General features: G+C 65.2%; 56 protein-coding genes, 1 tRNA gene and 2 pseudogenes (2 of these 59 running past the window's edge). 46 read left to right on the forward strand and 13 right to left on the reverse strand.

Going from position 1 to position 55,093, the window contains the following annotated elements; genetic code table 11:
- Together K1T73_RS06935 and K1T73_RS06940 are read left to right on the forward strand one after the other, a co-directional pair.
- On the forward strand, positions 1 to 1,204 hold the 3' portion of the coding sequence (locus tag K1T73_RS06935; RefSeq protein WP_220603205.1) for a hypothetical protein. The gene continues 176 nt to the left of window position 1, outside the view; 1,204 of the gene's 1,380 nt are visible here — the last part of the coding sequence; its start codon lies off the left edge, out of view; it ends in the stop codon at positions 1,202 to 1,204.
- On the forward strand, positions 1,164 to 2,114 hold the full coding sequence (locus K1T73_RS06940) for a hypothetical protein (protein ID WP_220603206.1): 951 nt from the start codon (positions 1,164 to 1,166) through the stop codon (positions 2,112 to 2,114). The genes K1T73_RS06935 and K1T73_RS06940 overlap by 41 nt, the downstream gene beginning before the upstream one ends.
- A 14-nt stretch (positions 2,115 to 2,128) precedes the next feature.
- On the opposite strand, the gene K1T73_RS06945 is transcribed toward K1T73_RS06940, so the two are convergent.
- On the reverse strand, positions 2,129 to 3,730 hold the full coding sequence (locus K1T73_RS06945) for a hypothetical protein (RefSeq protein ID WP_220603207.1): 1,602 nt from the start codon (positions 3,728 to 3,730) through the stop codon (positions 2,129 to 2,131).
- A gap of 265 nt (positions 3,731 to 3,995) precedes the next feature.
- Here K1T73_RS06945 and K1T73_RS06950 point away from each other — a divergent pair, with 265 nt between their 5' ends.
- The 18 genes from K1T73_RS06950 (at position 3,996) to K1T73_RS07035 (ending at position 19,413) form a co-directional block, all read left to right on the forward strand.
- Positions 3,996 to 4,589 carry a sigma factor gene (locus tag K1T73_RS06950; protein WP_220603208.1) on the forward strand — a complete coding sequence of 198 codons (594 nt, stop codon included), beginning with the start codon at positions 3,996 to 3,998 and terminating at the stop codon, positions 4,587 to 4,589.
- Positions 4,590 to 4,611: 22 nt separating this feature from the next.
- Positions 4,612 to 5,001 (forward strand): hypothetical protein, encoded by a 390-nt coding sequence (locus K1T73_RS06955; protein ID WP_220603209.1) that lies wholly within the window; start codon positions 4,612 to 4,614, stop codon positions 4,999 to 5,001.
- A 44-nt stretch (positions 5,002 to 5,045) separates the two neighbouring features.
- Positions 5,046 to 5,534: a hypothetical protein gene (locus K1T73_RS06960; protein WP_259400479.1), complete on the forward strand. Its 489-nt coding sequence runs from the start codon at positions 5,046 to 5,048 to the stop codon at positions 5,532 to 5,534.
- Positions 5,531 to 6,385 carry an ATP-binding protein gene (locus K1T73_RS06965; protein ID WP_220603211.1) on the forward strand — a complete coding sequence of 285 codons (855 nt, stop codon included), beginning with the start codon at positions 5,531 to 5,533 and terminating at the stop codon, positions 6,383 to 6,385. The genes K1T73_RS06960 and K1T73_RS06965 overlap by 4 nt, the downstream gene beginning before the upstream one ends.
- A 4-nt stretch (positions 6,386 to 6,389) precedes the next feature.
- Complete coding sequence (locus K1T73_RS06970) at positions 6,390 to 7,115, forward strand: hypothetical protein (RefSeq protein ID WP_220603212.1); 726 nt, start codon at positions 6,390 to 6,392, stop codon at positions 7,113 to 7,115.
- The gene (locus K1T73_RS06975) at positions 7,112 to 7,345 is read left to right on the forward strand and encodes a hypothetical protein (protein ID WP_220603213.1); all 234 of its coding nucleotides are present in this window, start codon (positions 7,112 to 7,114) and stop codon (positions 7,343 to 7,345) included. Before K1T73_RS06970 ends, K1T73_RS06975 begins: the two co-directional genes overlap by 4 nt.
- Before the next feature lie 224 nt (positions 7,346 to 7,569).
- A complete protein-coding gene (locus tag K1T73_RS06980; RefSeq protein WP_234184572.1) occupies positions 7,570 to 7,770 on the forward strand; it encodes a DUF6511 domain-containing protein in 201 nt (66 codons plus the stop codon).
- A 10-nt stretch (positions 7,771 to 7,780) separates the two neighbouring features.
- Entirely contained in the window at positions 7,781 to 8,554 is a 774-nt protein-coding gene (locus K1T73_RS06985; RefSeq protein WP_259400480.1) for a PD-(D/E)XK nuclease family protein, read from the forward strand.
- Positions 8,551 to 9,834 carry an ATP-dependent RecD-like DNA helicase gene (locus tag K1T73_RS06990; protein WP_220603214.1) on the forward strand — a complete coding sequence of 428 codons (1,284 nt, stop codon included), beginning with the start codon at positions 8,551 to 8,553 and terminating at the stop codon, positions 9,832 to 9,834. The genes K1T73_RS06985 and K1T73_RS06990 overlap by 4 nt, the downstream gene beginning before the upstream one ends.
- Complete coding sequence (locus K1T73_RS06995) at positions 9,827 to 12,754, forward strand: toprim domain-containing protein (RefSeq protein ID WP_220603215.1); 2,928 nt, start codon at positions 9,827 to 9,829, stop codon at positions 12,752 to 12,754. Before K1T73_RS06990 ends, K1T73_RS06995 begins: the two co-directional genes overlap by 8 nt.
- 56 nt (positions 12,755 to 12,810) lie before the next feature.
- Positions 12,811 to 13,329 carry a crossover junction endodeoxyribonuclease RuvC gene (locus K1T73_RS07000; protein WP_259400481.1) on the forward strand — a complete coding sequence of 173 codons (519 nt, stop codon included), beginning with the start codon at positions 12,811 to 12,813 and terminating at the stop codon, positions 13,327 to 13,329.
- Complete coding sequence (locus K1T73_RS07005; protein ID WP_220603216.1) at positions 13,326 to 13,709, forward strand: DUF6362 family protein; 384 nt, start codon at positions 13,326 to 13,328, stop codon at positions 13,707 to 13,709. The genes K1T73_RS07000 and K1T73_RS07005 overlap by 4 nt, the downstream gene beginning before the upstream one ends.
- A gap of 130 nt (positions 13,710 to 13,839) precedes the next feature.
- Entirely contained in the window at positions 13,840 to 14,178 is a 339-nt protein-coding gene (locus K1T73_RS07010) for an HNH endonuclease (protein WP_220603217.1), read from the forward strand.
- A 108-nt stretch (positions 14,179 to 14,286) separates the two neighbouring features.
- Complete coding sequence (locus K1T73_RS07015) at positions 14,287 to 15,657, forward strand: site-specific DNA-methyltransferase (RefSeq protein WP_220603218.1); 1,371 nt, start codon at positions 14,287 to 14,289, stop codon at positions 15,655 to 15,657.
- The gene (locus K1T73_RS07020) at positions 15,654 to 15,881 is read left to right on the forward strand and encodes a hypothetical protein (RefSeq protein ID WP_220603219.1); all 228 of its coding nucleotides are present in this window, start codon (positions 15,654 to 15,656) and stop codon (positions 15,879 to 15,881) included. The genes K1T73_RS07015 and K1T73_RS07020 overlap by 4 nt, the downstream gene beginning before the upstream one ends.
- An 18-nt stretch (positions 15,882 to 15,899) precedes the next feature.
- On the forward strand, positions 15,900 to 16,370 hold the full coding sequence (locus tag K1T73_RS07025) for a phage terminase small subunit P27 family (protein ID WP_220603220.1): 471 nt from the start codon (positions 15,900 to 15,902) through the stop codon (positions 16,368 to 16,370).
- Positions 16,354 to 18,114 carry a terminase large subunit gene (locus K1T73_RS07030; protein ID WP_220603221.1) on the forward strand — a complete coding sequence of 587 codons (1,761 nt, stop codon included), beginning with the start codon at positions 16,354 to 16,356 and terminating at the stop codon, positions 18,112 to 18,114. Before K1T73_RS07025 ends, K1T73_RS07030 begins: the two co-directional genes overlap by 17 nt.
- Before the next feature lie 12 nt (positions 18,115 to 18,126).
- Positions 18,127 to 19,413 (forward strand): phage portal protein, encoded by a 1,287-nt coding sequence (locus K1T73_RS07035; RefSeq protein ID WP_220603222.1) that lies wholly within the window; start codon positions 18,127 to 18,129, stop codon positions 19,411 to 19,413.
- A 43-nt stretch (positions 19,414 to 19,456) separates the two neighbouring features.
- Here K1T73_RS07035 and K1T73_RS07040 read toward each other — a convergent pair whose 3' ends face one another.
- Entirely contained in the window at positions 19,457 to 19,852 is a 396-nt protein-coding gene (locus K1T73_RS07040; protein ID WP_220603223.1) for a hypothetical protein, read from the reverse strand.
- Between the two features lie 160 nt (positions 19,853 to 20,012).
- On the opposite strand from K1T73_RS07040, the gene K1T73_RS07045 reads away from it, so the two are divergent.
- From K1T73_RS07045 to wrbA, 14 genes and pseudogenes are all read left to right on the forward strand, one after another.
- On the forward strand, positions 20,013 to 20,852 hold the full coding sequence (locus K1T73_RS07045) for a head maturation protease, ClpP-related (RefSeq protein WP_220603224.1): 840 nt from the start codon (positions 20,013 to 20,015) through the stop codon (positions 20,850 to 20,852).
- Between the two features lie 9 nt (positions 20,853 to 20,861).
- Positions 20,862 to 22,142, forward strand: coding sequence for a phage major capsid protein (locus K1T73_RS07050; RefSeq protein WP_220603225.1), 1,281 nt, complete (start codon positions 20,862 to 20,864; stop codon positions 22,140 to 22,142).
- Positions 22,143 to 22,203: 61 nt separating this feature from the next.
- Positions 22,204 to 22,644 (forward strand): hypothetical protein, encoded by a 441-nt coding sequence (locus tag K1T73_RS07055; protein ID WP_220603226.1) that lies wholly within the window; start codon positions 22,204 to 22,206, stop codon positions 22,642 to 22,644.
- Positions 22,645 to 22,696: 52 nt separating this feature from the next.
- On the forward strand, positions 22,697 to 23,236 hold the full coding sequence (locus tag K1T73_RS07060) for a head-tail connector protein (protein ID WP_220603227.1): 540 nt from the start codon (positions 22,697 to 22,699) through the stop codon (positions 23,234 to 23,236).
- A 3-nt stretch (positions 23,237 to 23,239) separates the two neighbouring features.
- Positions 23,240 to 23,572: a phage head closure protein gene (locus K1T73_RS07065; RefSeq protein WP_220603228.1), complete on the forward strand. Its 333-nt coding sequence runs from the start codon at positions 23,240 to 23,242 to the stop codon at positions 23,570 to 23,572.
- Between the two features lie 15 nt (positions 23,573 to 23,587).
- The gene (locus tag K1T73_RS07070) at positions 23,588 to 23,878 is read left to right on the forward strand and encodes a DUF6127 family protein (protein ID WP_220603229.1); all 291 of its coding nucleotides are present in this window, start codon (positions 23,588 to 23,590) and stop codon (positions 23,876 to 23,878) included.
- Between the two features lie 72 nt (positions 23,879 to 23,950).
- Complete coding sequence (locus K1T73_RS07075) at positions 23,951 to 24,625, forward strand: D-Ala-D-Ala carboxypeptidase family metallohydrolase (protein WP_220603230.1); 675 nt, start codon at positions 23,951 to 23,953, stop codon at positions 24,623 to 24,625.
- Positions 24,626 to 24,787: 162 nt separating this feature from the next.
- Complete coding sequence (locus K1T73_RS07080; protein WP_220603231.1) at positions 24,788 to 25,045, forward strand: hypothetical protein; 258 nt, start codon at positions 24,788 to 24,790, stop codon at positions 25,043 to 25,045.
- A 113-nt stretch (positions 25,046 to 25,158) separates the two neighbouring features.
- Positions 25,159 to 26,046 (forward strand): LysR family transcriptional regulator, encoded by an 888-nt coding sequence (locus tag K1T73_RS07085; RefSeq protein WP_259400484.1) that lies wholly within the window; start codon positions 25,159 to 25,161, stop codon positions 26,044 to 26,046.
- Between the two features lie 120 nt (positions 26,047 to 26,166).
- Entirely contained in the window at positions 26,167 to 26,610 is a 444-nt protein-coding gene (locus K1T73_RS07090; RefSeq protein WP_133395062.1) for a DoxX family protein, read from the forward strand.
- 58 nt (positions 26,611 to 26,668) lie between these two features.
- The gene (locus K1T73_RS07095; RefSeq protein WP_220603233.1) at positions 26,669 to 27,532 is read left to right on the forward strand and encodes a VOC family protein; all 864 of its coding nucleotides are present in this window, start codon (positions 26,669 to 26,671) and stop codon (positions 27,530 to 27,532) included.
- Between the two features lie 10 nt (positions 27,533 to 27,542).
- On the forward strand, positions 27,543 to 28,559 hold the full coding sequence (locus K1T73_RS07100; protein WP_220603234.1) for a glutathione S-transferase family protein: 1,017 nt from the start codon (positions 27,543 to 27,545) through the stop codon (positions 28,557 to 28,559).
- Positions 28,508 to 28,998: pseudogene (locus tag K1T73_RS07105) on the forward strand (pirin-like C-terminal cupin domain-containing protein); the annotation flags it as partial. The gene K1T73_RS07100 and the pseudogene K1T73_RS07105, both read left to right, overlap by 52 nt.
- Positions 28,999 to 29,045: 47 nt before the next feature.
- On the forward strand, positions 29,046 to 29,639 hold the full coding sequence (gene wrbA / locus K1T73_RS07110; protein WP_220603235.1) for an NAD(P)H:quinone oxidoreductase: 594 nt from the start codon (positions 29,046 to 29,048) through the stop codon (positions 29,637 to 29,639).
- A gap of 162 nt (positions 29,640 to 29,801) precedes the next feature.
- Here the strand turns inward: wrbA and K1T73_RS18045 are convergent.
- Positions 29,802 to 30,010 (reverse strand): annotated as a pseudogene (locus tag K1T73_RS18045) (DUF932 domain-containing protein); the annotation flags it as partial.
- Positions 30,011 to 30,565: 555 nt separating this feature from the next.
- On the opposite strand from K1T73_RS18045, the gene K1T73_RS07115 reads away from it, so the two are divergent.
- Positions 30,566 to 34,201 carry a hydantoinase B/oxoprolinase family protein gene (locus K1T73_RS07115; protein ID WP_220603236.1) on the forward strand — a complete coding sequence of 1,212 codons (3,636 nt, stop codon included), beginning with the start codon at positions 30,566 to 30,568 and terminating at the stop codon, positions 34,199 to 34,201.
- Here the strand turns inward: K1T73_RS07115 and K1T73_RS07120 are convergent.
- On the reverse strand, positions 34,156 to 35,148 hold the full coding sequence (locus tag K1T73_RS07120; protein ID WP_220603237.1) for a LysR family transcriptional regulator: 993 nt from the start codon (positions 35,146 to 35,148) through the stop codon (positions 34,156 to 34,158). The genes K1T73_RS07115 and K1T73_RS07120 overlap by 46 nt on opposite strands.
- Before the next feature lie 86 nt (positions 35,149 to 35,234).
- Here K1T73_RS07120 and K1T73_RS07125 point away from each other — a divergent pair, with 86 nt between their 5' ends.
- The 8 genes from K1T73_RS07125 (at position 35,235) to K1T73_RS07160 (ending at position 43,151) form a co-directional block, all read left to right on the forward strand.
- Positions 35,235 to 36,107 carry an ABC transporter permease gene (locus tag K1T73_RS07125; RefSeq protein WP_259400485.1) on the forward strand — a complete coding sequence of 291 codons (873 nt, stop codon included), beginning with the start codon at positions 35,235 to 35,237 and terminating at the stop codon, positions 36,105 to 36,107.
- A gap of 9 nt (positions 36,108 to 36,116) precedes the next feature.
- Positions 36,117 to 36,902 (forward strand): ABC transporter permease, encoded by a 786-nt coding sequence (locus K1T73_RS07130; RefSeq protein WP_220603239.1) that lies wholly within the window; start codon positions 36,117 to 36,119, stop codon positions 36,900 to 36,902.
- A 27-nt stretch (positions 36,903 to 36,929) separates the two neighbouring features.
- On the forward strand, positions 36,930 to 38,096 hold the full coding sequence (locus K1T73_RS07135; RefSeq protein ID WP_259400486.1) for a PotD/PotF family extracellular solute-binding protein: 1,167 nt from the start codon (positions 36,930 to 36,932) through the stop codon (positions 38,094 to 38,096).
- A 75-nt stretch (positions 38,097 to 38,171) separates the two neighbouring features.
- Positions 38,172 to 39,242: an ABC transporter ATP-binding protein gene (locus tag K1T73_RS07140; protein ID WP_220603240.1), complete on the forward strand. Its 1,071-nt coding sequence runs from the start codon at positions 38,172 to 38,174 to the stop codon at positions 39,240 to 39,242.
- 1 nt (position 39,243) lies between these two features.
- Entirely contained in the window at positions 39,244 to 40,587 is a 1,344-nt protein-coding gene (locus tag K1T73_RS07145) for an aspartate aminotransferase family protein (protein ID WP_220603241.1), read from the forward strand.
- 9 nt (positions 40,588 to 40,596) lie between these two features.
- Complete coding sequence (locus tag K1T73_RS07150) at positions 40,597 to 41,523, forward strand: 3-keto-5-aminohexanoate cleavage protein (protein ID WP_220603242.1); 927 nt, start codon at positions 40,597 to 40,599, stop codon at positions 41,521 to 41,523.
- A 3-nt stretch (positions 41,524 to 41,526) separates the two neighbouring features.
- Positions 41,527 to 42,009 (forward strand): GNAT family N-acetyltransferase, encoded by a 483-nt coding sequence (locus K1T73_RS07155; protein ID WP_220603243.1) that lies wholly within the window; start codon positions 41,527 to 41,529, stop codon positions 42,007 to 42,009.
- Between the two features lie 38 nt (positions 42,010 to 42,047).
- Entirely contained in the window at positions 42,048 to 43,151 is a 1,104-nt protein-coding gene (locus K1T73_RS07160) for an FAD-binding oxidoreductase (protein ID WP_220603244.1), read from the forward strand.
- 11 nt (positions 43,152 to 43,162) lie between these two features.
- Here K1T73_RS07160 and K1T73_RS07165 read toward each other — a convergent pair whose 3' ends face one another.
- From K1T73_RS07165 to K1T73_RS07205, 9 genes are all read right to left on the reverse strand, one after another.
- The gene (locus tag K1T73_RS07165) at positions 43,163 to 46,300 is read right to left on the reverse strand and encodes an efflux RND transporter permease subunit (protein ID WP_220603245.1); all 3,138 of its coding nucleotides are present in this window, start codon (positions 46,298 to 46,300) and stop codon (positions 43,163 to 43,165) included.
- Entirely contained in the window at positions 46,297 to 47,466 is a 1,170-nt protein-coding gene (locus K1T73_RS07170) for an efflux RND transporter periplasmic adaptor subunit (RefSeq protein WP_220603246.1), read from the reverse strand. The genes K1T73_RS07165 and K1T73_RS07170 overlap by 4 nt, the downstream gene beginning before the upstream one ends.
- On the reverse strand, positions 47,459 to 47,884 hold the full coding sequence (locus tag K1T73_RS07175) for a MarR family transcriptional regulator (RefSeq protein ID WP_220603247.1): 426 nt from the start codon (positions 47,882 to 47,884) through the stop codon (positions 47,459 to 47,461). Before K1T73_RS07175 ends, K1T73_RS07170 begins: the two co-directional genes overlap by 8 nt.
- Positions 47,885 to 48,097: 213 nt before the next feature.
- A tRNA-Glu gene (locus K1T73_RS07180) sits at positions 48,098 to 48,172 on the reverse strand.
- Between the two features lie 93 nt (positions 48,173 to 48,265).
- On the reverse strand, positions 48,266 to 50,005 hold the full coding sequence (recJ, locus tag K1T73_RS07185) for a single-stranded-DNA-specific exonuclease RecJ (RefSeq protein ID WP_220603248.1): 1,740 nt from the start codon (positions 50,003 to 50,005) through the stop codon (positions 48,266 to 48,268).
- The gene (locus tag K1T73_RS07190) at positions 50,002 to 50,565 is read right to left on the reverse strand and encodes a cysteine hydrolase family protein (protein WP_259400487.1); all 564 of its coding nucleotides are present in this window, start codon (positions 50,563 to 50,565) and stop codon (positions 50,002 to 50,004) included. The genes recJ and K1T73_RS07190 overlap by 4 nt, the downstream gene beginning before the upstream one ends.
- Positions 50,562 to 51,527, reverse strand: a complete 966-nt coding sequence (glpX, locus tag K1T73_RS07195) for a class II fructose-bisphosphatase (RefSeq protein ID WP_220603249.1) — start codon at positions 51,525 to 51,527, stop codon at positions 50,562 to 50,564. Before glpX ends, K1T73_RS07190 begins: the two co-directional genes overlap by 4 nt.
- Positions 51,528 to 51,603: 76 nt before the next feature.
- The gene (locus K1T73_RS07200) at positions 51,604 to 52,890 is read right to left on the reverse strand and encodes a homoserine dehydrogenase (protein WP_220603250.1); all 1,287 of its coding nucleotides are present in this window, start codon (positions 52,888 to 52,890) and stop codon (positions 51,604 to 51,606) included.
- 86 nt (positions 52,891 to 52,976) lie between these two features.
- Positions 52,977 to 53,270, reverse strand: a complete 294-nt coding sequence (locus K1T73_RS07205; protein WP_220603251.1) for a hypothetical protein — start codon at positions 53,268 to 53,270, stop codon at positions 52,977 to 52,979.
- A 104-nt stretch (positions 53,271 to 53,374) separates the two neighbouring features.
- On the opposite strand from K1T73_RS07205, the gene K1T73_RS07210 reads away from it, so the two are divergent.
- The 3 genes from K1T73_RS07210 to K1T73_RS07220 all read left to right on the forward strand — a co-directional run.
- Entirely contained in the window at positions 53,375 to 53,962 is a 588-nt protein-coding gene (locus K1T73_RS07210; protein ID WP_220603252.1) for a TetR/AcrR family transcriptional regulator, read from the forward strand.
- Positions 53,963 to 54,070: 108 nt separating this feature from the next.
- The gene (locus tag K1T73_RS07215) at positions 54,071 to 55,015 is read left to right on the forward strand and encodes an NAD(P)-dependent oxidoreductase (protein ID WP_220603253.1); all 945 of its coding nucleotides are present in this window, start codon (positions 54,071 to 54,073) and stop codon (positions 55,013 to 55,015) included.
- A gap of 63 nt (positions 55,016 to 55,078) precedes the next feature.
- Positions 55,079 to 55,093, forward strand: partial view of a hypothetical protein gene (locus K1T73_RS07220; protein ID WP_220603254.1) — the start only. Its footprint extends 462 nt past the window's final position; 15 of the gene's 477 nt are visible here — the first part of the coding sequence; it begins with the start codon at positions 55,079 to 55,081; its stop codon lies off the right edge, out of view.

Raw genomic sequence — 55,093 nt, forward strand, 5'->3', positions numbered from 1 at the left:
CCTCAAGACCATTGATCTCGCCCTGATGAAGCCGCTGCTGGCGCGACACGAGGGCAAGTACAAGACCTTCTCTGTCGACCAGCTGGACCAGGAGGAGGAAGCGGCCCGCGAGGCGCTGGAGAAGCTGCTGACCGGCGCCGAGGACAGCTACCCCGAGGGGCTGCGCGGCGATCTGCACCGCATCGCGGAACTTGGCGATGCCCGCGGCCTCGAGATCATCCAGGCGCAGGCTGCCCGTCAGGGCGTCGATCTGTTCCCCGACATGAAGACCGGCGACGAGGACGCGCCGAACAAGGCGCATGATCCCAAGCACATCGCCGTCCGGGTCTTTCTGGAGCATCCCGACCTGTTCGACGCGGCCGCCGACCACATGGCGATGCTCACCGCCGACCGCCTGCATGAATATGCCGGGCGGGAACGTGGCGTTGCGATCGATCTGACGGAGGAGAAGGTCGAAGCGTTTCGGACTGCCGTTGCCGCGCTCTTTCGTGACGCCTTTCTTGGGGATTTCTGCCGGGTGGGCGACTACGACGACGATGACGAGATCAACCTCGTGGTCAGCCACGGCTCCATGGTCTCGACCATGCCGGTCGTCGAGGGCCAGGTCGAGCGGGTCATCAGCGTTCGCCAGATTTCCCACGCCGTGCTGCGATACTCCGAGAACACCGGGATGTTGCGGCTGGCCCGCATCAGGAAGGCGCATCAGCCTGAGATCGCGGAACTCTTCGCCTCGATCATCCTCGACAGGCCCGGCTTCTTCGACGGCGACGATGCGCAGGACCTCTATACCCTGCGCCCGGTCGAACTGGCCGGACCGGGCTTTGCCTTTGATGCAGCCTACGATCCACTGATCGACAAGGTGCTGATCATCGAGGCGGCGGCCGACCTGATGGCGCCCGGCAAGAAGGGGTATCCCCGCGTGGTGCGCACGCTGCGGTCGCGGGATCTCGGCGGTGACGCGCTCCAGCATTTCGGCAGCACACCGGTCTCTTTCGGCGGCGCTTGGCGGCTGGGCGAGCTCGTGTTCCGGATCCTGTTCAAGGGCGACGGCAAGCGCCAGCCGCAGGTCACAGTCAAGCTGCGGCCCCCGGGCGTCGTGCAGTTCCGCCGCACCCAGCATGAGGCGCGGGTGATGAAGCTGATCGAACGGAACGGGCTGATGAATGACCGAGACGATTTTGAGGTTGTTGACGCGGCTGAGTGAGGCTGGCGACGACGCAATCCTGTCCGGCGAGCTTGCCGTGCCCTTCTTCGGTCCGGTCTTCGACCGGCTGCTGGCGAAACGTGTCCTCGTCGAACAGGCGCCGCTGGCCGATTGGGATGTCTGCGACGCCTGCGAATGCGGGCTCCCCTGTCGGCCGATCCGGAAAGCGGGCGATGGATATCGTGCTGAGTGCCCGCTCGACCGCCGGCAGGACATCGATCTCACCAAGGACGATTTGCGCGTGTTTCGCATCGGCGCTGACGCGCTGGCATCCGTGATCGGTGCTGCGGCAGGGTTCGCCGCAGCACCGAAACGCGCCGCGGAGAACGTCTGGCGGCTCGGCGATACGCCATCGGGAAGGGCGGTGTTTCTTGCGCTTCAGCCTGCAGCGCTGACCGGCGACGGCATGGCCACAATGTTGCGCCTGGCCGCGCAGGACTCGGACATTACAATCCTCGCACCGGAGTTGCCAGCGGGGGCTGTTCGGCGACATCACGATGCTGGCTTCCATCTGATCGAAACCCTCGCGGTGCTGGCGCCTGCCTCGAATGGCCACGGCGCCGCAATCGACGTCGCCGCGCTAGATCCCATTCCGCTGGCTCCCGTTCTACGGGTGCGAACGGCAACGGCCGAGGTTCAATGGGACGGTCGCTCCGTCATTCTGTCGCGTCAGATCTTCCCCGTGTTCGAGCGTCTGCTCGAGAAGGCGCTGTCGCGCGATCAGGTCGCCTCCGGATCCCATGTCGAAGGCACGACGGCGCGCGAGGCCAAGGATCTGATCCGTGAGCTGCGCGACGCGTTCAAGGCTGCCGGGTTCACCGATGCCGAGAGCAAGACCCTGATCATGACCGTGCGCAACCGGGGCTACCGGCTCGGCGTCCCCGCTCCGGATATCGTGGTTGACGGCTGAGACGCCAGCCCACTTCACTCTTCGAGTGGCAAAGATACCCCAATCTCAGCCAGCTTTAGCATCAGCGCTTTTCTCGATATCGGTGCATCATATCGCCACTCAAGGAGGCGGACGCTGTTCGCCTCCAGTAGCAGCCGCTTTCGCTCATCCCGAACCTGTGCGTTCTTGAAGCCTTCCTCGCCGCCAAACAGTGCGACCGGCTCGTAATGCTGCTGGCCTTGATACTCTACTGCCAAGTTTATGTCGGGAATGTATATGTCGATCGACTGACGGCCAAGAAACCAAGGACGCCATTGGTGCTTGGCGTTGGGCCAAATCGCACGGAAAAGGTCAAGAAGTGCGAGTTCGGAAATCCACCCGCTCGCACCGATCCCCGGTATAGATCGATCTCGGCGGAACGCGTCCTCTGCCAGCGCCATATGCCCTGCGAGCAGGCTCTCAACATTGGCGAAGCCAACGTCGATGTTTACTGAGAAGATGCGGCCGCGAGGCGCCGTAGAGTTGATGAACTGAGCCTGATATGCACGGTATGCTGGCCAGTCCGACGCGGGAGGCGGCACCGGGATCATCCCCCGGCCAAAGTCAGGGTCAAATCGAAGCAGTTTGGAAAGCACGGGCGGATCGTCCTGCAACTCCTGGTCAAAGTAGGCCACAAATGCCTCAAACTCGTCATGCAGGCGACCCGCGATGAGCGACGTCGTTGCATACTTGCGAGCGATCAGCCTCACATCATCAGCTCGAATTTCGCGATCTGTCAGGAATTTCAGATATATGACCTCGTCCAAAAGCGCCTCACGATCACGCCCTGGGATGGCCTCCACCAGATCCATGGCGTCAGAGAGTCGGTTCGCTTCCGTCAAGTTCAGAATTTGTTGCCACTTGGGGTCCGGATCCCACGGGGGCGCGTCCTTCACGTCCGGAAGGTCTTGTGGAAGCCCCTTGCCGTCGATGCCACGGAACTGATCGCCCAAAGCACGCGCCTGCCAGCTATATCCGCGCGCCTGGTTGTTGTCCTGCCAGACCCTTTCCAGCGGGGTTACCGCATTGCTGGCGCACTGGGGGTTTTTGCGCTCCGCATCAAAACCGGACTTCGCCGGATCACCAAACAGACCCGCTCCAATTGCCTCGACCAGCCGCTCGAACAGTCTGGTATCATCTTGCCGGGTTCCAACCGAGACGAGAACGCGACCGGTGCCGGAGGTTTGTCGAAAAACGAAGGCTGCGTGCGACGCGAGGTCATTGGCGCGCTGGCGTCGCGCCCCAGGCCCTTCCAGAAAATGGAGCCTGTGAGTTACTTCATCCGGAAAATCGGGATACACCAGCCGGATCGACGTAGTCGTCTTTGGTGCTCGCTTCTTTGGAGGTGGCTCGGGCCCATATTGATCCAACAGATCGCCGCAAAGAGATGACAGCGATGCGAAGTGAATCGCAGCGTTGCTTCCCGGCTCTCGTTTTGCAGCCAAGGTCGCGTAGAGCTTTTTCCACTTCGATAGATCCGCTCGATAGAACTCTCGGCTCATCCGGTTGGTGATCGAGAGCTCGTATAGTTTCGCATTCCTGCGGAATTCGTCGAGGCCGGGTTGTCCCTTGTCGACCGGCGGAGGCTTAAAGTTCATGCGTTCGATTTCCAGTTCAGCGCAAGCCGATGTTGCATCACCTGCGTGGCACTGTCGACAGGTAGGCCCCGAAGGCACATGCGCTCCAAGCGTGCTGCCCTTCGGCTGACGGCTGTGGGCTTTTACGGAGACCTGCACGAGAAATTGACGCTCAGGTCCGCAAGCCCCACCAAACCCCCACCTTTTTCCCACCCCGTTCCCACCTGCGCGGCGACCGCATCCGGCACCTTGGGCTCATCAGAAACGATGACCGAGGCGCACAGCGATGCAGATCGAACTTTCCCCCGACGACATTGAAACCATCATCCACGATGCCGATGCGGCGGCACAACGGCTCCGGCGCAAGCTGTGCATGCCGATCTGCGAGCGCGAGGATCTGGGTCAGGATCTCCTGGTCGATCTGCTGCGCCGCTTGCCCGCCTACGACCCCGCGCGTGGCAGCATCGGCGCCTTCGCCAACATCGTCCTGCGCAACCAGTCCTCGCGGATCGCGATGCGCCATCACCGCCAGCGCCATGCGCAGGGTGGGTCGCTGCTCTCGCTCGAGGTTCCGCTGGCCGGTACCCGCGAGCCGGTCGGCGACACGCTGACCGAGGACGACGGGCTTGCCGCCTGGCACGGCCAGACCTGCTGCGCCGCGGCCGTCACCGAACTGCACCACACCCTGCAGGCAGCTCTCGCGCGGCTTCCGGCCGAGGATCGCCGGTTCTGCGCGGCGTTGGCGCATCGCCCCGTGACCGCCCTCGTGGCCGAGGGTTTCGGCAGCCGGTCCGCGCTCTACCGCCGCCTCGCCGATCTCCGTCACGTCCTCACCGTCCACGGTCTCGGTCCCGCCTGGGACGATCTCGCGGCGGCCTGAGTAGAGGCGAAAGGAGGAGATCATGTTCATGGGCACCACCCCCTTCATCACGGTCCGCGCCCGCCGACCGCTCACCGAGATCAAGTTCTGCGCCTGGGTGGCGCAGGCCGTGCCGGGCGATCGGCTCGAATACCATCGCGGATTTCTGGTTCTCGACATCTTCCCGATGTTCGCCCGTTTGCCGGATCAGCAGCGCGCGGAACTGGCACGGCTCGGGTCGCGCGCCTTCTGGGCGGCCGAACAGGGCCTCGTGCACCTGGTGCAGGAGCGCACGGGCCCCGACCAGTTCGCCTACATCGCCGTCGCCCGCCCCAAACCGAAGGCCGCAGCCGTCTCGCTGTCCGCGCTCCTGCTCGCCGAGCAGGGGCAGCCCGACCACGCCACCGGTTCGAGTGGTCGGGCTGCCGCGTGATGACCGCCTTCCAATCCCTTTTTGCCGATCATGGAGACCCTTACATGCCGTTCCCCGCGAACACCCCCACCGTCGATGACCTGCCGGGCCTCGGCTTGCAGGACATCGCCCAGCTGCCCGTCGAACTGCTGGCCATCCTGCAGCGCGACGTCGATGAGCGCATCAAGCGTGACAAGGCCGCGAAGGCTCGCCTCGATGGCGCGCTGATCGTCCGCTACGCCACCCGCGCCGCCGAGGAGCGGCAGGCGGCGGGCAAGGACACCGGCACGATCCGCTTCGACGATGGTGATTTCACCGTGGTCGCCGATCTGCCGAAGCGGGTCGACTGGGATCAGGATCGCCTCGCCGCCATGGTCGAGCGCATCCGCGCCGCCGGGGACGACCCCGCGCAGTATGTCGACATCGCCTTCAAGGTGCCCGAGCGCAAATACGCCGCCTGGCCCGATGCGATCCGCGCCGGTTTCGAGCCCGCGCGCACCGTCCGGCCCGGGACGCTGAAGATCGAGATCGTCCCGCAGGGAGGCGATCAATGAGCCTGCGCATCATTTCCGCTGACGACCGGCTGCGCGAGGCGCAGGGCAAGACCACGATGGCGCTCTTCGGGCCGAGCGGCGCGGGCAAGACCACGCTGCTGAAGACCCTGCCACCCGCCGAGACGCTCTGCATCGACTTGGAGGCGGGCCTCAAGTCCGTCCAGGACTGGCCTGGCGACAGCATCCCGATCCGCCGCTTTGCCGACGCGGTCGACATCGCCTGCGTGATCGGCGGCGCGAACCCGGCCGCCCAGCCCGAGGAGCATTTCTCGGAGGCGCATCATGCGCATCTGCGGGCGCAGCATCCCGAGCTGGCCGAGAAGATCGACACGAAGCGCATCATCTTCGTCGACAGCATCACCGACCTGACACGCCAAGCCATGGCATGGGCCAAGACCCGGCCCGAGGCGCTGTCGGAACGCACCGGCAAACCGGACACGCGCGGCGCTTACGGGCTCTTGGCGCGCGAGGTCATCGGGCTCTTGAAGCACCTCCAGCATGCGCCCGGCCGCACCGTGATCTTCGTCGGCATCCTCGAGAAGGTCGTCGACGACATGAACCGGGTGACCTGGCAGCCGCAGATGGACGGCGGAAAGGTCGCCCGCGAGCTCCCCGGCATCGTCGATCAGGTGCTGACGATGAGCCTGTTCACACAGGATCCCGGTGCGGGCCCCGATGCGCCCCCGACCTGGCGGCACGATCCCGACAAGGGCAATGCGCGCCGCCTCGTCTGCCAGTCCGGCAATCCGTTCGGCCTGCCGGCCAAGGACCGCAGCGGCCGGCTCGACATGACCGAGCCGCCCGACCTCGGCGCGCTCCTCACCAAGATCAACCAACCCCGGAAAGGATGACGACATGACCTTCGACATGAACGACGTGGAGCCGCAGCAGTCCGGCGACCTGATCCCCGACGGCACCTTCGCCAAGGTGGTGATGACGCTGCGCAAGGGCGGTACCGACGGATCGAGCGACGCGGATCGCGGGCTGCTCAAGCCCTCGAACCAGCCCGGCAGCGACGTGCTGATGCTCGATGCCGAGTTCACAGTCGCCGAGGGCCCGCATGCCCGGCGCAAGTTCTGGCAGAACTTCACCGTGCAGGGCGGGAAGCTCGACGAGCAGGGCCAGTCGATTGGCTGGAAGATCTCGAAATCGACCTTCCGCGCCATGATCGACAGCGCGCTTGGACTGAACCCCGAGGACATGAGCGAGGCAGCGAAGGCCAAGCGGGTGCTGCGCGGGCTCGCCGATCTCGACGGGATCAGCTTCGTGGCCAAGATCCAGATCGAGCCGAGCCGCAACCCCGCCTACAAGGACGCCAACAAGCTCGACCATGTCGTGCTGCCCACTGCGCCCGAATGGCAGAAGGTGATGGCGGGCGAGCCCGTGCCCGCGCAGCCGTCAAACAAGCCCCGGCCCGCCGCAGCAGCCACGCAGCCGGCGACCCCGGCATGGGGCCAGCCGCAGGCGGCCTCCGCGCCGGCGGCGCCTGCCTGGGGCGCGCCGTCGGCTCCCGACCAGCCCGCCACCCAGACCCCGCCCGCCGCCAAACCCGGCAACGGCCCGGCCTGGCTGAACCCGTGAGCCCGGACGAATGGCAGGCGCATGTCACCACGGAGGCGGCACGGGCGATGGGACGCTGGCTCGAGGCGCGCGGGCGTCTCGACCGCCCCATCGCCAGCCTGACCCGGCGCGATCTGGAATGCATGGCTTCGAACGCCATCAGCCGGTTCATCGTGCTGTCCTCCGAGCGCCGGACCGCCGCACCGGACAAGGAGGAGCGCGACACGCTGGACCTGCTGCTCATGGGGTGAGCGGCGTCTCGGAAAGGCGGCGGGGGAGCGTTTCAGCCGCGAACGGGCGGAGCCATCCTTCGCGCGCCGATCTCGCCCGGCGCGTGCCCTGCGCTCACTGCGGCCGCGAGGCCCGGGGCTTCGGCTACTGCCACGGCCTGCGCTGGGACCGTCACCCTCATTACCGCTTCTGCTCGATGGCTTGCCTGATGGCGGGCTCGGCCAACGCCAAAAGGAACCACGGCATGATCGACAAGACCGACATGGAGACGCGCGCCATCGTGGAGGCCCGCCGGATGCTCGCCGAGGCGCTGACGGAGATGGGCCTGATGGAGCCCTTCTTCGACCGCCCGGCCGCGGACATCGACCGCGTGATCGAGGCCTGCGTCGACGGCTTTCAGGCCTCGATGCAGCGCCAGTCCGACAACGGCGATGTGCCGTTCTGAGGGGGTGCGGATGCTGGTCGATTTCAACCACGGATCGGGCTTCGTCTATGGCCGCGACGCCTCTGAACCGGAACCCCTCGGCGCGCGGATCAACGGCCGCATCGATGCCGCGCTGGAGGCCGAACGCGAGGGGCAGCGCCCGCGCGACTATCTGGGCGCCAGCCGCATCGGCGAACCCTGCGCGCGGCGGCTGGTCTACGAGGTCACCCACACGCCGCCCGATCCCGGCAAGGATTTCGAGGGGCGCGTTCTTCGCATCTTCGCGGCCGGGCATGTCTTCGAGGATCTGGCGATCCGCTGGCTCCGGCAGGCCGGGTTCGATCTGCGCACGCAGACGCAAGCTGGCGGCCAGTTCGGTTTCGAGACGGCGGGTGGGCGCATTCGTGGCCATGTGGACGGCGTGATCGTCGGCGGCCCGGAGATCGGCCTCGAATGGCCTTTGCTCTGGGAGCACAAGGCGCTGAAAGCCTCGTCCTGGTCGGACACGGCGAAGAAAGGCGTGCAGCTCTCGAAGCCCGTCTACTTCGGCCAGATGCAGATCTACATGGCCTATATGGGCCTCGGGTCCGCGCTTTTCACCGCGCTGAACAAGGACACCTGCGAGCTCTACCACGAGCATGTGCCGTTCGATCCGGCCGCCGCGCAGGCGCTGTCGGACAAGGCGGTCGACGTGCTGCGCGCCGCGGACGCAGGCGATCTGCTGCCCCGCATCGCGACCAGCCCCGACTTCTTCCTCTGCCGGTTCTGCCCCTTCGCAACCCGCTGCTGGGAGGACCGGGCATGACCGTCATCCTTTCTGATACCCAAGGCCGCGCCATCGCCGCGATCCGCGACTGGTACGAGACGCGGCGGCACGACCAGCAGATCTTTCGACTGTTCGGCTATGCCGGGACCGGCAAGACCACGATCACCGCCATGGCGATCGAGGCTTTGGGGCTTGAGCCGATGACCCCCGGCGCGCCGGGCGGCGTGCTCTTCGGCGCCTTCACCGGCAAGGCCGCGCTCGTCATGACGCGAAAGGGCACGCCCGCGCAGACCATCCACAGTCTGATCTACCGCGTCTCCGAGGCGACGCCGGAGGAGATCGAGCGGGTGACCGAGGATCTGGCGGCGCTCCGGCGCGAGCTGCCGCGCATGGGGCCGGCCGAGCGAGACTTCGCCATGACGCGGATCGCCCAGCTCGAGATGCGGCTCGAGGACATCCACCAGCCCAAGTTCCTGATCAACGAGCAGTCGATCCTGCGCGACGCGGAACTGCTGGTCCTCGACGAGGTGTCGATGGTGGGCGAGGACCTAGGGCGCGACCTGCTCGCCTTCGGCAAGCCGATCCTGGTGCTGGGCGATCCGGGGCAGTTGCCACCCGTCAAGAGTGCCGGCTTCTTCACCGAGGCCGAGCCGGACGTGATGCTGACCGAGGTGCACCGGCAGGCCGAGGACAGCGCCATCCTGCGGCTTGCTACGCTGGCGCGGCAGGGCGCGCCGATCCCCAAGGGCGCGCATGACGACCATGTCTGGAAGATGTCGCGCTTTGATGTCGGCCCGGCGCAGATGCTGCGCGGCGGCCAGGTGCTTTGCGGCACCAACGCGACGCGGCGCTGGCTGAACACCGCCATGAAGCGCGCGGCCGGGTTCGACGCCGACTATCCGACAGGCCACGGCGAGAAGATCATCTGCCTCAAGAACCGCCATGATCTCGGGCTGATCAACGGCATGTTCCTGACGCTGAGCGATGTGCGCCAGGACCCTGACGACGCCTTCGCCTTCAGCGCCATGGTCGAGACCGAGGACGGCGAGACCATCGCCGGGCGGCAGAGCTTCTGGCGCGGCGAATACGCCGACCACATCGCCTACGACCCCGAGCGCGGGCGCCGCGAATGGCAGATCAAGCGCGGCCTGATCGAGAGCAGCTGGGGCTACGCCATCACCTGCCACAAGGCGCAGGGCTCGCAATGGGAGAACGTGGTCGTCTTCGACGATGGCTTCGGCCGCTCGGCGGCCGACAGGAACCGCTGGCTCTACACCGCGATCACGCGGGCCGAGCGGGGGCTGGTGATCCTTGCTTGACCTCAACGACACCCTCCCGCCTGGCCTTGAGGCGCCGCGTTACGATCTCGACCTGATCGTCGAGCGCCTGCGCGAGACTGCCGCGCACTGGGTGCCCGACCTCTTCCCGCGCGGCCGCCGCTCCGGCGACGAGTGGCGCCTCGCCAATATCCGGGGCGACGCGCCCCGGAACACCGGTTCCTGCGTCATCACGCTGCGCGGCGCGCATGCCGGCGACTGGATCGATTTCGACGGCAACCAGGGCGGCGGGCCTATCAGCGCAATCAAGGAGGCGACCGGGCTCGACGGCCGTGCGTTGATCGCGCGGGCCGCCGAGATCGCCGGCGTCACGCCCGGCGCGCCCGAGCGGCGCGCACCAGCGACACCGCCGACGCCGAAGCGCGACGCCAGACAGGATATCGCGCATATTCTGTCCAGAGCCGAGCCGATCGCGGGCACGCCCGCCGCGGCCTATCTCGCAGGTCGTGCCCTTACGGCGCCTGCCGAAGCCGATCTGCTGTTTCATCCCGATCTGGCGCATTGGGCGACGAAGACGGGCTATGCCGCGCTGCTCGGGCAGGTGCGCGATCGCAGCGGCGAGGTGATCGGGCTGCACCGCACCTACATCGTTGAAGACGACAACGAAGTGCGCAAGGCGCCGGTCTCGAACCCCAAGATGATGCTCGGGCGCATCGCCGGCGGTGCCGTGCGGCTCGCACCGCTCGGGACCGGTGACCGGCTGGCGCTGTCAGAAGGTATCGAGACCGGGCTCGCGGTCATGACCGCCTGTCCCGATCTGCCGGTCTGGGCGACGCTTTCCACCTCCGGCCTCGAACAGATCGATCTCCCGCCCGCGGCGCAGCGGGTGCTGATCCTAGCCGATCATGATGCATCCGGGGCAGGACTGCGGGCCGCCGAAGCCTGCGCCCGCCGCCTGCGCGCGCAAGGGCTTGATGTCGCCATCGCCATACCGCCCGAAGAAGGCCAGGACTTTAATGACCTGCTGCTCAGCGACGGTCCCGCTGCCGTCGCGGCGCTGATCGCCGATGCGGAGGCCAGCACCGAGGCCGATACCGTCCTTCAGACCGGCCAGCATCGTCCGCTCAACTATCAGGGCTCAGGCGAGACCGTTCCGACCTTGCGGGCCGACGAGGGTGATCTGGGGCGCGCGGTGGCACAGGTCTGGAGCGTACTCATGGCCTCGAACCGCACGCCATGGGTGTTTCGCTTCGCCGGGCTGCCTACATGGGTCGTCCCGGACGATGAGGGCCGCCCGGTGGCTACCATGCTCAATGAGGAACGCCTGCGCCACATGCTGGCGCGGCTCGCCCACTGGGTCCGCGAGAATGCCAAGGGTGAACTGCTGCCGGCGCCGCCCCCCTTGCCGGTGGTCAAGTCGGTCCTCGCGACGCCCGACCCGGCACTGCCGGTGCTGACAGGCATCGTCAACACGCCGGTCTTCGGCCGCTCCGGCACGCTGATCACGACGCCCGGCTACCACCCTGATGCTCGGCTGCTCTACATTCCGGCACCGGGGTTCAGCGTTCCGAACATCCCGGCCAAGCCCTCACAGGCGGAGATCGACGCGGCGCGCACCCTGATCTGCGAGGACCTCTTTGGCGATTTCCCGTTCACCAGCGAGGCCGAGCGCGCCCATGTGGTGGCGCTCCTGCTGCTCGGCTTCCTGCGCGGCATGATCGACGGGCCGACACCGCTGCACCTCATCGAAAAGCCGACGCCCGGCACCGGAGCCACGCTGATGGTCGATGCCGTGGCCACGATACTCACCGGCACGGGTGCCAGCGTGATGACCGAGGGGCGCGATGACGAGGAATGGCGCAAGCGCGTCACCGCCAAGCTGCGCCAGATCCCTTCGATCATCCTGATCGACAACCTGCGCGCCAAGCTTGACAGCTCGGCCGTCGCGGCCGCGCTGACGGCTCCCTTCTGGGAGGATCGTGTTCTGGGCGCCTCGGAAATGACCCGGCTGCCGATCCGCTGTCTCTGGATCGCGACCGGCAACAATCCCGAGTTCTCCAATGAGATGGCTCGCCGACTGGTGCGCATTCGGCTCGATCCTCACGAGGAGCGCCCCTGGCAGCGTACCGGCTTCCGCCATCCCGATCTGATGACATGGGTGCGTGCTAACCGCCCCCGGCTGGTCGTCGCCTGCCTGACGCTCTGTCAGGCCTGGGTCGCCGCAGGAAAGCCGCGGGGCAGCAAGACCATCGGCTCCTATGAGAACTGGGCCCAAGTGATCGGCGGCGTGCTCGAGACCGCCGGCATTCCCGGCTTCCTCGGCAATCTCGAGGACATGATGGAAGCCTCCGACAGCGAGGGCGCGGGCTGGAGCGCCTTCATCGCCGCCTGGTGGGACCGGTTCGGGACCGCCGAGGTGGGCGCGGCCGACCTCTTCGACGTGGCCCTGTTCTGCGATCCTGCGCCCCCCATTACCGGCCACACGGACCGCGCGCAGAAGACCAGCTTCGGGATCGCCATCAAGAAGATGCGGGATCGCGTGTTCAAGGTGAGCGATCTGACGCTCAGGCTGGCGCAGGCGGGCACGTTTCGGAGGGCGGTCAAATGGCAGCTGAAGGTCTCGGAGCAACCGTCGCGTCCGCAATCGGGCTCGCGAGGGTCTGATACGTGTGAACCTCCGAGCGCGGGTGTGAACCTCCAAAACCGAGGTTCACACGATCAAACCTTTGATCGGACTGGCAAATGTGAACCTTGTGAACCTTGTGAACCTCTCCCAACCCTTACGCACGCGCGCGCACACGCACATGCGAAGGATGATGCCGGAAAAGGTTCACAAGGTTCGCGAGGTTCACAAAGCCCTGCGAATTCAGAGCCTTGTCAGTGTGAACCTCCTTGTGAACCTCCTGCGGCAGGTTCCCGAGGTTCACCCGTCCCCGATTGGCTGAGGGAGCTCGATCCATGAGCCCCGCACGCCCCGCCCATCACCCCATCGAGCACCAACCCGGAAAGGAGCCCATCATGGCCCACGCATCTCTCAACCCGACCCCCATGAGCGCCCCGTTCCCTGGCGTGCCTGTCATCCTCGCCCTCGACCTCGGCACCACCACCGGGTGGGCGCTGCATGGCCATGACGGTCTGATCACGAGCGGCACCGTGTCGTTCCGCCCTGGTCGCTTCGACGGCGGTGGCATGCGGTATCTGAGGCTCACAAACTGGCTGAGCGAGATTGACCGACTGTCCGGGCCGATCGAGGCCATCTGGTTTGAGGAAGTGCGCCGCCATGCCGGGACCGACGCGGCCCACGTCTATGGCGGTCTGATGGCCACGCTGACCGCGTGGGCCGAGTTGCGTGGCGTGCCCTACGAGGGCGTGCCGGTCGGCACCATCAAGCGGTTCGCCACCGGAAAGGGCAACGCCAACAAGGACGCCATGATCGCCGCCACCCGGGACCGAGGGTTTAACCCCGTCGACGATAATGAGGCTGACGCGATCGCCATCCTGCTCTGGGCGATTGAAACCCGGGGAGGTGTCGCATGAGACGGCAGGAGTCCTGGACCGCTGATGACGTCGCTGATCATTTCGAGGAGGCGTTCCGCACCCTGCGCAAGCTGCCGCCGGTGAAGGTGCAGGGCTACTTCAGCGCCTGGCCCAATATCGTGCGGACCAGCCGCGAAATCGCGGCAATGGAGCCGCAGCCCATGCGGGTCAGGCCATCACCCTCTGCCATCACGCGGCTCGAGCGAACCTTCGATTGGGTGCTCTGGATCGAGGAGGCCGAGCGCAAGCTGATTTGGTCTCGCGCGGCCCGCGTGCCGTGGAAACAGATCAGCGGCGAGCTGGGATGCGATCGCACCACCGCGTGGCGGCGCTGGCAGCTGGCGCTCACCAAGATCGCGGCGCGGCTGAATGCAGCGTGATTCCAAAGTGTTGCAACACTTTTGTGTTCGACACATGCAACAGATTGGTGCTATAAACAGGATATGATCGGGAGACGAGCGTCAAGAACGCCCCGGTCGTTTTCCATCCCTTTCGTTCCCGCGAGGCACCATGGCTGTTCGCACGCCCATCCATCGCCCGGCGGGGCGACGCGACAAACGTGAGGCCGACCGGGATTACGCCCGCAAGCGCGATCCGGCTGTGCTTGCGCTTTACGCATCCACCCGCTGGAAGCGTGCCCGGAAACTCTTCCTGGCCCAGCATCCGCTCTGCGCCGAATGCCGGCGCCAGGGGCGCGTGAGCGCCGCCAACACCGTCGATCATGTCATCCCGCACCGCGGTGATCTGGATCGGTTCTGGGACCAGGACGGATGGCAGCCGCTCTGTGCCAGCTGTCACAGTCGCAAGACCGCCGCCGAGGATGGCGGCTTCGGCAACAAGCGGCGCTGACGCCGGCCACCTCCCCCGGGGGGCAAATCTCTGGGCGGTTTGATTACAAAACCGGGCGCCAAGCTTTCTGTATCCGTGGCCAAAATGGCGAGGGGGGGGTAGCGGCCCATGAAACAAGGAAACACAGCCGTGTCCGATTGCGAACTGGCCATTGAATACCGCGCGCTCGATGATCTCGTGCCCTATGCGCGCAACGCCCGCACGCATTCCGAGGCACAGCTTGCCGAGATCGCGGGCTCGATCCGGGAGTTCGGGTTCACCAACCCGGTGCTGATTGCGGAGGACGGCACGCTGATCGCGGGCCATGGCCGGGTGCTGGCGGCGCGCTTGCTTGGGATGGAGACCGTGCCGAGCATTGTGTTGATCGGCTTGTCCGAGAGCCAGCGCCGGGCGCTGGTGCTGGCGGATAACCGCATCGCGCTGAATGCCGGCTGGGATGAAAGCCTGCTGGCGCTGGAACTCAGCGATCTGAAAGAGGCCGGGTTCGATCTCGGGATCATGGGGTTCGAGGACGGCGAACTCGACCGGCTTCTGTCGGGGACGGACGAGGACGACGCCTCAACCGCGCCGAGCGTGATCCCGGAGCCGCCGCGCAATCCGGTCTCGCGCACGGGCGATCTCTGGGTGCTTGGGGACCATCGGCTGCTTTGCGGCGACAGCACAAGCGAGACGGATGTGCGCCGCCTTATGAACGGCGAACGGGCCATCCTGTTCGCGACAGATCCGCCCTATCTGGTGGATTACGACGGCTCGAACCACCCGACACGCAACAAGGATTGGTCGCAGTCTTACGGCACCACATGGGACGATAGCAGCCAAGGCGCCGATCTCTATGACGGTTTCATCGCAGCGGCCGTGACCGAGGCCGTCACCGAGGACGCCGCCTGGTATTGCTGGCACGCCTCGCGCCGCCAAGCGATGCTCGAGGAATGCTGGGAGAAAGCCGGGGCCTTTGTCCATCAGCAGATCATCTGGGTAAAAGAGCGCGGGGTGCTGACCCGCTCGCACTATCTCTGGAGGCACGAGCCCTGCCTGATGGGCTGGCGCCGCCCGAACCGACCGCCCAAGGTGGCCGATGAAACGCTGGCCTCGACCTGGGAGATGCCCAGCTTCACCAAGGAGGAGCGGCCGGACCATCCGACGCCGAAACCGCTGGATGCGTTCGGGATCCCGATGCGCCAGCATGTGGCGCGGGGCGGCCTCTGCTATGAGCCCTTCGCAGGCTCCGGCTCGCAGATCATGGCGGGCGAGGCCAACAACCGACGCGTGAATGCGATGGAGATCAGCCCGGCCTATATCGATGTCTGCATTGAGCGTTGGCAGGCTGAGACTGGGCGCGAGGCAATCCTCGAAGGCGATGGCCGGACCTTTGTCGAGGTGCAGGCGGAGCGGCTGGGGGACAGAAACGCGCCCGCCAAAATAACGCAGGACAAGCCAGCCGCGCAGAAGCCCAGCCGCAAGCGGAAGGCCGCGGTATGAAGCAATCGCGCGCCATGTCCTTGGTCGAGGCCATCGCCAATGTCATCGTCGGCTACGGCTTCGCGGTCGTGACGCAGATCCTGATCTTCCCGATCTTCGGGTTGCACACGACGCTGGCGCAGAACCTGCAGATGGGCGGAGTGTTCACGCTGGTGAGCATTGCCCGGTCCTTTGCGCTCCGGCGTGTATTCGAGACAATCCGGATCCACAGCGAAAGGATCTGATACCTATGGAGACCTGACATGGCGGGCCGTAAACCGCTGCCGACACAGCTGAAACTGGTCAAGGGAACGGCGCGACCGCATCGGATGAACCCTGACGAGCCAAGGCCAGAGGTAGCAACACCGCCACCGCCCGATCATCTTGATGAAGCGGCTGCGGCAAAGTTCACCGAAATGGCCGCGCTGCTGGCCCGGCATGGGGTAATGAGCGAACTCGATGTGAGCGCGCTGGCCCGCTACGTCGTGGTTTGGCGGCGCTGGCTTGAGGCCGAAGAGGAGGTAAAACGCCGCGGTCCGGTGGTCAAGACCGTTGCGGGCAACATCATCCAGAACCCGTTTCTGGCTGTGGCCAACCGATGCATGGCGCAAATGGGCCAGATCGAGAGCGAATTCGGGCTTACGCCGTCCAGTCGGACGCGGGTGCGCATGGCGGAACCTGCCGAGACGCGTGATCCGTTTGAGGATTATCTGAACCGTGGCCAAAAATCCTAAAGCAAAGCGCCCGGTCTGCCCGGTTAACGCGTATGCGCGCGGTGTGGTTGGCGGCAAGATCATCGCGGGGCGGCTGGTACAGCTCTCCTGCGCACGCCACTTGGCCGATCTCAAATCTGGCGCGGCGCGTGGTCTCCTCTGGGACAGCGCGGCCGCGTTACACGCGATCGAGTTCTTCAGCCATCTGCGCCACTCGACCGGGGAATGGGCGGGCGAGCCCTTCGTGCTGCAGCCCTGGCAGGAGTTTGTGGTGGGATCGATGTTCGGCTGGAAGCGCAAGTCTGGCCTGCGCCGGTTCCGCACCGCCTATGTCGAGGTCGCCCGCAAGAACGGTAAATCGGCCCTGTTGGCGGGTATCGCGCTCTATGCGCTGGTGGCCGATGGGGAGCCGGGCGCCCATGTCTATGCCGCTGCCACCACCCGCGATCAGGCGCGGATCGTGTTCGGTGAGGCCGAGCGCATGGTTGCGGCTAGCCCGGCGCTCTCAAGCCGGGTGACAAGGACGGTCAACAATCTCGCGGTGCTGCCGACCGCGTCCTGGTTCCGGCCGCTCTCGGCGGATGCCAGCAAGATGGACGGGCTCAACGTGCATCTGGCCGCGGTGGACGAGGTGCATGAGCATCCCGGGCCGGAGATCATCCAGAAGCTCAACACCGCCACCGGTGCACGGCGTCAGCCGCTGATCGTCGAGATCACCACGGCGGGCTACGACCGCCACTCGGTCTGCCGCCAGCATCACGAGTTCTCGGTCAAGGCGCTGGAGGGCACGGTGCCGCATGAGACGGCCGACAGCTGGTTTGCCTATATCGCCACCATCGATGAGGGCGATAACTGGACCGATGAGAGAGTCTGGGTGAAGGCCAACCCGAGCCTCGGCGTGACGGTGAAGATGGAGGATCTGAAGCGCCAGATCGACGAGGCGCGCGAAATGCCCGCCCAGCAGAACGCGATCCGGCGTCTGCGGCTGAATGAATGGACCGAACAGGTCACCCGCTGGCTCGACATGGATGTCTGGGCCGAGGGCGGCCCACCCACCGTGACCGATTGGCAGGTGGTGCGCGATGACCTTGCAGACTTGGAGCAAAAGCTGGCGGGGCGCGAATGCTATGGTGGGTTGGATCTGGCGCGGGTCAATGATCTCTCGGCCTTTGTGCTGTTGTTCCCGCCCACCGGGGATCCGGCCCTCGGGGCCTTGGCGGATAAATGGATCACTCTCTGCCGGTTCTGGGTGCCGGAGGAGGATATTCTGCGCCGGGGTAAGCGCGATCGGGTGCCTTACGCCACATGGCGCGACCAAGGCTTCCTGACCGCCACCCCTGGCAATGCCACTGATTTCGCCTTCGTCGAGGCAGAGATCATCGATCTCTCTGCGCGCTTTGATCTGCGCGAGCTGGCCTATGACCGCACCTTCGCAGGCGAGATCGTCCAGCATCTACAAGATGAGGGGCTGAACCTGGTGCAGTTTGGACAGGGCTTTTTGAGCATGGCCGCACCGACGGCAGAACTGGAGCGGCTGTCGGTGTCGCGCATGCTCTGGCATGGCGGCCATCCGGTGCTGCGCTGGAATGCCTCCAATGTTGCCGTGCGCCACGATCCGGCGGGCAATATCAAGCCGGATAAGGAGCGCTCCAGCGAGCGTATCGATGGCATCGTCGCCACCTGCAACGCCCTGGGGCGCGCGCTGCTGCGCGACATCAATGCCGGCCGCTCGGTCTATGACAATCGCGGCATCCTGATCCTTTAGGAGCAACGCCCCATGTCTTTCTGGTCCCGCTTGTTTGCAGGCAAATCGCCTGCGGCCGCGTCGCCGCGTGCCTCTGTCCAGGACGCAGCTAGTGGTCTGGCCATCACGACCGCAAGCGAGCTGGACGCGGCGCTGCGCGCCGGGGCACTGAGCGCCTCTGGCGCGTCGGTAACGCCGGACAGTGCCATGCGGGTGGCGGCCGTCTATGCCTGCGTGCGCATCATTTCCGGCGCGGTGGCAACGCTGCCCTTGCATATCAAGCGCCGGGTCGATGCCCGGACCCGCGAGGATGCCTCGGATGCCCCGATCTGGCAGCTGCTGCGGCGAAGGCCCAATCGCTGGCAAACACCATCGCAGTTTCGCCGCATGATGCAGGCGCATCTGCTGCTGCGCGGCAATGGCTATGCGATGATCGTGCGTTCACGCGGCGAGGTTCGTGCATTGATCCCGCTGCATCCAGACCGGGTCGCGGTCACGCAGGGCGACGACTTGGCGCTGGCCTATGTCTATACGCGGGCGGACGGGCGCCTTGTGTCGCTGGGGCAGGCCGAGGTGCTGCACCTGGTGGGGCTGACGCTGGACGGGGTGCACGGGGTCTCGGCCATTGCCTATGCGCGCGAGACGATCGGTCTGGCGCTGGCGATGGAGGATCATGGGGCCACCACGTTCCGCAACGGTGCGCGAGTCAGCGGTGTGCTGAAACACCCGCAAAAGCTTGGCCCCGAGGCGGTGGCCAATCTCAAGGCCGGGCTCGAGGCGTTCCGCGCCGGTGGCGAGCAGGACGGCAAGAACCTGATCCTCGAGGAAGGCATGGAGTATGACCGCATCGCCATGACGGCCGAAGACGCGCAATGGATCGAGAGCCGCAAGTTCAGCCGCACCGACATCGCCATGTTCTTCGGGGTGCCGCCGCATATGATCGGCGACACCGAGAAGTCCACCAGCTGGGGCACCGGCATCGAGCAGCAGTCGATCGGCTTTGTCGCCTATACGCTCGAGGATCACCTGACGATGTGGGAGGAGGCGATCGATCGCGACCTGATTGGCGCTGACGATACGCTCTATGCCCGGTTCAACCGCGCGGCGCTGGTCAAGGGCGACATCAAGGCTCGCTGGGAGGCTTATGTCAAAGGCCTGCAATGGGGCGTTTACAGCCCCAACGAGATCCGGGCGCTGGAAGATCAAAACCCGCGTGATGGTGGGGATGTTTACTATCCGCCGCCTAACATGACCGCGAATGCCGAGGAAGTGGAAGACGAAGCCACTGCACCCGCCGAGCAGGATGAGGCCGACTCCTGACATTCATTTCACAGGGGCTCGCCCAATGGCCGGGGGGACCGTTTCAGTTCGTGAAGGCGTCGATCAGGTTGATGACGGAGAGGATCTTTCTGGTATCGCGATCAACCCGGTAGACGCGATCGCCATCGCGATAATACCGCCAATCGTCGCGCGGCTCGAGATTGAGTCTGCGGAGGTCGCGAATAACCACATAATCACCAATTCGAAGGATGTCCCCGATCCTGGAGCCGTAATGATGATCATAAGACTTGCGTGCTTGGCCAGGGGGTACGCAAGGCGGGTTCTTCTTTGCAAGGCCTGGCGGACAATGTCCTGCAAATCCGCGGTGGTGGTTGCCGCGCGCCTTGCCCTTGCCGTGACCCGGATCTGCCAAAGCAGGCATGGCGGCCACCGATGTGGCTGCAATCGCCATTACGGCCAGTGTTCGGGAAAGTCTCATAGTTCACTCCGCTCAAGCGTTTTCGAATAGATAGTGCCGAGGGGGGTAGGAGTCAGCCCGGCCGAACATCACTAGGCTATAAATGCGGCGAAAATGGCGGGCTTCCGCCTGTCTAACTGTCGTCCAGCCTGAATTTTGCTAGCAACCGAAAGGCATACCGATGAGTCTGCGTGACCTCCCGGCTGGACCGGACTTTCAACGCCCCGCCACCTATCAGTTTGATACGCCGTCCGATGCGCTGGCAAAATGGGCTGACATGCCGAGCCCAACGACGGCCAGCGACAACACCACGATCATGATGCTCGATATCATCGGCGACGACGGCATTGGCGGTGGCGTGAGCGCGAAACGGATCGCGGCGGCGCTGCGCGCGATCGGCAATCGCGACGTCACCGTGCAGATCAACTCGCCGGGTGGGGACATGTTTGAAGGCATCGCCATTTACAACCTGCTGCGCGCGCATCCGGCCGAGGTGAGCATCGAGGTACTGGGCATTGCCGCCTCGGCGGCCTCGATCATTGCTATGGCAGGCGATCATATCCGCATGGCGCCGAGCAGCTTTTTAATGCTGCACAATGCGTGGGGCGTGGTGATCGGCAATCGCCACGACATGGCCGAGGCTGCGACGCTGTTCGAGCGTTTCGATGGCGCGCTGGCGGATATTTATGCGGCGCGCAGCGGCAAGACGCGCGCCGAGATCGCGGCACTTTTGGATGCCGAAACCTTCCTGACGGCGCAAGAAGCGGTGGCTGCGGGGCTGGCGGATATCATCGCGGGCGAAACCGACGCAGCCTCGGATGTTTCTGCGCAGGTGCGTCCCGACATCCTCGCCAAGCGCCGCATTGACGCGGCACTGGCACAACAAGGCATCCCCCGCAGCGAGCGGCGTATGATGCTGAAACAGATTACCGGCACGCGCAACGCTGCCGAACCTGCCACGCATGACGCTGGCTTTGACCCTGCTGCCCTGCGGCAGCTTCTCGACACACTTCAAGCCTAGGAGGCTGTCATGACCGACATGACCAAACCCCGCATCCGCGGGGCCGTGCGCGTGCGCGCAGAGAGCGGCGATGCGAAATCCATCGTCACCGAGTTGAACAAGGCCTTTGCCGCGTTCAAGACTGAACACCAAGAAGAACTGGAAGGCATCAACGCCAAATTCGCCGACGTTGTGCAGGCCGAGAAGGTCGAGCGCATCAATGCCGAGATCGGCAAGCTGCAGACGGCGCTGGATGACACCAATGCCCAGCTGGCGGCGGCCAGGCTCGGCGGCGCTGGTGACGGCCCGGCGGTCTCGACCGAGGCGCGCGACCATGCCCGCGCCTTCAACCAGTTCTTCCGGCGTGGCACCGAGGAGGGCTTGCGCGAGCTTGAGATGAAGGCCGCGCTGCGCACCGACAGCGACCCGGACGGTGGCTATGTCGTGCCTGATCAGATGGAGCAGACCATCGATCGGGTGCTGGGCACGGTTTCGGCCATGCGCTCCATTGCCAGCGTCATGTCGGTCTCGGCGGCCAGTTACAAGAAACTGGTGAACCAGGGCGGTGCCGGAGCAGGCTGGGTCGGGGAGCGCCAGGCGCGCCCGGACACCGCAACTCCGACGTTGGCGGAACTGTCGTTTCCTGCCATGGAGATCTATGCCAATCCGGCGGCAACCCAGACATTGCTTGATGATGCCCGGGTCGATATCGCGGCCTGGCTGGCTGAGGAGGTCTCGACCGCTTTTGCCGAAGCCGAGGGTGCGGCCTTCATCAGCGGCGACGGGGTCAACCAGCCCCGCGGTCTGCTCTCCTATGACACGGTGGCCAACGCCTCCCAGTCCTGGGGCAAGATCGGCTATACTGCCTCCGGTGTGGCCGCGGCCTTGACCGACAGTAGCCACAATGGCGTCGATGCGTTGATCGATCTGATTTACTCGATCAAGCAGGGGTATCGGCAAAACGCCCGTTTCCTCATGAACAAGTCGCTGCAGGCGACGGTGCGCAAGCTGAAATCCAAGACCGAGGAGCTCTATCTGTGGCAGCCCCCGGTGCAGGCGGGCCAGCCCGCGACGCTGCTGGGCTATCCGATCACCGACGACGACAACATGCCGGATGTGGCGGCGGGGGCGTTCCCGGTGGCTTTTGGCGACTTCCGCCGTGGCTATCTGATCGTTGATCGCTTCGGCGTTCGAGTGCTGCGCGATCCCTATACCAACAAGCCTTACGTGCATTTCTACACCACCAAGCGGGTCGGCGGCGGGGTGCAGAACTTCGAGGCGATCAAGCTGCTGAAGATCGCGGCCTCCTGAGCCCTTGCGGGCGGGGATCCACTCGCCCGCACCATCCCTCCATTCCTGAAAGGACACTCCGATGAAGGACATGCATTCTGATCTCTCGGTGGCTTCGGCCATTGATGCGGCCACGCTCGCGGCCGACAACACGCCCGCTGCAATCGACCTACGCGGGTTTGATGCCGCTGAAATCGTACTCGCGATCGGCGCGGGCGGCATCACGTTCACGTCCAGCAACAAGATCGAGTTCAAGCTGACGCACTCCGAAGAGGACGCAAGCTATGAACCGGTCACCGAGGTTGATGTACTCGGTGTCGAGGAAATCGGCAGCGGCGGGGTGATCAAGGCGCTGGTGGCGGCGCATGCCCAAGCTGGCGTCTATCGCTTCGGCTATGTCGGCGGCAAACGCTACCTGAAACTCTTGGCCGCATTCTCGGGCACCCATGGCACGGGCACGCCGATTGCAGGCGTCGTGATCCGGGGTCACGGCCAGATCAACCCACAGACGGCGCAGGCCTGATGCTGACGCGCGGGCGGCGATGGTCGCCCGCGTTCTTTTGCGGAGGTTGCTGATGACCACCCTTGTTCGCACCACAGCCCCAGCGGAGGCCCCGATTACGCTGAGTGAGGCAAGGGCGCAAATCCGCGTCGATCACAATGAGGAGGATGTGCTGATCCAGCACTATATCGATGCGGCCACCTCGCTGCTCGATGGGCCGGCGGGTCTGCTTGGGCGGTGCCTGGTGACCCAAAGCTGGCAGATGAATGTCGACGCTTTGGCCGGACCAGTGCATTTGCCGTTTCCGGACACGGTGATCGATGAGGCGAAATTTGCGGATGGTGACGCTGAGGACGTGCCCTACCGGCGCGAGATGTGCGGGCAGCGTCCCGTCCTGATCCCGCTGCAGGGCTGGGGGCGGTCTGCGGTGATTTCCTTCACCGCGGGCTATGGTGCGCCGCAGGATGTGCCTGCCACGCTGCGTCAGGCAATTCTGCTGCTCATCGCCCACTGGTATGACAATCGCGAGGCGGTCACGATCGGTGCGGCAGGCGCCGCTTTGCCCATGGCGGTCGATGCGCTGATCGCGCCGTCGCGGCTGCAGCGGGTTTGAGCCATGATGGCCGGAAGGTATGATCGCCGGGCGCAGTTCCGCCGCTATGTCGAAATCGATGACGGGTTCGGAACGGTCCAGAGCTGGGAGGATCATGGCGATCCGGTCTGGGTCCAGCTCACCCATGTCAGCGACAGTGAGAAATGGCACGCCGCCCAGGTGCAGGCGACTGTGACATCCCGCCTGCGTCTGCGGTGGTCCAGCTTCGCCGCTGACATCAGCCCGCTCGATCGCGTCATCTGCGAGGGGCGCGATTACAACATCACGGGGGTCAAGGAAATCGGGCGGCGAAAGGCCATCGAGATCACCGCGAGCGCCCGCGCCGACCAGAGCTGACAAGGGAGGCACCCCATGCCGCCTGATCCAAACGCGAGAAATCGGTATGATTTGTCAGAGCACGAGTTCGAGGCGATGCTCGCGCGCGCCGCCGAGGAAGGCGCAAAGCGGGCCCTCGCGGACGTCGGCCTGGACGGCCACGAGGCAGCGCTCGATATCCGTGACCTGCGCTCCTTGCTCGACTGTATCCGGCTGGTGCGTCGCACCGCGATGCAAACCGCCGTGCGCATGATCACCACCGGCGTCATGCTGGCGCTGTTGGCGGGCATCGCCATCAAGCTGAAGATCTTCGGCGGCGGTCCGTAGCCGCTCACCACCCATCGATCGCCCCAACCGTACCCGCCCTCGAGGCGGGTTTTTTCGTTTTGGAGGACCCCCATGACCACGACCTTCCACCGCCATTGGCGCAACGTGCCCGAGCGCACCTGGCGCTGGCCGAACTTTTCGCCCGCTGAAATTGCCTGTCGGGGCACCGGCAAGCTGCTCGTCAACGAACCGGCGCTCGACAAGCTGCAGGCCCTCCGCGACCGGCTGGGCAAGCCGCTGATCGTGCGTTCCGCCTATCGCAGCCCCGAGCACAACCGCGCTGTCGGCGGCGCCACTCGGTCGAAGCACCTCGACGGCGCCGCCTTCGACATCGCCATGGCGAACCACGACCCTGCGGCATTCGAGGCGGCGGCACAGGAGGTCGGGTTCCTCGGCTTCGGCTTCTATCCGCGCTGGGGATTCATCCATGTCGACCTCGGCCCCGCGCGCCAGTGGGGCGAGCGGTTCCCGATCAGGGCGACTGCCTTCGCCGAAGAAACGCCGCCTGCGCGAAAGGTTCTGGCTGAGAGCCGGACCATGAGGGCCGGCGGCGCAGCGGGCGTCGCGACGCTGGGCGCAGCCGGCGTGGAGGTGGCGCAGCAGGTGCTGACCGAGACGCAGACCGCCATCCTGCCGCTGGTCCCGTACCTCGATACGCTCCGCTGGGTGTTCATCGCCGTGGCGCTCGGTGGGATCGCGATCACGATCTACGCCCGCCTCGACGACTGGCGCCGGGGGCGACGGTGATCGCCGTCTTGCTCAGCAGGATCGCAGCCAGCCCATGGATGCGGGCCACTTTGCGCTACGGTGCCATCGCCGTCGCCGTTGCCCTATTTCTTTTGTCTGCCCGGCGCTCCGGCGAACGCGTCGGTCGCCTGGCAGGACGCCTTGAAACCACGGAGAAGGCCAATGACGTCCAACGCCGGATGTTGGAGGCAGCGGCTCGCCGCCCTCGCGATCGGAACGAGCTTACTCAGCGGCTGCGCGACGGTCGGTTCTGACGGCAGCGGGCCAGCGGCGTGTCCGCCGGTCGTCGAGTATGGCCGCGAGATCAAAGTGCGCGCGACCGACGAACTCGGGACTCTTTCGGACCGGTCCGCCATCGCCGAGTTGCTGGCTGACTACGGCGTCATGCGGGATCAGGCGCGCGCGTGCAGCGGGCAATGAAGCCTCTGCACACCAGCCGATAGCCTTTTCTTTCCGATGCAGCTACAGTGAGCGATAATTCAACAATCATTGCTGCCTTCGGGGAAGAAATGGACCGTCTCGAATGCGATCGCATGTTCCTCGCCGTCATGGAAGCCGGCAGCTTCACCGGGGCAGCGGAAAAGCTCGGCACCAGTTCCGGCCAGGCATCCAAGCTGTTGTCGCGGCTGGAAAGTGAACTTGGCGTGCGGCTGCTCAATCGGACGACGCGATCCGTTTCGCCGACGGAGGCCGGTAGGGCATACTACGATCGGCTGAAGCCGCTCGTGGATGAACTCGAAACGCTGGATCTCGATATCCGCAACATCTCGCAGTCGCCGCGGGGGCGGCTGCGCCTGACGGCGCCGCTGACCTTCGGCACGCTGGAAATGGCACCCGCGCTCAATGAATTCGCTGCGCGCTATCCCGACATCGAACTTGATGTGACCTTCACCGACCGGGTCGTCAACGTCGTCGACGAGGGTTTCGACCTCGCCATCCGTGTCGGGCGCCCCGGCGATTCCAGCCTGATCATCCGCAAGCTCTGCGCCGTCCGCATCGTCGTGGTGGCCGCGCCCGCCTACCTCGAGATGCACGGCGCCCCCGAGGCGCCTTCGGACCTGGAACACCATGCCTGCATAATCGACACCAACTTCCGCGAGCCGAACCGTTGGCCGTTCAGGACGCAGCAGGGCGACGCGGAGATGGTGAACGTCTCAGGCCGCATCCGCTACTCCAATGCCGAAGCCTGTCTTCAGGCCGCGACCCTGGGCTTGGGGCTGGCCTGCGTCCCTGCTTTCGTGGCGGGGGACGCGCTGCGGTCCGGCGGGGTGACGCGACTTCTGTCGTCCTACGAGACGGAGCCTTACGACGTTCACGTGCTCTACCCACATAACCGGCACCTTGCCGCGAAAGTGCGCCTGCTCGTCGACTTCCTGGTCGAACGCTACAGACAGACACCGCACTGGGAGCAAGGCTGGTGACAATTCCATCCAATTGAGAAGCAATCATCTTCCCCTTGACCGGATTATCATTCGGCTCAGACAAGATCATCTTCTCCCTACAGACACCGCGCAAGTGCGCCCCCTTCGAGGAGAATCGAAATGACCTACGCCACCGCTTCCACATCCGCCCGTCCGTCTCTGGTCGAGGGCGTGACCAACGCCGATCTCGCCGCGACGATCCTGCGCGTCTCGATGGGCGTGCTGTTTCTCGCCCATGCCGGGCTGAAGCTCTTCATCTTCACCCCGGCCGGTACGGTCGGTTATTTCGCAAGCCTCGGGCTGCCCGGGCCGCTCGCTTATCTCGTCATCGCAGCCGAGCTGTTCGGCGGCATCGCCCTGATCCTCGGCATCTATTCCCGCTGCGTGTCTCTGGCGCTGGTGCCGATCCTGCTGGGCTCGATCTATGTGCCGCACGGCGCTGCCGGCTTCTTCTTCTCGAACGAAGGCGGCGGCTGGGAATACCCGGCGTTCTGGGCGGTGACGCTGATCGTCCAGGCCCTGCTCGGCGACGGCGCATTCGCGCTGAAGCGCAGCCGCGCCTGAGCTTCCTTGCGGGCCGCGGGGAACCTCCCGCGGCCGCACTTTTCCCGAGGAGACCGATATGACCGCCGCTACAGACTTCTTCGACATGACTACCGCGCCGCTGCGCATCGGGACCGTCCGGCTCAAGGTGCGTGACCTCGATGCGGTCTCCACCTTCTACCAAACGATGCTCGGACTCCGCCCGATCGAGAGCCACGGCCATCGCTTCACGCTCGGCATCGGCGGCACGCCGCTGCTGGAGCTCGTGGGCGACCCGAAGCTGGCTCCCCTCGACCCGCGGCAGGCCGGCCTCTTTCACACCGCCTTCCTGATGCCGACCAGAGCTGACCTGGCCCGCTGGGTCGCCCACGTCGCGGAAGCGCGCGTGCCGCTTCAGGGCGCGTCGGACCACATCGTCAGCGAGGCGCTCTATCTCGCCGATCCCGAGGGCAACGGCATCGAGGTCTATTCCGACCGTCCGGTCTCGGACTGGCACGGAGAGAGCGGCGAGATCCGGATGAGCACCGATCCGCTCGATCTGCAGGACCTGCTCCAAAGCGCCGAGGGCACCGAATGGTCGGGCTTCCCGGAGGCCGGCAGCGTCGGCCATGTCCACCTGCAGGTGGGGGATACTGCGGAAGCCGATCGCTTCTACCGCGACGTACTCGGCCTCGATATCGCGGCGCGCTATCCCGGCGCCAGCTTCTACGGCAGCGGCGGCTATCACCACCAGCTTGCCGGCAACGTCTGGAACAGCCGCCGGGCCAGCACGCGCCCCGAGGGCATGGCAGGTCTCGAGGCCGTCGAGATCCTCGTCCGGGACGCCATGAACATCACCGCCATTGCCGTACGCGCCGACAGTGCCGGCATTGCAAGCACCAGGAACGCCGATGGCCTGACCCTGCGCGACCCCTGGGGCACCGCAATCACGCTGAGGAATTGAGGAGACGACCATGCTGATAAACGGGAAATGGGTTGCGGACTGGCAGCCCGTCCAGGCCAAGGACGAGAAGGGCGGCTTCGTCCGCCAGACCTCCAGCTTTCGCAACTGGATCACCCCTGACGGCAGCGCCGGGCCGACCGGCGAAGGCGGCTTCCAGGCCGAGCCCGGCCGCTACCATCTCTATGTCGCGCTGATCTGCCCATGGGCGTCGCGCACGCTGATCGGTCGCAAGCTGAAGGGGCTTGAGGACGCGATCTCGGTCTCCGTCGTCGAGCCCGAACTCTCCGACCAGGGCTGGCGCTTCGGCGATACTGGCGGGGCCGACCTCGACACGCTGAACGGCGCTAATTTCCTGCACGAGATCTACACTCGCGCCGACCCCGCCATTTCGGGCCGCGCGACGGTGCCGGTGCTGTGGGACAAGCAGCGCGGCACCATCGTGAACAACGAATCCGCCGACATCCTGCGGATGCTGAACTCCGGGTTCGGCGACTTCGCGGACCCCACCTTCGACCTCTATCCGGCCGACATCCGCGAAGAGATCGACGCGCTGAACGCCCGCATCTATCCGCGCCTCAACAATGGCGTCTACCGCGCGGGCTTCGCCACCACGCAAGCCGCCTACGAGGAGGCGTTCCACGACGTCTTCGCCATGCTCGACGAGCTTGAGGGGCGCCTCGGCGACGGCCGTAACTTCCTGCTGGGCGACCGCTTCACCGAAGCGGACGTGCGGCTCTTCGTGACGCTGGTGCGCTTCGACGCGGCCTACCACGGCCTCTTCAAGTGCAACCTGCGCCGCATCGCCGACTATCCCGCCTTGAGCCGCTACCAGACGCGAATCCTCGCGATCCCCGGTGTGCGCGACACGGTCAGCATCGACCACATCAAGCGCGGCTATTACTCGATCAAGGCGCTGAACCCCACCGGAATCGTTCCAGTAGGGCCCCAAGGTGGCGAATGCCTTGGCTGGCTACCGGCAGCGACATCCCCGTCGAGGGCGATGACGACGGAACGGTTGTCAAGGTGATCACCGGCTCGTTCTGGGGAAAACCGGTCCGGTGGACGGGATCGCGGCCAATACGATGCTGCTCGATGTCTCGGTCCCCGCCGGGCGGCCCAAGGTGCTTGCAGTGGACACGCGGGCCAATGCACTTGCCTATGGCTTTGCTGGCTCCGGCACGTTCCGCAATGCCATCGACCCTCTCGGGATCAAGGTCGAAAAGGAATATCGCGGCACCGAGCTGAACATCCGAGACATGACCGGAAACCGCACACTGGTCCGTTTCGGGTCTGGCGACGAAATCACGGTGCAGGCGGGTAACGATGGCATCCGTTTCCTGCTGATGGCCGGCCGGCCGATTCAGGAACCCGTCGCCTGGCATGGCCCTATCGTGATGAACACACAGAAGGAACTACGGCAGGCGCTCCATGAACTGAACAACGGCACTTTCATAAAGCACAGCTGAGGATGCCGCACGATACGAAAAACCAACCAACTGAAAAGGAAATGAAAATGGCACAGCCCAAGATCGCAATTATCTTCTACTCGACCTACGGAACCAACCATGCCGTCGCCTTGGCAGCGGCAGAGGCCGCCCGAGACGCAGGCGCGGATGTCCGCCTTCGCCGGGTTTCCGAGACGGCCCCGAAAGAGGTTGTCGCAACTCAGGACGCCTGGAAAGCGCAACTGGACAAGATGAGCAATATCCCCGAAGCGACGGCCGACGACATGGAATGGGCCGACGGCTATTTCTTCTCTGCACCGACCCGTTTCGGCGTGGTGGCCAGCCAACTTCGGGCCTTCATCGACACACTGGGCGGGCTGTGGGGTGCCGGCAAGTTGGCCAACAAGACCTTCACGGCCACGACGAGCGCCCAGAATCCGCATGGTGGTCAGGAGGCGACCATTCTCAGCCTGTACACCACTGCAATGCATTGGGGCGCCATCATTGTCGTGCCAGGCTTTACCGATCAGTCGATTTTTGACGCTGGCGGCAATCCTTACGGGTTCTCGACCAACGCCAACGGCTTTGACGATGCCGGCAAGGCGGCAGTGGCTCATCAGGCCAAGCGCCTCGTGGAGATGACCACAAAGATCACCGGCTGATCGGACGGCAGATCGCGGGCGATATCCGGGCGCGAACCAGTGCGCCCTACCGCCCGCGAAACCGGTCATATGCTGAATGAATATCAGTTCGTGGGACAAAAATACTGCTGCTGCGAAGTCCTTAATGTCGTTTTGCACAAATAAGTTCAGCAGTTTTTTATCCTTCGGCAGGATCAACTGCAACCGGTCGGAGCCGTCGCGCGCCGCCTCGACCCGGATATCGGCGGTCTGCAAGACCCGGCTGCGGCTGCGCTCGGAGCGACCTTTCACGCAGGCCCAGAGTTCGTCGAGCGAGAGATACCGCTCGTCATCCGGCCGATGGAACCATTCGGACGACACCGCCCGTTCCGCTCACCCCGGTTGACATCAATCGGCCTTGTCAAAGGAATCCGGCTTGAGGCGGGGAGGGAGCCTCGCTAGCATCCAAAAATGACAAAACGCTGCCCCTTCAATTACTTCAAAACCAGCCTTGAGATCATCTGCCCGGCGGTAATGCTGTCCGTGAGTTTCCCGCTTCCCCTTCGACAGTTTTGGTCGAACCGCTTTGGGCCACTGTTTCGCTCGGAAATTCAGAAGCGTCGGATCGAAGGGCTGCCTATGAGCCCCTGGCAATGGCGCGAATCTTGGTGCGCGATTGGTTGAAAAGGTCTATTTTGATGAAAATATGGTGGTTGGATCCCAGTCACGTTTGCGTCAGATGGGATTCGAACCAGCAGCGCGGCTTAATGATATCAGTATGTTAGGTGTTAGAGAAGGTTGTCTTTTAGGCCCATCCCCTCCGCCACACGGGTTTGACCTCAAAACCAGTTTCTGACTGGTATTTCGCTGTTAAGCCTCCTCCCCGTAGCGCCGGTTGCGTGATGAGTGAGGTTGACCCTCGTGCTGTAACGCGGGATCACTCTGGCTAGCTGACAGGGGGAAGGCGCATGTGGCAATTCTGGGTCGATCGCGGTGGCACCTTTACCGACATCGTCGCCCGGCGCCCGGACGGACGCCTCGAAACGCGCAAGCTTCTGTCGGAAAACCCAGAGCAGTACGCGGATGCGGCGGTGCAGGGCATTCGCGATTGCCTGGGTCTTGACGAGGGGGATGCTATTCGACCCGGTGCCATCGACGCCGTGAAAATGGGCACGACGGTCGCCACGAACGCGCTTCTGGAGCGGAAAGGCGACCGGACGCTTCTCCTGATCACCAAGGGCTTCGGCGACCTGCTTCGCATCGGCTATCAGAACCGGCCCCGGATCTTCGATTTGCATATCAAGCTTCCCGAAATGCTCTACGAAAGGGTGGGCGAAATCGACGAGCGGCTCGACGCGGAGGGCGGAGTGCTTCGCCCGATCGACGAGGACGGCACCCGCGCCATCCTTCAGGATGCGTTCGATGACGGCATCCGGGCCGTGGCGATCGCGTTCATGCATGGCTACAAGATGCCGGATCACGAACGGCGTGCGGCCGAGATCGCGGCCGATATCGGGTTCACGCAAGTCTCGACCAGCCACGCCGCGTCGCCGCTGATGAAACTGGTCGGGCGCGGTGACACCACGGTGGTCGACGCCTACCTCAGCCCGATCCTGCGCCGCTATGTCGGACAGGTGCGCGATGCGCTCGATCCGGAAGACAGGGACGCCTCACGGACAAGGCTTCTTTTCATGCAGTCCAATGGTGGCCTGACCGATGCCGATCTGTTCCAGGGGAAGGACGCGATCCTGTCGGGTCCAGCCGGCGGGGTCGTCGGCATGGTGAAGACGGCGGAACATGCCGGTTTCGATGCGCTGATCGGGTTCGACATGGGCGGCACCTCGACCGATGTGTGCCATTATGCGGGCCAGTTCGAGCGCAGCCTCGAGACGGAGGTGGCCGGTGTGCGAATGCGCGCGCCGATGATGAACATTCACACGGTCGCGGCCGGGGGCGGGTCGGTCCTGACCTTTCGCGACGGCCGGTTCCAGGTGGGTCCGGAAAGCGCGGGTGCCGATCCGGGTCCCGCCTGCTATCGCCGGGGTGGGCCGCTCACGGTCACGGATTGCAACGTGCTACTGGGCAAGCTTCAGCCCAAGCATTTTCCTGAGGTTTTCGGGCCGGGGGCGGACGAGGCGCTCGATGCCGGGATCGTGCGCGAAAAATTCGAGGAGATGGCTGCGCAGATCGCCGAAGAGACCGGCGAGGCGCAGAAGCCGGTCGAGGACGTGGCCGAGGGGTTTCTTCGGATCGCGGTCGAGAACATGGCGCGCGCCATCAAGAAGATCAGCGTCGAGCGGGGCTATGACGTGACGAGATACACGCTCAATTGCTTCGGCGGCGCGGGGGGGCAGCACGCGTGTCTCGTGGCCGACGCGCTTGGCATGAAACGCGTGTTCCTGCATCCGTTCTCGGGGGTTCTTTCTGCGTATGGCATGGGTCTTGCCGAGGTGCGTGCGCTCAGACAGGAGCAGTTCGACCGCCCGCTCGATGAGACGACCACAGAGGAGGCGGAGGCGCGAATCGAGGCGTTGACCAAGGATGCAGCGGAAGAACTACGCGCGCAGGGCGTGGCCGGGGAGGACGTGAGCGCCGAGAGCCGCGCGCATCTACGTTATGCCGGTTCGCACCAGACGCTCGAGGTCGAATTCGGGGCGCGGGACGCGATGCGGGAGGCATTCGAGGACGCGCATCGCGGCCTTTACGGCTTTGCCGATGCGGGGCGCGAGGTTCATTTCGAGGCGCTGACGGTGGAGGCGGTAGGCGCGCAGCCGGAACTTCCGGAGACCGAGGTCGAAGCGGCCGAGGCAGCGCCCGAGCCCGTCGACAAGGTGGAGATGATCGCGCAGGGAGAAGCGCGCTCGACGCCTCTCTATGACCGCGAGACATTGGCGCCGGGGCAGAAGATCGAAGGTCCAGCCATCATCCGCGAGGCGACCGGCACCACGATCGTCGAACCGGAGTGGCGGGCCGAGGTGGACAGCTACCTCAATCTCATCCTCGAGCGCGCCGTGCCGCGCAAAGGTTCGGAAGCGGTGGGGGAAGGGGTCGACCCGGTGATGCTCGAGGTGTTCAACAACCTCTTCATGTCCATTGCAGAGCAGATGGGCGCGACGCTGGCCAAGACCGCTTACTCGGTCAACATCAAGGAACGTCTCGATTTTTCCTGCGCCCTTTTCGACCCCCGGGGTGGATTGGTGGCCAATGCGCCTCACGTGCCGGTGCACCTGGGATCGATGGGCGAGGCCGTGCGCACTGTCATCCGCGAGAACCCGGAGATGGCGGCGGGCGATGTGTTCATGCTGAATGCGCCTTTCAACGGGGGCACTCATCTGCCGGATGTGACCGTCATCACGCCGGTCTTCGACGATGAGGGAGAGGAGGTGCTTTTCTACGTCGGTTCGCGCGGGCATCACGCGGATATCGGCGGGCGCACTCCCGGCAGCGCGCCGCCCGACAGCACGCATATCGACGAGGAAGGCGTGCTCATCGACAATTTCAAGATGGTCGACCGCGGCTCCTTCCGGGAAGAGGCCACGCGCGAGTTGCTGGCGTCGGGCAAATATCCCTGCCGCAACGTAGGTGACAACATCGCGGATCTTCAGGCGCAGATGGCCGCGAACGAAACGGGCGCGCGAGAGGTGCGCAAGATGGTGGCGCATTTCGGCATCGATGCCGTTCAGGCCTACATGCGCCATGTTCAGGACAATGCCGAGGAAAGCGTTCGGCGTGTGATCGACCGGCTGACGCCTGGGCACAATGTTTATGAACTCGACAGCGGGGCGAGGATCGAGGTGCGGATCTCGGTCGACAGGGACGCGCGTGAGGCGACGCTCGACTTCACGGGAACGAGCCCGCAGGACGACGGCAATTACAACGCGCCCCTCTCGATCTGCCGGGCCGTCGCGCTTTATGTCTTCCGCACCCTGGTTGGCAGCGACATTCCCCTCAACGAAGGATGTCTCAAGCCTCTGAACCTCATCGTGCCGGAGGGAAGCTTCATCAACCCGGCTTATCCTGCGGCGGTGATCGCGGGCAACACCGAGGTAAGCCAGTCGATCGCGGACGCGCTCTATGGCGCGCTCGGCGTGATCGCGGGGTCGCAGGGCACGATGAACAACCATATCTGGGGCAACGAGCGTTTCCAGAATTACGAAACGATCTGCGGTGGAACGGGCGCAGGGCCGGATTTCGACGGCACGGACGCCGTTCATTCGCACATGACCAACACACGCATGACCGATCCAGAAGTCCTCGAGTGGCGGTTTCCCGTGCGCGTCGAGCAATTCACCATCCGGCGCGGCTCGGGTGGCGCGGGCAAGCACCGAGGCGGAGACGGCATCATCCGTCGCCTGAAATTTCTCGAACCGATGACCACTACGGTTCTTACGTCGCACCGCGTCGTGCCGCCGAGCGGACTGAACGGCGGAAAACCGGGCAAGGTCGGTCGCAACGCGATCGAGCGGGCCGATGGGCGTGTCGAGGAGTTGCAGGGCAACGACATGGCCGATGTAGACAGCGGCGATGTCTTTGTCATGGAAACCCCGGGCGGCGGAGGCTACGGCGCGCCCGAGGACGACGCGGGAGGCGGGCCCGAAAGATAGGTTCTTTCGTCGAGCGGCGTGCGGGCAATGCGGGCGGAGAGCCGTTCGAGAAACAGCGCTTCGGCCTTGTTCAGGCGCTTCTTGGGGTTGCTGACGAGGTAAATGTCCACTTGGGGCGGGTTCTCGTAAGGAGGCAAGCGCCAGAGCAGGCCGCGCTCGACATCGGGTTCGACCACGTGGATGGGCAGAGAACCGATCCCCATGCCGCACTGGATCATGCGGCGCACTTCCTCGAGCTGCGACGAGCGCCCGACGATCTCGTAATCAAGCCCCCACTCACCTCTCAGGAGGGCCACGGGACGAAGCGCATCGCTGAGGTCGTCGGTGTCGAAGGACACGGCGGGAAAATTCCGCAGGTCGGCAAAGCTCAGATTGGAACGGCCGAATAGCGGATGGGACGGCCCGCAGTAGAAACCGAAGAACTCGCGATACATTTGGGTGTAATCGACGTCCGAGAACCGGCGGTTCACGAGGCAGATCCCGAAGCTCACCATTCGTTCGCGCACTGCGTGGATGACCCGCGCGCTCGTGTCGATGCGGATTGTGAAACGCATTTTCGGATGGGCCGCGCTCAACGCGCTCAATTCGTTGTCCAGAAGCGGTGTCACCACATGGCTCGCCAGCATGATGTTGACCTCGCCCGAAATCTCGGTCGATGCCTCCTGGGTCACCTCGGGGATCCGCGCGACACCCGAGAAAAGCTCGGTGCATTCGCGCTGAAGCTGCCGGCCTGCGGCGGTGAGGCGAAAGCCACCGTGGCCGCGGTCCACGAGGCGGCATCCGAGTTCGGACTCGAGCCGCTTGAGTGCAAGGCTGACAGACGGCTGACCGCGCAAGAGACGATGCGCGGCGCGCGTGATACTTCCTTCCTCGGAGATCACGAGGAAGGTGCGCAAGAGGTTCCAATCGAGCCGGAAGGCGAATTTCGTGTCGAGATCGAGAGACATTGATTTCCTCAATGCATGGCATTTCGCGTATCAATTTTGCCAATTTTCTCGAACCGTGCAATGGTGTGGCGAGGGAGAGCCGAACATTGCCAGATCAGACCCTTCCAGCGGATCGCCGTCCGTGGATCCTCTTGTCGCCCGCGCTGGTGTTCATCACGGCGATGGTCGTCATCCCCATGGGCTTCATCCTCGTTTACTCCTTCTACGAGAATGTCGATCTCGCGGTGGATCGCCCGGCGTTCCAGTTCGGCAACTGGGAGGAGCTTTTCACCGACGGCTACTACCACACGGCGATCTGGAAGACCCTGCGGCTGTCGGTGATCGTCACCGTGCTGGCGGCGGCGCTGGGATATATCCCGGCCTATGTCATCGCGATGACGCGGTATCGGCACAAATGGCTGCTTCTGCTGCTGCTCATCCTGCCGTTCTGGATCAGCTTCATCATCCGCACGCTGAGCTGGATTCATATCTTCGGCAACCAGGGGGCGCTCAACGGATTGCTCACGTGGCTGGGACTGATCGACGTGCCGCTTCAAGTCATGTATACTGAATTCACGGTCATCGTGGGCTTCATCCACGTGTTCCTGCCCTACATGATCCTCAATATCTACGTGAGTCTCGAGGGGATCGACGAGAATCTCGAACCCGCCGCGAGAACGCTGGGCGCGACGCCGTGGCAGGCGTTTCGCGAGGTGACGTTGCCGCTTTCTCTGCCCGGCCTCGCGGCCGGAAGCCTTCTGGTTTTCGTGCTGACCGGAGGAAGCTATGTCACGCCGCTGATCCTCGGGGGGCCGGGGGACTATCTCTTCGGCAACCTCGTCTATGACGCCATCGTGACCGAACTCAACTGGCCGATGGGCGCGACGCTGTCGTTCACGCTTCTGATCCTTCTGGGCAGCGTCGTGGTCCTTTACAGCCGGCTCATGGGCATGAACCAACTGTCCAAGGCGTTCGGGTAGGGGGGTGTCATGCGGGTCTGGTCGCTACTGAAATTCTATACCGTCCTCGTTTATGCGTTCATGTTCGCGCCCATTCTCGTGGTGCTCATCCTCGCGTTCAACTCGTCACAATTCGGAGGCTTCCCGATCGAGGGCTTCTCGCTGCGCTGGTTCTACGAACTGGCCGAGAACGAGGCGATCATCCGGGCGCTCCGCACGTCTGTTCTGCTGGGCCTTCTGACTGCGCTGATCGCCACGACGCTGGGCGTGCTGGCAAGCGTTGCTCTGGTCCGCTACCAGTTTCGGGGAAAGCAGTGGATCACGACCTTTCTGATCACGCCGGTCCTCGTGCCCGAGACGGTGCTTGCCGTCGGTCTGCTGATCTTCCTGCGGTGGCTGCACATGCCGCGCAGCTTCGGCCTGCTGCTGATCGGTCATTCGATCATCGCGCTGCCCTTCGTCGTGCTGGTTGTGCAGGCGCGGCTCGTGGGGATACGCAAGGATTACGAGGAAGCGGCGAGGTCGCTCGGCGCGAGCCCACTCCAGACGTTCTTCCAGGTGACACTGCCGCTGTTGCTGCCCGCGGTCTTCGCGGGTGCGCTTTTCGCCTTTACCATTTCCTTCGACAACATCACCGCCACGATCTTCTGGCGCCCGTCGGGGATGGAGACGGTGCCGACGCAGATCTTCGGGATGCTGCGTAACTCGGTCAGTCCCGAGATCAATGCGCTCGGCTTCGTGATGATCTGCATCACCGTCGGCCTGCCGCTTCTGGCGGGGGCCGTGGCGCGATACTTCTCGCGTCGGAAAATCTGACACCAGTTCAAAAAGGGAGACTGAACGATGAAAAAGATCGACAATACGACCCGCTACGAGCGGCTTCGCGAAAGAATGGGGAACGGCGACATCGACCGCCGGTCCTTCATGGGCCTCCTTGGCGCCGCCGGCATCACGGCGGGTGTCTCGGGCGGGATCATGTCCACCATGGCCACGCAGGCGCGTGCGATGGGCACCGAGCTTCATTTCGAGGGATGGGGCGGCGTCGTCTCGGAAGCGCTGCGCGAGAACGCGTTCAATCCATACGAGGAAGCGACCGGCAACAAGGTCATCGACGCGACATTCGGTGGCGAGAACGAGGTGCTGACCAAAATCAAGGCGGCGGGCAGCACCGAAGGACACAACATCCTGCACAGCTCGGGGATCACCTGGTACAAACGCTGGGTCGACAACGGCTACAACGTCAAGCTCAACCTCGACAACATCCCCAATTTCCAACTGGTGATGGAGTCGATGATCGAGCCGTTCCGCGCGATCACGCCCGACGGGTTGTCCTGTGTTCCCTATGACTACGGCACGACCGGGATCGCTTACAACAAGAACCACGTTTCGGAGGAGAAGGCGAAGGAACTGGGCGCCGAGCTGCTTCTCGACAAGGAACTCAAGGGCAAGATCGGCGGCTGGGGCGGCGACTGGGCCAACCGCGCGTGGTACGGTGCGTTGCAATCGGGGCAGGATCCCAACAACATCGAGGATTGGGATGCCGTCTGGGACAAGGCGCGCGAGCATCGCGACCTGGTGCTGAAATACTGGTCCTCGGGAGCGGAACTCATGGACCTTCTCGCGAAGGAGGAAATCTGGGTTACCGAAGCCTGGTCGGGTCGCGTGGCGGCACTTCAGGCGCAGGGTCATCCCATCGGCTATATCGATCCGCCCAATGGCCTCGCCTGGATGGAAACGATGTTCGTCCTCGAGGGCTCACCCATGGAGCCGGCCGAGGAGCTTCTGAACTTCATGCTCGAGCCCGAGACCGCGATCGCGGTCGCGGTGGGGCAGAAGTATCCCCCGTCGCTCGACCCCCAGAAGGTCGAGATGCCTGAAGAGGTCAAGAACCTGCCCGCCTTCGATCCGACGGGTGAGCTCGATGGCCTCGTGTTCCGCGACCCGTCCAAGTGGAACCCGGTCGAGAAGGAGCAGAGCAAGATGTGGAACAGGGTCCAGAAGGGCGCCTGATCCACTCTCCCGGACGGGCCGCCGACCGCTGGGCCGGCGGCCCGTTTCCAACCATCTGAATCTGGAAACGAACCCATGGCACGTGTCGAATTGAGCGATGTCCGCAAGTCCTTTGGTGCCGTGCAGGCGGTCAGGGACGCCAATGTCGTCTTCGAGGAAGGCTCTTTCACCACGCTTCTGGGGCCGTCGGGCTGTGGCAAGACGACGATCCTGCGCATGATCTCGGGGCTGGAAAAGCCGACGAGCGGAGATATCCTCATCGCAGACCGGCGGGTGAACGACGTGCCGATCCACAAGCGCAACCTCGGCCTGGTCTTTCAGAACTACGCCCTTTTTCCACACCGAACCATAGGCGAGAACATCGCGTTCGGCCTGAAATACCGCGACGTGTCCAAGGCCGATGCAGCGCGCAAGGTGACGGAGGCGCTCGAGATCGTGCGACTGCCGGGGGTCGAGGACCGCTATCCCAGCCAGCTTTCGGGCGGGCAGCAGCAGCGCATTGCGCTGGCCCGCGCCATCGTGATCGAGCCCGACGTCCTCCTGCTGGACGAGCCGCTTTCGGCGCTCGACGCGAACCTGCGCGAGGATATGCGCGTGGAATTGAAGGCGATCCAGGACCGGATCGGCGTCACCACGATCTTCGTGACCCATGACCAGTCCGAGGCGCTCGCGATGTCGGACAAGATCATCGTCATGAGTGCCGGCCGAGTTGAACAGATCGGCGGACCCTCCGAGGTCTACAACACGCCCGCCTCGGAATTCGTGGCGCGATTCCTGGGCGCGGCCAACCTTCTCGAGGCGCGGGTCGTCGCGCGGGAAGGGGATCGCGTGGTGCTCGAGACGCCCGAATTCGGGCGGACACCCGTGCCGATGTCGCATGCCGCGACGCTGGGCGAGGGCGAGCGTGCCAAGCTGATGGTCCGCGCCGAGAAGCTGACGCTCGGGCCGCGCGGCGGCGAGGGGGCCGAGGCGGTTGTCGAGGCGGTCGACTACCAGGGACAGCTCGCGCGGTACTTCGTGCGGGTGGGCGACACCCAGCTCCAAGCGATGAACATGATCGACGAGACACCTTTCGAGGCGGGCGAGACCGTGTCGCTCGCGCTCAATCCCAATGCGTGCAGCGCGCTGCCCGCCGAAGAGGCATGACATGTCCGAGCATCTTTTCTACCAGTCCCGACTCGAGCGGCCCTATCTCGACCGGGCCGAAGGCATCTACATGTGGGACAAGGAGGGCAAGCGCTACATAGACGCCTCGAGCGGCGCGATGGTCAGCAATATCGGCCATTCGAACCCCCGCGTTCTCGCCGCGATGCGCCGGCAGATGGAGACGTCGACCTTCGGCTATCGCCTGCATTTCCAGACCGAGGCCTCCGAGGCATTGGCTGAGCGTGCCGCACGCCTCGCTCCCGAAGGGATGAACCGCGTCTTTTTCGTCTCGGGCGGGTCCGAGGCCACGGAAAGTGCCATGAAACTCGCCCGTCAGCACGCGTTGGCCCGTGGCGAGGCGCAGCGGTTCAAGATCATCTCGCGCCACCCGAGCTATCATGGCTCCACGCTGGGCGCGCTTGCCGTGACGGGCTATGCGCCGCTCAGTGCGCCGTTCGATCCGATGATGCGGGCGATGCCGAAAGTGCCCGCGCCGCGCGCCTATCTGGATGGGTTCGATCCCGAGGACCCGTCCACGGGGCAACATTATGCTCGGATGCTCGAACAGCGCATACTCGATGAGGGACCGCAGACCGTGCTTGGATTCATCGTGGAGCCCATCGGTGGCGCATCGACGGGCGCGCTGGTGCCGCCGGAAGGCTACATGACCGCGATCCGCGAGATCTGCGACCGACACGGCGTGCTGCTCATCCATGACGAGGTGATGAGCGGGGGCGGTCGCACCGGCCGGTTCCTGGGCGCCGATCACTGGGGTGTCGTTCCGGACCTGATCTGCCTGTCCAAGGGGTTCGGCGGCGGTTACGTGCCGCTCGGGGCCGTCATTGCACGCGACGACATCGTGGAGGCCGTGCTCGACAAGGGTGGGTTCGCACATGGACACACCTATGCCGGCAACCCGCTGGCCTGCGCGGCCGGACTTGCCGTCCTCGACGAGATCGAGCGCGAGCAGCTCATTCCCCACACCGCGAAGATGGGAGAGCGCCTTGCCGCGCGGTTGCGCGATCTGATGCAGAAATACCCCGTGATCGGCGACGTGCGCGGCAAGGGCCTGCTGATGGCGTTCGAGCTGATGCAGGACCGGCAGAGTAAGGCCACCTTGCCGCCTGCGCTCAACGCCTATAATCGGCTGGTGGATATTGCCTATGCCAATGGGCTCATCATCTATTCGCGACGCACGCGAGGAGGACTTTCAGGCGATCATTTCATGGTGTGTCCGCCGATGATCACGACCGAGACCCAGATCGATGAAATCTGCGATCTGCTCGACCGCTCGCTCGAGGCGTTCATGACAGAGCTGCCCGCCGCATCACACGCGGCGCAATAGGAACAGCGCATGGAGCGTCGCATCATCACCTGCGCGATCACCGGGTCGATCCATACCCCCTCGATGTCGCCCTACTTGCCCTACCGCCCCGAGGATATCGCGGCGCAGGCCATCGAGGCGGCAGAAGCGGGCGCGACCATCCTTCACCTGCACGCCCGCGACCCCCGGACCGGGCGTCCTTCTGGCGATCCCGAACATTATGCCGCGTTCCTTCCGCGTATCGCGGCCGGATGTGATGCCGTCATCAACCTGACCACCGGAGGCAGCGCCGTCATGACGCTCGAGGAGCGGCTGCGCGCGGCCTTGCAATTCTGCCCCGAGATGTGTTCGCTCAACATGGGCACGATGAATTTCGCGCTCTATCCGATGGCCGAGAAACCGAGAGAGTGGCTCTTCGAATGGGAAGAGCCGTTTCTGCGCGGGTCGGATGACCTTGTGTTCAAGAACACGCCCCGCGATATCGCCGGCATTCTCGAGCATCTGGGATGCGAGCGGGGCGCGCGGTTCGAGTTCGAATGCTACGATATCGGCCATCTCTACATGCTACGTCATTTCGTGGATCGGGGCCTCGTCGCGCCGCCCTATTTCATCCAGTTCGTCTTCGGCGTTCTGGGAGGGATGGGTGCGGATCCCGACACGCTCGATCACATGATCGCGCTGGCGGACAAGCTCTTCGGGAATGATTACCTGTTCTCGGTGCTTGCGGCCGGTCGTCACCAGATCCCGATGGCCCGACGCGCGCTCGAGCGTGGGGGGCATGTTCGGGTCGGGCTGGAGGATAATCTCATGATCGCCAAGGGAGAACTCGCGCAATCCAACGCCGCGCAGGTCGAGCAGGTGCGCAGGATCATCGCGGAGATGGGACTGGCGGTCGCGACGCCCGACGAGGCCCGCGTTATGCTGGAACTCAAGGGCGCCGACAAGGTGGCTGTGTAGCAGATGGACGTTTCGATCGAACCGGTCAACCGCGAGACATTGCCGCTTCTGGACGATGGCCTGAGAGCGCTGGCGCGTCACATGGACGACCCTTTCAGCGCCACGCTTGACGGTCTCGATGCCGCGCTTTTCAGTGACCGGCCGTCCTGTCATGCACTTGTCGCCCGCCGGAAGGGCGCGCAAAAGCCCTTGGGCATCGCCCTTTATTCGCCGGTCTTCTCGACGGTGAGGGGTGGGGCGGGCATCTATGTCTCGGACCTCTGGGTCGATGACGTGGCGCGCGGTCGAAACCTGGGGCGGCGTCTTGTCGCCGAGGTGGTCCGCCACGGCTCGGACATATGGGGGGCGGGCTTCCTGAGGCTTGCTGCCTATAACGACAATCACGATGCGCTTGCGGCTTATGCCAGGATGGGATTTGAACGGGTCGAAGGCGAAATTCCCCTGCGCCTTGCAGGCTCGGCGTTCGAGAGAATAGCCGCCATGTAGCGGGACCTTCGCGCAACTGTTTGGAAAAGGGCACATATATGGGCGAGACGTCGGATATTCTCATCATCGGTGGCGGTATCGCGGGTGTCAGCGCGGGGGCCGAACTCGCGCGCGACGCGTCGGTGACGGTGCTCGAGGCCGAAACACAGCTTGGCTATCATTCGACGGGTCGGTCGGCGGCGATCTTCATCCGGAATTACGGGAATGCCACGCTCCGCAAGCTGAACGCCATGGCGCATCCCGCTCTCTCCGGGCAGTCGGGGGGCGAAAGCGTGCTCAGCCCGCGGGGCGAATTGCTCGTGGTGCAGGAGCACGAGCTGGATACACTTGACGCTTACCTGGAGGGCACGGACTCGGTCGAACGGGTCAGCGCGGAGGAAGCGATGGCGCTCGTTCCCATCCTGCGGCGGGACCGGATCGCCGCGGCGGTGATCGAGCGCGACGCGCAGGATATCGACGTGGACCGCCTGCTCCAGGGCTATGCCCGGGCGTTGCGCGAGCGGAAGGGCAGGATCGCCACGGGTGAGAGGATAGAGACGATAGCCCGCGACGGTGATGGCTGGAGGGTCGAGACCACCGGGCGAACCTATGGCGCGCGCCTCCTTGTCGATGCGGCGGGGGCGTGGGCGGACGAGGTCGCCAAGATGGCCGGGCTGCCGCCGATCGGTATTCAGCCAATGCGTCGGTCGGCCGTGTTGATGCCGGTTCCCGAAGATGTCGGACCGGTCGGAGACTGGCCGCTTTTCGGATCGGTGGTCGAGGGGGAGGGATGGTATGCCAAGCCCGAGGGCGACAAGCTCATGATCTCGCCCGCCGACGAGGATCCGGTCGAGCCGCATGATGCATGGCCGGATGACATGGTCGTCGCGGAAGGGCTCTATCGTTTCGAGCAGATGGTCGATCTGCCCATCGTCAAACCGACGCATAGCTGGGCGGGATTGCGCAGCTTCGCGCCCGACCGGACACCGGTGGTGGGGTTCGACCCGCTGGTCGACGGGTTCTTTTGGCTGGCGGGGCAGGGCGGATACGGCGTGCAGACCGCGCCGGCGCTTGCGGCGATCACCCGCGCGCTGTGCACCGGAGGCGGTTCGGACGTGGACCAGAGCGTGACCAAGGCGCTTTCGCCGGAACGGTTGCGATAATCGCCACCCGCTCAGGCGGGCTCGGCCTTGCCCGACGCGGCGGCGCGGGACTTGCGCCACTGCGACGCCTTCTCGCCCAGCATGAGCATCGCGGGCGTGACCACGAGGGTCAGCACCGTCGCCACCACGAGCCCTCCGGCGATGGCGCTCGAAAGCTCGGTCCACCACTGCGTCGATGGTGCGCCATAGACGATCTCGCGGTTGAAGAAGTCGAGATTGAGACCGATCACCATCGGCATGAGACCGAGCGCCGTCGTGACCGAGGTGAGCACGACCGGCCTCAGACGTTGCGCGCCGGTGCGAAGGACCGCCTCGAGCGGGGGCTGACCGCTCTTGCGCAGGTCGTTGTAGGTGTCGATCAGAACGATGTTGTTGTTCACCACGATCCCCGCGAGCGCGATCACGCCGACGCCGCCCATGACGATCCCGAAGGGCCGGCCCGTCACGATCAGCCCCAGAAGGACGCCGGCGATCGAGAAGACGATGGCGCTCATGACGATGAATGCCTGGTAGAAGCTGTTGAACTGCGTCACCAGCATGATCAGCATGAGAAAGACGGCGGCGATGAACGCACCGATGAGAAAGACCGTGGCTTCCTGCTGATCCTGGGCCTCGCCCTCGAAGGAAAAGCTCACGCCGTCGGGGAGATCTGCATCTTGGAGAGCCGCGCGCAGGGCGACGATCTGATCGTTGACGAGCACGCCCGGTGCGACGTTGGCCTCGATTGTCACCACACGCTTCTCATCGACGCGTCGCAACGTGCCCACCCGCTCTGAAGGCTCGAAGGTCACGAAGTTGGAGATGGGCACCAGACCCGCCTGCGTTGGCACCCGCAGGTTGCCGAGCTGGGAAAGCGAGCGCTCGTCGCGGGGAAAGCGGACGCGGATATCCATCTCGCCATCGGTGTCTTCGGGGCGGTAATCGGCGACCGTGATCCCCTGGGTCAAAAGCTGGACCGCCTGGCCCAGCAGGCTTACATTGGCGCCATAGCGGGCCGCTTCGGCGCGATCCACGAGAATCGAAACCTCGACACCCGGCAGCGGGCGCGTGTCCGTCACATCGGTGAATCCGCCGATCCGCTGCATGAGCGCGCGAACGGTCTCGACGGCCTCGTTCCGCGCATCGCCATCCTCGGCCGCGATCTGGAGATTGACGGGCTTGCCCATGCTGGGCCCCTTGCTCTCGGTCTGCACCTGCACATCGACGCCCGCGATATCGGCCACGTCGCGGCGGATCGTCTCGCCGATCTCGTCGGCGGTGGGGCGTTCGTCCCATTCCACCAGATCGAGTTGCAGCGTGCCGATGACCTCTTCGTCACCGCGGCCGGCGCCCATCTTGGTGCGCGCATAGGTGTTTTCGACCGACGCGTACTTCATCACGCGCCCCTCGACCTCGCGCACGAGCGCATCGCGTTCCCAGATCGAGAAGTTGTCGCGGGCGCGTATCTCGACCTGCATGAACTCAGGCTCGACCGAGGGAAAGAAGGTGATCCCGCGGCCGAATTCACCATAGGCCGCCGCTCCGCCGACCAGAAGCGCGAGGGCCAGAAGCAGGGTCGCACCGGGTCTCAGGATCGCGCGTTCGAGAAGGCGGACATAGGCGCCCGTCATCCCCCCGATGCGGCGCGGATCGCCGGTCTCGGATTCGCGGATGGCCTTCTTCGCGGCGGCAGTCTGAGGTTGACGCTTACCGATAAGGCCGCCCGTGACCGGGATGAAGATGAGCGCCATGAAGAGAGAGGCGAAAAGTGTCAGGATGACGGTGGTCGGCAGGAACTTCATGAATTCCCCGGTCAGGCCCGTCCAGAACAGGAGCGGGAAGAACACGCTGAGCGTCGTCGCGGTCGAGGCGATGATGGGCCAAGCCATCCGCTTGGCCGCGTGGGCATAGGCGGTGGGGGCATCGTCGCCCTCCTGTAAACGCCGGTCGGCGAGTTCGACCGTGACGATGGCCCCGTCGACCAGCATCCCCACCACGAGGATGAGCGAGAAAAGCACCACGATGTTCATGGTGTAGCCGATCGCCCAGAGCGCCGTCACGCCGGCGAGAAACGCGCCCGGAATGGCCAGCCCCACGAGGATCGCGGAGCGGAACCCGAGTGCGAAAACGATCACGATCATGACCAGAAAAACGGCCGCGATCACGTTTGCCTCGAGGTCCGAAAGCAGGGTTTCGACCTGTTCGCTCTGGTCCTGCAGATAGGTGATGTTGACGCTGTCGGGCCAGTCCTGCTGCATCTCCTCTATCAGGTCGCGCACCTCGTCTACCGTCTCGATGATGTTGGCCCCCGAGCGTTTCTTGATCTCGAGCGCCAGCGCGGGCTGGCCGTTGATCCGCGCGAAGCCGGTCGGGTCCTCGAAGCTGCGGCGGACGGTGGCCACGTCGCCGAAGGTCACGACCGCCGAGCCGTCGACCTTGATCGGCATGGCCATGACATCCTCGACCCCTTCGATGAGGCCGGGCACCTTGAGGACGATGCGCCCGCCCCCGGTTTCGATGGCACCCGCCGCGATGAGCCGGTTGTTGCGTTGGAGCTGTCCGATCACCTCGTCGAAGCTGAGGTTGTAGGTCTGGAAGACAGTGGGGTCGATCAGAACCTCGAGAAACTCGTCCCGCGCGCCGCCGATTTCGGCCTCGAGGACACCGGGCAGACCTTCCACCCGTTCCTGGAGATCCTCGGCCAGATCGTTGAGCGTGCGCTCCGGCACCGGACCGGAGAGAACGGCCGTGATGATGGGAAAGAGGGCGGTGTTGATCTCGGTGATCTTGAGGTCATAGGCATCCTCGGGCAGATCGTTCTCGGCTGCGTCGGCGGCCTCGCGCACCTTGTCGAGCGCCTCGTCGATATCGCCCCCGGCGGTGAATTCGAGCTGGACACTGGCAAATCCCTCGGCGGCCTCGCTGGTCATCTTCTCGAGCCCCTCGATCGCGCCGAACTCCGATTCCATCGGCTTGAGGAGTAGCCGTTCGGCGTCGGAAGGGCTGATCCCGTCGAGGCCGGTGGACACGTACACCAGGGGAAGCGGCACCTCGGGATTGGCTTCCTTGGGGATCGCGACGTAGGACACCGCGCCCACGACGAGGGTCATCACCAGGATCATCACCACGACCCGCGCGCGTGAAAAGGCGGCGTCGATGAGCGTGTTCATTCGACTTGCTCCTCGGCCAGTTCTTCGGCGGTTTCGTCGGTCTTCTCGGGGCGGGCATTCACCGTTTCACCGGCGCGAACGAACCCCTGACCCACCGTGATGATATCGACCTCCTCGGGCAGTCCCGTGACCCAGATGCCATCCACCTCGGCGCGCACGACCTCGATCTCGTGAAACACGACCTGGCCATCCCTGACGGTCTTCACGCCGGTCTCGCCCTCGGCGCCGAGTGACACCGAGGAGGGCGAGATGAAATGCGCCGTTTCCTCGCCGGTCGGGATGCGGATATTGGCCGAGATGCCGGCAGGAATGAGCCCATCTTCGTTCGAGACCTCGATCTCGGCGAGGAATGTCCGGGTCTCGGACGCGGCAGACGTTCCAACGAAGGTGACGATGCCTTCGCGCGTCTCGCCGGTGATGAAGGTCACGGTGGCCGTCTGGCCGTTGCGAATGCGACCGAGAACCTGCTGCGGCACCTGGATCTCAACGGTAAGCGGCCGGTTGTCCACGATGCGGCCCACGTCGCTGCCGGCTTGCACGAACTCGCCTTCGTCCAGCGTCAGGGTCTCGAGCCGTCCCGCGAAAGGCGCGGTGATCCGCGTATCTTCGAGGGCTTCCGCGGCCGCGGTGACCTGCGACTCGGCGGCGGCGAGGGCGGCGCGTGCCTGCGCGACGCGATCCTTGGTCGCGACCCCGCGCTCGAGAAGTTCGGAGGCGTTGTCGAATTCCCTCTGCGCGCGGGCGCGTTCCTCCTCGGCGCCGCGCAGATCGGCCTTGGCGCGCCTCGTCGAGAGCCGGGCGATCAACTCGCCCGCCTTCACGTCATCGCCCTTGCGCACCAACACCTCCTCCACGTCGCCAGAGGTCTCGGCGCGGATCGAGGTGTCGCGATCGGGTTGGGCCTGGCCTTCGGCGCGGAAGAACAAGGTGACCGGCTCGGCCTTCGAGCGTGCAACGGCAACGGAAACGGGGCCGGGCTCGTTCTGCTCGGCGGATTTCGAGGCCTCTTCGGAGGCGGGGAAGACGAAACCGCTCCCCATCCAGAGGACCATCGCCAGAAGTATCGCGGCCGCAACCCAGGTCGAGCGTTTCGCGCCCTTGTCGTCGGAAAATTCGAGCGGCCTGCGAGCGTCGTCCTGGCGGCTTTCCGGGGCGGCGTCATTCATCTTCTTCAACCTTTTCGGTTTGCGCGATCATGTCGCGGCACGGAAGACGTTCCCGTGCCTGTGACAATCCGCCTGTTATGGCGTCGTAGAACGAAAGATAGGCGCCGAGACGGGCGCGCGGCCCGGCCGCACCTTCCGGCAAGGCGTTGAGGCTCTCGCCGATCTGGTCGCGCGCGCGCATCGTGCGGCGCATCGCGCCATCGAGCAGGCCGGTGAAAGCGGTCGAGGCGAACTGGAAATAATCCTGGCGGTCACCCGGCCGCCCCAGCCGGCGCACCACTCCGCGTTCCTCGAGCAGGCGCACGCTGGAACTCACGCTGCCGCGGCTCATGCCAAGCTGTCGGGCGAGGTCGGAGAAGGCGACCGCGTCTCCGTCGAAGAGGAGCAGGCCGAAAACGCGCCCGGCGCTGCGCGGCATGCCCTCGCCTTGGGCGATCTGCCCGACTTTCTCGATGAATTCGGCTCTTGTCCGTGCCAGAGCTTTCACGTCCCGCCCTCCTTTCACCAATCCGGATACCAGCAGGAGGTGGGGCGACGTGCCGCCTTCGTCAAGTCGTTCAGAAGAAATTGAACGGTTCGCGCGACGCGGAAGCCGCGTGACGTTGCGTGATCGAGGGATTTCGGTGGAGAGTGGCAGCCCGTAGGGGAATCGAACCCCTCTTTCCAGGTTGAAAACCTGGCGTCCTAACCGATAGACGAACGGGCCATGCCTTGGCGTGGGGGCGTAGTAGGCAAAACGCGGGGCGCGCGCAAGAGGGTTTTTTCATCGAAACGGCGTGCCCGGAGAGAAAAATTCCGATCAGGCGCGGGCCGCGTCCTCGAGCCGGAGCTGAACCGTCTGGCGACCGCCCCAATGGTTCACCTCGAGCCGTCCCGCGAGGTGAAAGCGCGCTCCTCCGTGGCCTTCGAGCGGTGCGCCGAGGGGGCCGTCGAAAGCTCCGAAAGCGATGGCGTCGAGCTGCGGGCCGTGGCCGTCGCCGAAACGCAGCTTGAGATGGCTCTCGCCCACGCGCCGCGCGAAGGTGAGTTGCATGTCGGCGAAGACATAGCGGGGCCCGGGGGCGCCGGCACCGAAAGGACCGGCCTCGTCGATGCGGGCGATGAGTTCGGGGGTCGCCGCACCCGGCATGAGCACCCCGTCAAGGCGCAGGTCGGCGGTGCCGGCCGCGCCCGCACCCTGTCGGTCCAGAAGTTCGGACAGCCGCGCCATGGCGGGCTCGAGCTTGTCGCGGGCGACGGTGAGGCCAGCGGCCATGCGATGCCCGCCGCCCTTGAGAAGCAGGCCCTCGGCCGCGAGGCGCTGGATGCTGGCGCCAAGGTCCACGCCGGTGATCGAGCGACCCGACCCCTTGCCCACCTCGCCATCGAAGCCGATGACGATCGCCGGCCGGTTGGCCTGTTCCTTGAGCCGGCTTGCGACGATGCCCACCACGCCGGGATGCCAGCCATCGCCCGCCGCCCAGGCAAGAGGCGCATCGAGGCCGCGCGATTCGGCCTGCGCGAGGGCGGCAGCGCGCACGGCGGCTTCGACGTCGCGCCGGTCGGCATTGAGACGCTCGAGCGCGTCGGCAAGCGAGCGTGCCTCCGCCATATCGGAGGTGGCGAGGAGCCGTGCGCCCAGGTCCGCGCGGCCCACGCGGCCACCCGCGTTGATCCGCGGGCCAAGAACGTAGCCTAGGTGATAGGCCTCGGGCGGGCGGTCGAGACGGGCGGCGTCCGCGAGCGCCACGAGGCCGGGGCGGGCCCGCGCGCTCATGACCTTGAGGCCCTGGCGCACGAAGGCGCGGTTCACGCCGACAAGCGGCGCCACATCGGCGACGGTCGCCAGCGCCACGAGATCGAGAAGCCCCAGAAGATCGGGCGCGCTCTCGCCGGCGGCGCGCATCTGCCGCCCGGCCTCGACAAGCATCAGGAAAACCACCGCCGCCGCGCAGAGATGGGCCAGCGCGCCATCCTCGTCCTGCCGGTTGGGGTTCACGCAGGCGAGCGCGTCGGGGAGGGTTTCCCCCCCGAGGTGATGATCGAGGATGACCACATCGGCCCCTTGCGCCGCCGCGATGGCATCGTGGCTGAGCGTGCCGCAATCGACGCAGACAATGAGATCGTGATCGCGCGCGAGCATCTCCATCGCGGGCGCGTTCGGGCCGTAGCCTTCGTCGATCCGGTCCGGGACGTAGAGCGTCGCGTGATGATCGAACGTGCGGAGCCAATGGATGAGGAGTGCGGCCGAAGCCCCTCCATCAACGTCATAATCCGCGAAGATGGCGATCCGTTCGCGATGGCGGGCAGCGCCGAGGATGCGGGCCGCGGCGGTCTCCATGTCGCGCAGCGAACGGGGATCGGGCAGCAGGTCGCGCAGACGTGGTGCGAGGAACCCCCCGGCATCCTGCGCCGTCACGCCGAAGCGCGCGAGAACCTGGCACAGCGCGCGGGGATGGCCCGTGTCCTGCACCAGCGCCTCGGCCAGGCGGTCGGTCTCGGTGTCGGGGCCGATCCAGCGGCGACCCGAGAGCGAGGCGGAGACATCGAGAAAGCTCATTTCGCCGCGACGATCATGTCCGTCGAGAGCGCCCGTGCAAATTCACCGTGCAGGATCGAGACAGCCGCGTGATGCACGGCCTCCGGCGAGAGCGCCGGCACATCGCCCGCCCAGTCCGTCCGGGCGTTGGCGGCGAAAGCTGCGCAGGCGTCATGGGCCAGTGTGACGTGAAAGCCGAGATTGGCGGCCATGCGCGCGGTGGTCGACACGCAATGCGGGGTGGTGAGGCCGCAAATCGTCACGCGGGTTTCATCCAGTGCATGAAGATGTTCCCCCAACCCCGTGCCGATAAAGGCGGAATTCACGTTCTTTTCGAACACCGGTTCGCCGTCTCGCGGTGCGACCTCGGCTTTGAATTCGGTGCCGTCACCGCCGGGGCCGAGCGGGCTTCCGGGTTCGGGGCTGACGTGGCGGATATGGCAGATGGGCTTGCCTGCTTCGCGCCACGCAGCAAGAAGACGGCCCGCGTTCGCTTCGGCCCCGGGGTTGTTGCGCGCGCCCCAGACCGGGCTGTCGAAGCCCTTCTGGATATCGACGAGGATGAGCGCGCCCGCGATCATCGGACGGGATTGCGATAGATCATGCGGCGCAGAGAGCCTGATTTCGAGCGCATGAGAACCGTCTCGGTTTCGACATAACCGGGGCGCGACTTGATCCCGGCGGCGAGCGAGCCGTCGGTCACGCCGGTTGCCGCGAAGATGACGTCCGAGGTCACCATCTCGTCGCGGGAATAGACGCGGTCGAAATCGGTGATCCCGGCCTTTCGCGCGCGGCCCTTCTCGTCGTCGTTGCGGAACACGAGCCGGCCCCAGATCTGGCCTCCCATGCATTTGAGCGCGGAGGCGGCGAGGACGCCCTCGGGCGCGCCGCCGGTGCCCATGTACATGTCGATCCCCGTGAGGCGCGCCTCGGCACAGTGAATGACGCCCGCGACGTCGCCGTCGGGGATGAGGAAGACCGCTGCGCCGGTTTCGCGGATCTCGGCGATCATGTCCTCGTGGCGGGGCCGTTCGAGCACGCAGACGGTGATCTCGGAGGGCTTCACCCCCTTGGCGGCGGCCAGCGCCTCGACCCGCTCGCGTGGGCCCTGCTCGAGGCTGACCACGTCGCGGGGGTAGCCGGGGCCGATCGCGAGCTTTTCCATGTAGGTGTCGGGCGCGTGCAGGAGGCTGCCCCGCGGGGCCATGGCGATGACGGTGAGCGCGTTGGGCATGGCCTTGGCAGTGAGCGTCGTGCCCTCGAGCGGGTCGAGGGCGATGTCGACGCCGGGGCCGGCGCCGGTGCCCACCTCTTCGCCGATATAGAGCATCGGGGCCTCGTCGCGCTCGCCCTCGCCGATGACAACGACACCCTTGATCGTGAGCTTGTTCAACTCCTCGCGCATGGCGTTGACCGCGGCCTGGTCGGCGGCCTTCTCGTCGCCGCGCCCGATCAGGTGCGCACAGGCAAGCGCCGCCTGTTCCGACACGCGGGCGAGACCCAGCGAGAGCATGCGGTCGTCGAAGTCGGGCGAGGCGGACATGGGCGATATTCCTTGAAACTATGGGTCCTTCGACCTCGGGTTTAGCGACGGGCCGAAGGTGGCACAAGGGGCCGGGTCAGACCATCTCGATCCGCAGCGCCACCGGCGGTTCCGCGATGACGTCGAAGCCCGCCATTTGGGCCAGCGCGTCGTCGAGGGCGGCGCGGGTGGTCTTGTGGGTCACGATGAGCACGGGGGCCGTGGTCTTGTCATGGCGCACCTGCCGCATCCGGTTGATCGACACGCCCGCCTCGCCCAGGGCGGTCGCCACCTTGGCGAGCGCGCCGGGCTTGTCCTCGAGCGTGAGGCGCAGGTAGTAGGCGGCGGGTGTCACGGCCTTGGCGGGTTTCGCCTGCGCGAGACTCGAGGCCGGGATGCCGAAGGTGGGGATGCGCAACCCGCGCGCGATATCCATGACGTCGCCCATGACGGCGCTGGCCGTCGGGCCCTCGCCGGCGCCGGGGCCACGCAGGACGATCTGCTCGACGGAGTCGCCTTCGAGCACGCACATGTTGGTGCCGCCCTCGAGCTGTCCCAGCGGGCTTTCGGCCGGGACGAGGCAGGGTGACATGCGTTGCTCGAGCCCGCGGCCGGTCATCTGGCAGACCCCGAGCAGCTTGATCCGGAAGCCCAGGTCGGCGGCGTGATGGATGTCGCCGATGGTGATCTGTTCGATCCCCTCGAGCTCGACCGCGTCGAAATCGACCTGCGTGCCGAAGGCGATCGAGGCCAGGAGCGCGAGCTTGTGGCCCGCGTCGATGCCGCCTACGTCGAGGGTCGGATCGGCCTCGAGATAGCCCAGCTGGTTGGCCTCCTCGAAAACCTCGGCATAGGGCAGGCCGGCCGATTGCATGCGGGTGAGGATGTAGTTGCAGGTGCCGTTCATCACACCCATGACGCGCGTGATCTCGTTGCCCGCGAGGCCTTCGGTCAGGGCCTTGATGACGGGGATGCCGCCCGCGACGGCGGCCTCGAAGCGGATGACCGAGCCTGCGTCCTCGGCGGCGAGGGCGAGGGCATGGCCGTGATGGGCGAGAAGCGCCTTGTTCGCAGTGACCACGTCCTTGCCGGCGGCGATGGCCGCCTCGGTCGCCGCCTTGGCGGGGCCGTCGCTGCCGCCCATGAGCTCGACGAAAACGTCCACGTCGTCGCGGCGGGCGAGGGTGACGGGATCGTCCTCCCACGCGTAGTGCGAGAGGTTCACGCCACGGTCCTTGTCGCGCGAGCGGGCGCAGACGGCGGTGATCTCGACCGGGCGGCCGGCGCGGGCGGCAAGGAGGTTGGCCTTCTGCCGCACGATCTTGACGACGCCGGCGCCGACCGTGCCCAATCCGGCGATCCCGAGGCGCAAAGGCTGGCTCATTTCATCTCTCCCATGTCGCGTGTCCATGGCGATGTAACGGGTAACGAAAGGCCGCGCAACGCGGGTTTTCCGCCGTGGCGGGAGGTTCAGGGCTGCACGCCCCGGCGCATGCGTTCGCGGGTGGCCGGGTCGATCACGCTGCGCCGCTGGAGCGCGGCGGCACGGGCCTTGAGGCGGGCCGCGCGGGTGTCGAGGTCCCGGGCCGAGGCAGGGTCGAGCGAGGGCGCATCCATCCTTGCCTTGAGCGTGTCGAGGGGCACGAGCGCGGGGTAGTCGGCGGCGCGGGCGGTGTCGCTGATCGAGGCGTCGACCTCGGGGAACTGGGTGCAGGCCGCGAGCGAGAGCGCGAGCGCCGGAAGGAGCGGACGGGAGAGGCGCATGCGGAGCCTTCGGACGGGGTGCGACATGCGGACACAATGCCACCGATCCCGCGGGCGGGGCAAGCGGCACTTGATCTGAACGCCCGTTCAGTTAAACCCGTGCCATGGCACGGACCCAGGGCTCGTATTCCGACATTACCGGACCGCGCGTGCGCGCGGCCGCGCGACATCTGTTCGCGCGACACGGATTCGCGGCGGTGTCGATGCGGCGCATCGCGGGCGAGGTCGGTGTGCAGGCCGGCGCACTTTACAATTACACGCCCGACAAGCAGAGCCTCCTCTACGAGATTATGCAGGAACATATGGAGGATCTGTTAACGGCGCGTGAGGCCCTGCCGGCCATGCCGGATGCGGCCGCCGCGCTGGAGCAGTTCACGCGGTTTCACATCCGCTTTCACTCGGGCCGCCCCGAGGAGGTGTTCATCGCCTACATGGAACTGCGCAACCTGACCCCCGAGAATTTCGCGCGTATCGAGGAGATGCGACGGACCTACGAGGGTCAGCTCGAAGCCATCCTGCGGCAGGGCGTGGCGGAGGGGGCGTTCCGTGTCGCGGAGCCCAAGGTCGCGACCATGGCACTCATCGCGATGATGACGGGCGTGAACACCTGGTTTCGCGAGGAGGGGCGGCTGAGCCTCGGCGAGGTCGAGGAGATCTACTGGGACATGGTGCGCCGCGCCGTGGCGGCGTGAGCAGGCGGGCAGGATGCCCGGCTAGCGGCGGTCGAGATGTCGCAAACGGACCTGCGAGGTGGGGCCGGAGGCGGCAAGACTGGTCCTCGGGACAGGGAGGGACCGAACATGCATGTGGGATTCATCGGGCTCGGCAACGTGGGCGGCAAGCTCGCCGGGAGCCTTCTGCGCAACGGGATCGCGGTCAGCGTCCACGATCTCAACGCCGATCTGACAGGGGCATTCGAGGCACGGGGCGCCGGGGCGGGCGGCGATCCGGCCGCCATGATGCGGGGCTGTGACGCCGTCATCACCTGCCTGCCCAGCCCCGCGGCGAGCGATGCGGTGATGCGCGAGATGCTGCCCGAGGTCACAGATGGCAAGGTCTGGATGGAGATGTCCACCACCGACGAGGCCGAGGTCAAACGCCTGGGCGCGGAGGTGATCGCTCGGGGTGGCGCGGCGGTGGATTGCCCGGTCTCGGGCGGGTGCCACCGGGCGGACACTGGCAATATCAGCATCTTCGCGGGCTGCGACCGGGACACGTTCGAGCGTGTGCTGCCGCTCCTGACGGTCATGGGGCGGCGCGTGCTGCATACCGGCGCGTTGGGAAGTGCGAGCGTTCTCAAGGTATTGACGAACTATCTTGCGACCGCGAACCTCGTCAGTTGCGCCGAGGCGCTGACGGTGGCCAAGGGGGCGGGCATGGATCTCGCCACGGCCTACGAGGCCATCCGCATCAGCTCGGGAACCTCTTTCGTCCACGAAACCGAGAGCCAGGTGATCCTGAACGGAAGCCGGGACATCAGCTTCACGATGGACCTCGTGGCCAAGGATATCGGACTTTTCCAGGAGGTTGCGGACCGCGCCGGGGTGCCGCTCGAACTCAATCCGCTCCTCGTCTCGATCTTTCGCGACGGGATCGCACGTTATGGCCCGCGCGAGCTGTCGCCCAACATCATCCGCCGCCTCGAGGAGGCGACGGGGCTCGATATCACGGCGCCCGGCTTTCCCGCCGAGATGGTGGATGACGAGCCGGAGGCGCCGGGTGCGGAGGTCGTGGCCCGGCGGTGAGGCGAAGCCCTTTGCGTCCCGCCGCTTTCGCGATAAGGGGGGCCGCGAGGGAGGGCTGCGCGCATGGATGACACTGTC

Source organism: Roseovarius sp. SCSIO 43702, assembly GCF_019599045.1.
In the GTDB taxonomy this organism is placed as follows: Bacteria; Pseudomonadota; Alphaproteobacteria; order Rhodobacterales; family Rhodobacteraceae; genus Roseovarius.

Excerpts from the sequence above, each read along its gene's own strand:
- K1T73_RS06940 (WP_220603206.1), top strand. The coding sequence starts at position 1,164 with ATGACCGAGACGATTTTGAGGTTGTTGACGCGGCTGAGTGAGGCTGGC.
- K1T73_RS06945 (WP_220603207.1), bottom strand. The coding sequence starts at position 3,730 with ATGAACTTTAAGCCTCCGCCGGTCGACAAGGGACAACCCGGCCTCGAC.
- K1T73_RS06950 (WP_220603208.1), top strand. The coding sequence starts at position 3,996 with ATGCAGATCGAACTTTCCCCCGACGACATTGAAACCATCATCCACGAT.
- K1T73_RS06955 (WP_220603209.1), top strand. The coding sequence starts at position 4,612 with ATGTTCATGGGCACCACCCCCTTCATCACGGTCCGCGCCCGCCGACCG.
- K1T73_RS06960 (WP_259400479.1), top strand. The coding sequence starts at position 5,046 with ATGCCGTTCCCCGCGAACACCCCCACCGTCGATGACCTGCCGGGCCTC.
- K1T73_RS06965 (WP_220603211.1), top strand. The coding sequence starts at position 5,531 with ATGAGCCTGCGCATCATTTCCGCTGACGACCGGCTGCGCGAGGCGCAG.
- K1T73_RS06970 (WP_220603212.1), top strand. The coding sequence starts at position 6,390 with ATGACCTTCGACATGAACGACGTGGAGCCGCAGCAGTCCGGCGACCTG.
- K1T73_RS06980 (WP_234184572.1), top strand. The coding sequence starts at position 7,570 with ATGATCGACAAGACCGACATGGAGACGCGCGCCATCGTGGAGGCCCGC.
- K1T73_RS06985 (WP_259400480.1), top strand. The coding sequence starts at position 7,781 with ATGCTGGTCGATTTCAACCACGGATCGGGCTTCGTCTATGGCCGCGAC.
- K1T73_RS06990 (WP_220603214.1), top strand. The coding sequence starts at position 8,551 with ATGACCGTCATCCTTTCTGATACCCAAGGCCGCGCCATCGCCGCGATC.
- K1T73_RS07000 (WP_259400481.1), top strand. The coding sequence starts at position 12,811 with ATGGCCCACGCATCTCTCAACCCGACCCCCATGAGCGCCCCGTTCCCT.
- K1T73_RS07005 (WP_220603216.1), top strand. The coding sequence starts at position 13,326 with ATGAGACGGCAGGAGTCCTGGACCGCTGATGACGTCGCTGATCATTTC.
- K1T73_RS07010 (WP_220603217.1), top strand. The coding sequence starts at position 13,840 with ATGGCTGTTCGCACGCCCATCCATCGCCCGGCGGGGCGACGCGACAAA.
- K1T73_RS07015 (WP_220603218.1), top strand. The coding sequence starts at position 14,287 with ATGAAACAAGGAAACACAGCCGTGTCCGATTGCGAACTGGCCATTGAA.
- K1T73_RS07020 (WP_220603219.1), top strand. The coding sequence starts at position 15,654 with ATGAAGCAATCGCGCGCCATGTCCTTGGTCGAGGCCATCGCCAATGTC.
- K1T73_RS07025 (WP_220603220.1), top strand. The coding sequence starts at position 15,900 with ATGGCGGGCCGTAAACCGCTGCCGACACAGCTGAAACTGGTCAAGGGA.
- K1T73_RS07035 (WP_220603222.1), top strand. The coding sequence starts at position 18,127 with ATGTCTTTCTGGTCCCGCTTGTTTGCAGGCAAATCGCCTGCGGCCGCG.
- K1T73_RS07040 (WP_220603223.1), bottom strand. The coding sequence starts at position 19,852 with ATGAGACTTTCCCGAACACTGGCCGTAATGGCGATTGCAGCCACATCG.
- K1T73_RS07045 (WP_220603224.1), top strand. The coding sequence starts at position 20,013 with ATGAGTCTGCGTGACCTCCCGGCTGGACCGGACTTTCAACGCCCCGCC.
- K1T73_RS07050 (WP_220603225.1), top strand. The coding sequence starts at position 20,862 with ATGACCGACATGACCAAACCCCGCATCCGCGGGGCCGTGCGCGTGCGC.
- K1T73_RS07055 (WP_220603226.1), top strand. The coding sequence starts at position 22,204 with ATGAAGGACATGCATTCTGATCTCTCGGTGGCTTCGGCCATTGATGCG.
- K1T73_RS07060 (WP_220603227.1), top strand. The coding sequence starts at position 22,697 with ATGACCACCCTTGTTCGCACCACAGCCCCAGCGGAGGCCCCGATTACG.
- K1T73_RS07065 (WP_220603228.1), top strand. The coding sequence starts at position 23,240 with ATGATGGCCGGAAGGTATGATCGCCGGGCGCAGTTCCGCCGCTATGTC.
- K1T73_RS07070 (WP_220603229.1), top strand. The coding sequence starts at position 23,588 with ATGCCGCCTGATCCAAACGCGAGAAATCGGTATGATTTGTCAGAGCAC.
- K1T73_RS07075 (WP_220603230.1), top strand. The coding sequence starts at position 23,951 with ATGACCACGACCTTCCACCGCCATTGGCGCAACGTGCCCGAGCGCACC.
- K1T73_RS07080 (WP_220603231.1), top strand. The coding sequence starts at position 24,788 with ATGACGTCCAACGCCGGATGTTGGAGGCAGCGGCTCGCCGCCCTCGCG.
- K1T73_RS07085 (WP_259400484.1), top strand. The coding sequence starts at position 25,159 with ATGTTCCTCGCCGTCATGGAAGCCGGCAGCTTCACCGGGGCAGCGGAA.
- K1T73_RS07090 (WP_133395062.1), top strand. The coding sequence starts at position 26,167 with ATGACCTACGCCACCGCTTCCACATCCGCCCGTCCGTCTCTGGTCGAG.
- K1T73_RS07095 (WP_220603233.1), top strand. The coding sequence starts at position 26,669 with ATGACCGCCGCTACAGACTTCTTCGACATGACTACCGCGCCGCTGCGC.
- K1T73_RS07100 (WP_220603234.1), top strand. The coding sequence starts at position 27,543 with ATGCTGATAAACGGGAAATGGGTTGCGGACTGGCAGCCCGTCCAGGCC.
- wrbA (WP_220603235.1), top strand. The coding sequence starts at position 29,046 with ATGGCACAGCCCAAGATCGCAATTATCTTCTACTCGACCTACGGAACC.
- K1T73_RS07115 (WP_220603236.1), top strand. The coding sequence starts at position 30,566 with ATGTGGCAATTCTGGGTCGATCGCGGTGGCACCTTTACCGACATCGTC.
- K1T73_RS07120 (WP_220603237.1), bottom strand. The coding sequence starts at position 35,148 with ATGTCTCTCGATCTCGACACGAAATTCGCCTTCCGGCTCGATTGGAAC.
- K1T73_RS07130 (WP_220603239.1), top strand. The coding sequence starts at position 36,117 with ATGCGGGTCTGGTCGCTACTGAAATTCTATACCGTCCTCGTTTATGCG.
- K1T73_RS07135 (WP_259400486.1), top strand. The coding sequence starts at position 36,930 with ATGAAAAAGATCGACAATACGACCCGCTACGAGCGGCTTCGCGAAAGA.
- K1T73_RS07140 (WP_220603240.1), top strand. The coding sequence starts at position 38,172 with ATGGCACGTGTCGAATTGAGCGATGTCCGCAAGTCCTTTGGTGCCGTG.
- K1T73_RS07145 (WP_220603241.1), top strand. The coding sequence starts at position 39,244 with ATGTCCGAGCATCTTTTCTACCAGTCCCGACTCGAGCGGCCCTATCTC.
- K1T73_RS07150 (WP_220603242.1), top strand. The coding sequence starts at position 40,597 with ATGGAGCGTCGCATCATCACCTGCGCGATCACCGGGTCGATCCATACC.
- K1T73_RS07155 (WP_220603243.1), top strand. The coding sequence starts at position 41,527 with ATGGACGTTTCGATCGAACCGGTCAACCGCGAGACATTGCCGCTTCTG.
- K1T73_RS07160 (WP_220603244.1), top strand. The coding sequence starts at position 42,048 with ATGGGCGAGACGTCGGATATTCTCATCATCGGTGGCGGTATCGCGGGT.
- K1T73_RS07165 (WP_220603245.1), bottom strand. The coding sequence starts at position 46,300 with ATGAACACGCTCATCGACGCCGCCTTTTCACGCGCGCGGGTCGTGGTG.
- K1T73_RS07170 (WP_220603246.1), bottom strand. The coding sequence starts at position 47,466 with ATGAATGACGCCGCCCCGGAAAGCCGCCAGGACGACGCTCGCAGGCCG.
- K1T73_RS07175 (WP_220603247.1), bottom strand. The coding sequence starts at position 47,884 with ATGCCGCGCAGCGCCGGGCGCGTTTTCGGCCTGCTCCTCTTCGACGGA.
- recJ (WP_220603248.1), bottom strand. The coding sequence starts at position 50,005 with ATGAGCTTTCTCGATGTCTCCGCCTCGCTCTCGGGTCGCCGCTGGATC.
- K1T73_RS07190 (WP_259400487.1), bottom strand. The coding sequence starts at position 50,565 with ATGATCGCGGGCGCGCTCATCCTCGTCGATATCCAGAAGGGCTTCGAC.
- glpX (WP_220603249.1), bottom strand. The coding sequence starts at position 51,527 with ATGTCCGCCTCGCCCGACTTCGACGACCGCATGCTCTCGCTGGGTCTC.
- K1T73_RS07200 (WP_220603250.1), bottom strand. The coding sequence starts at position 52,890 with ATGAGCCAGCCTTTGCGCCTCGGGATCGCCGGATTGGGCACGGTCGGC.
- K1T73_RS07205 (WP_220603251.1), bottom strand. The coding sequence starts at position 53,270 with ATGCGCCTCTCCCGTCCGCTCCTTCCGGCGCTCGCGCTCTCGCTCGCG.
- K1T73_RS07210 (WP_220603252.1), top strand. The coding sequence starts at position 53,375 with ATGGCACGGACCCAGGGCTCGTATTCCGACATTACCGGACCGCGCGTG.
- K1T73_RS07215 (WP_220603253.1), top strand. The coding sequence starts at position 54,071 with ATGCATGTGGGATTCATCGGGCTCGGCAACGTGGGCGGCAAGCTCGCC.